The following is a 57,671-nucleotide window of genomic DNA, read 5'->3' on the forward strand; positions in this document are numbered from 1 at the left end:
CGGCATAACTTTTCCCCATAGAAACATCTAAAGCTAGTACATAAGTCATATTATTCCTCGCTTTCTTTTGTATTGAAAGACCATCACTGCTTCATTTCGTGTCTTATTTCCTGTACTCGGACTCATGGTCCCACATACTTAAACCTGATTTAGAAATGACAGTGAGGGAGCTCAGTTTTTGTTTCGGACTCATAGTCCCTGAGGCTTCAGTCGAGCTTCCTTTCACCCTTACTATACCTCTATAAAAGAAAAATAGTAGGTAAAAACCACCGTCGTGGTCTTTACCTACTAATCTTAGTATGTTTTTTTATTCCTTTATTCATTGGCTGCTTTTTTATCTTTCCATAACTGGATGCGTTCTTCATGGCTGACTTCTTTGTGGATCTGATGCAGCATCCACTGGTACCCGAAAGGATCTACAAAAATAGCATTGGCCACTCCGTGATCAGGTAGTTCTGTCACGGGCTGGATTTCCATGCACCCCTCTTTTAGTGCCTTTGCATAGACTTCTTTTATATCTGACACGCTGACATTGAACCAAATCGTATTCGGATGTTCTGAAGTCGGCGCGTTTAATCCAAATGCAGGGTTTTCATCCAGCATATGGAAACGAACCCCTTCTAATTCAAATACAACTTCATTTTCTCCTTTAGGTAAATCAGATACTTCGATCCGTTTGATTTCAAATATTTTTTCATACAAGTCTAAAGCTTTTAGACTATCCCCGCTGACAAAATCTATTTCAACACCGCTCATATTTATCCTCCTTTGCTTTCTGTTTTATTCAAACTCATTTTAAGTAAGAAAACGAATGAGCGCAAGAGAGATCACTCCTGTTATGACGATAACAAGTAAGTTTTTTGAGAGGACCGCACTCACTACTGTAGGCGTCGACGCCAGTACATTTTCCCAATTCACAGTAGGCAAACTTCCGACTTCCTGGGTAAATAAGCTACTGAACCAAAAAGCGGCCATGATGACTAAAGGAACAAAGCTCAAAAATTCTGCTACTGACTGTGGTAAAGTAAGCTTTTTCAAAAAAATAAACGGCAAGACTCTCAGTAGCCAGGTGACGATACTCGCACCCACGATGGTATATATCAGATATTCAGAAGAAGGCATGTTTTATCACCACCCCAAACGTACATCCCAGAAGTGTCACGACAAGAATCAGCAGATTGCTCGGAATAAAAATGAGTCCGACATATACAAGTAAAAAAGTAAAACTGATCACCAGTAATTGCAGTGATCGGGGTGTTTTATTATCCGAAATGAACCGTAAATACAGCAATCCGATGAACATGCCCACCATCGCAAAATCCAGTCCGAATGCATTCGGATCCCCGATATATTCGCCTACTACAGCTCCCAAAACGGAGAATGTTATCCAGGAAAGATACGAGAGGATGTTCGCCGTATTGTACCAGCCAAAAGTCAGCTGATCGTTTGAATAATTCACTTTATTCATACCCAATGAGAATGTTTCGTCCGTCAGCAAAGTTCCGATCAGAATATTTTTTACCATACTGTCTTGTTTAAAATACGGTGCCACAGTCATGCTCAATAAAAGCAATCGTGAATTCACCAACAGTGTCGCTAACACGATCGATAAAGTCGGGCTTAAACTACTCAATAAGCCTACAATAATAAACTGTGCCGACCCCGCATAGACAAACGTAGACAACAGAAAAACTGTAAATGGATCTAGTCCGGCTGCTTTGCTTACAATACCAAAAGCTAACCCGATCCCTATGTATCCCAGCATTGTGGGGATGGCATCTTTTATTCCTGTTTGCATATCCAAGTGTTCATCCATTTCGTTCCTCCATTCAACAAAGAAATGCACATATAACGTATATACTAGCAAAGAATGATAGAAATAGTAAGGCAAAAAAAGAACCTTCTCATCGTTTGGACCACCTCGACATCCTCTCGTGCTTGCTGGGACAGTTCAGCTTCTTCGCAGTCACTGTCATTTTTCTATGCTTTCCTTCGTTTTTTTTCATAAAGACAGTCATCCTTTTGTCCATTTTTCTTTACTGTATCGAGTCGTGCCTTCTCTTCTTTTTATTAGAAAGAAAGTTTGTAGTGCTACTAAACCTCATTTTTTGTTAAACTAGACATAGTTACAAGACAACTGAGTTAGCAGAAAAATCTTGCTGATGATCGACTATCTCTGTTTCGCATCAGACTAAGTATTTTAACCCTGATTTTTTGTCAGTTAACTATATTAGTGCTCCATTTTGAATATACTACTCAGGAAACCTACTAGGAGGATACTTATGTCCGAAAATCATAAAAAAGTTTATGCTGCACCCTCAAAGATTCAAGATTTGGCTATTATCAACGTCTTTGATTTAGAAAAAGAAGCAGCTGGTCTGATACCAAAAGGTGGATTTGATTATATATCCGGAGCCTCCGGAGAAGAATATACTAAAAAAATGAATATAACATCATTCAAACATAAAAGCATTATTCCCAGAGTCTTAGCGAATGTGGAGAAGCCAGATACAGCCACCACCATATTGGGCCATGACATTCCCGCTCCTATCATCATGGCACCCATCGCTGCCCACGGATTGGCGCACGAAACAAAAGAAGTCGGAACCGCAAAAGGAGTTTCTGCATTCGGTACGATCATGTCCATCAGTGCCTATTCTGGAGCTTCCTTTGCAGAAATCGAAGCCGGTTTGAACGGCTCTCCGCGTTGGTTCCAAATTTATATGAGCAAAGACGACCAGTTGAACAAAGACATTCTCGATGAAGCCAAAGCTGACGGCGCAACAGCTATTATTCTAACAGCCGATGCCACACTCAGCGGCAATCGTGAAAGAGATATGCGCAATCAATTTGTCTATCCCTTTGGTATGCCGATCGTATCCCGTTATTTAACTGGCTCAGGAAAAGATATGTCCCTCAACAATATCTATGCACAATCCAAGCAAAAAATCAGTCCGAAAGATGTGGAGTTCTTAGTGGACTATTCTGGTCTGCCAGTGATCGTCAAAGGGATCCAGGCTCCCGAAGATGCCTTGATCGCGATCGGTGCTGGTGCTTCTGCAATCTGGGTCTCTAATCATGGTGGCAGACAATTAGACGAAGCGCCTGGTTCGTTTGAAATGTTACCTGAAATCGCTGCAGTGGTACAAAAACGCGTACCGATCATTTTCGACAGCGGTATCCGCCGAGGCGAACATATATTCAAAGCCTTAGCCAGTGGCGCAGACATCGTCGCTATTGGCCGTCCTGCACTCTTTGGACTTGCATTAGGTGGTTGGAAAGGTGTCCGGTCTGTATTTGACTACTTCCAAACTGATTTGACCCGTGTCATGCAACTAGCCGGAACACAAGACATTGAACACATCAAACGAACAAGCCTGCACGAACAAAAGTAATTCCCAGTATGATAACTTTAAAAAGTCCTTCACACATTCAACAAAAGACTACACACAAAGTATACACTCGCAAAGAATGATAGAAATAGTCAGCTTAAAAAAAACTCCTTTTCAATTTGATTTTGAAAAGGAGTTTTTTTATTTGGGAATCTAATTTAGTTGTGCTTGATCATTTATGTCCCACTATCTCATGTGGGGTATACGGTTCTTCTAAATAAGCGATATCTTCTACGCTTAATGAGACATCAAATGCTCCTACAAAATCATCCAGATATTTTTCTTTCGTGATTCCGACGATCGGAGCAGTTACTCCTTTGGCCCATAGCCAGGCTACTGAAACTTGACTACGTGTCACCCCCTGTTTATCGGCAATGACTTTGACTCTTTCTACAATGTTTTTATCTGTATCTTTGGTCGACTCATATTTTCTTTTGGCGATCTCATCTTCCTGGAATCGCTTAGAATCTGAATCTCCCCAGTCACGAGTCAGTCTTCCAGATGCAAGGGGACTATACGGAGCAAGAGCGACACCTGTTTCAAAACAATACGGATTCATTTCTCTTTCTTCTTCCCGATACAGTAAATTATAGTGCCCTTGCATCACTGAAAACTTCGTCCAGCCATTTCTTTCTGCACAATTCTGCGCCTGTTGAAATTGCCAGGCAAACATGCTTGATGCCCCTAAATAGTGTACTTTGCCGGCTTTAACCAAATCATGCAATGCAGCCATCGTTTCTTCAATAGGTGTGTGGTGATCCCACCGATGGATATACAGTAAATCGATATAATCTGTTTCTAGTCTTTTCAGACTTTCTTCGACTTCATGTAAAATATACTTGCGTGATAAGCCTTCTCCATTAGGGCCTTCATGCATCTTTCCGCTTACTTTCGTCGCAATGACTATTTCTTCCCGCTTTGCGTAGTCTTTCAACGCTTTTCCCATGATTTCTTCACTGCTGCCAAGTCCATATACATTGGCTGTATCAAAAAAGTTGATTCCCATATCTAAAGATTTTTTTATGATTTTTCTTGACTGCTCCTCATCTAGTACCCAGGAATGGATCCATTTATTTGGATCGCCAAAACTCATCCCACCTAAACAAATTTTAGATACTTCTAATCCCGTATTTCCAAGTCTTGTATATTCCATGTAAATTCCTCCTAAATTGGTTGGCGAATAACTTCATTCAGCGTGAAGGTCTCGTCAATATAATCGTAAACGAATAGAGTCCCATTACCAAATCCCTTTTTTAGTTCCTTCATTGGATCCTGAATTTCTCTTAGAAAATTGAAACAAGCCCCACTATGAGAAACCGCAAGAACATGTTCGTGGTCTTCATTTTCCATGAGACTCGTTAGCGTCCGAGTCATTCTATCTTTTACTTCATTCGAAGATTCCCCACCAAACTGCAAATAAAATGTTTCCGCATCTTTAGGTGTCAAATGTCGGTTTAACCGTTCACTTTCTCCCTCTAATTCTCCATAGTTCATCTCTTTCAAGCCTTTTAATCGTTTATAGGGTAGTTCTGTAATAAGTTCAAGTGTATCGCTGGCTCGTTCACTTGTGGAACAATAGGCTGCATCTAAATCGATCTGCTTTTCTTTAAAATAGGCTCTTGCGGCTCGTGCTTGTTCCTTTCCTTTTTTCGTTAAAGGAGAGTCACACCATCCTTGTATTTTATTGTGCAGATTAAATACCGTTTCACCGTGTCGCATTAAATACAATTTTCTTACCATAAAATTCCCCCTTTTAGAAATTACGGTTCTCTTTACACCTTAAGTTTACTGCTTATTTGAATAGGAATCCATTTACAAAAAGAGTATATTGTAAACCTACCTACTGAATTTATAAGGATCGCCTTTTGTTTCGGCTTTTTCAAACATTTTTTCCATACCCATTCCTCTCATTTCAGTGATCCTAGTAGCTAATTCCGCAGGAGGAATAGGCATATCAGATATGATCCAAGAAAGAGTCATACTACTCGATGCATTTGCATGATATTTTGTTGCAAAAACTAATTCTTTTGGCATCGTTTTTTTTCCATACAGTTTTTGGTGCCATTGAAGATCAAATGTTTCGCAATGGTTGAAAATATAGTCTTTGAGACAGTTTTGGTCTTCTTTCATGCAGGCTTCTTTCATAAAACGATGGTATTTCTTCATGTTTTTAAAAGAGAGTAGCAGTGAATCACGAAAATTTATATTCAAATTGTTTTCATCAAAATCAGGAATAATATATTTCTCATAAATAAATTGTATTAAGTCATTTTTATCTAAAAAATAATTATAAAAAGATTGACGACTGAGACCACTCTTAGTGGTCAATTGTTTAATGTTAATCGATTCGAGCGAGTTTTTTTCAAGTAAAAGTAAAAATTCATATGCAAACAGCTCTTTATTATTCTGACTCATGATTTCCCCAACTTTCTTTTAGAGATAGATGCTATTTTTGAATTGTATTAAGCATTTTCAAAAATAATTTTTGGATAGTTCATAGCATAGTTACTTTCATTGTATAACATCCATTCGAAAAGTAAATATCATGAAGGATTTAAGTTTTAGATGTCTTGTTTACTTATCTTCAATAAATCAACTTATCTTTTCTGTATAAAAAATTCTAATTGAAAAATAGATTTTACTATATCACCCTTTTTTTAATACAGCAATCTGGTATTACTAGTTTTTATATATTCCAAAGCAAGTTTACTTGTCTAAATGCAAAGTATACTTGACAAAATTTGTGTGAAGTACTAATCTTATAGTAACTTACTAGTGGGGGGAGATCATATGGATAAAAAGGATATTTTAAACAAAGCTCGCAAAGAGATGAGCGATGAACGAGAAGAACAGGTGAGATTGACAAGCTTTCGAATTGGCTGGTTAAGTGTATCTGCAATTATGATTGTATTGATCGGTCTAAGAGCCTATTTCAATGAATCTGCTTCAGATATTCTGATGATTTTAATGGCTCAGACCGCTGCCTCTTCTTTTTATCAGTATCGGTTACTTGAAAAAAATAAAGGGTATCTTGTAGCTGGTATTCTTAGCACATTGGCCGTTTTACTCTCATTTGCGACTTTACTCAGTAACTATGGACTGTATTAAGATGAAAGAAGAAAATGAAGAGTTGATTTTACATAATCGCTTGAAAGTTGTTCGGGCAGAAAAAAATCTTACCCAAGGAAACTTGGCGGCTTTAGTTGGCGTCTCCAGACAAACGATTGGTTCGATCGAAACCGGACAGTTCAATCCTACAGCTAAACTGGCTCTGCTTTTATGTATTGCACTGGACAAAACATTTGAAGAATTATTTTACTTTTAGTCCATATATGATATTTTTTACGTTAGAAAAAGTATAGGGGGGCAGAATTCTCATTCGAGATTCTGCCCCCCTATACTCACATAATTATTAATCTATGATTTACAAACTCTTTCGATACAAGTATATACCATATAGTGTTGTGAGGAGTGTTCCAATGATCAAGGTCAGATGGTATAAAGGATCCCAACCATCACCTGTGACAAAGAGTAAGATAATACCCAGAGCGATAAATAAGAAACCGATGATACTGGATGCATACAATCCGAATTTCCCAAAAGGAATTTCATACGGTCTGACGATATCTTTGTCTACTTTTCTCAATTTAACGACGGTCGGAAATAGCCAGAGATAAGGTAGAAAGAAGATCAAGAAACTAAAGGACAGTATCGTCCAGAATGCATCGTTGGCATTTCCACTCAGTGTAAAATTCAAAATGATCAAGAATGTGGATATCAATCCCATTAATATATAAGAGTAATCGGGTGTATCAAATTTTTCATTCCGATGACCGAGTATTTTAGTATGTTTTGTGAATTCGACTTCGTCCAATACTTCTACGCCACCCAATGTCCAAGAAATCATGTTGGAAACCAAGGTGAATAAGGCAACGACCATCGTGACATTAAAGACGATTCCTGAAGCAGGTCCAAAGACAGTTGTTAGTTCTTGTAAAGCATAGAAGAAGCCGTCAAGTGGATCGACTGAGGCTGCGGGAATAGCCGCTAAAACGCCAAAGGTCCCGATAATGTACATAGCCGCAATCAATATCCCAGCCATGATAGTCATTTTCGGAATGTTTTTTTCAGGCTCATCTATTTTAGATGCAATGGAACTGATCAATTCAAATCCCAATAAATTGTAAACGATTGCGGAACTGTACGAAATCGTGTCAAAGTTTAAGTTGAGCGCAAAACTGGAAAGGGAAAAGTCGTTTGCCAAACCATTTTGCATTGCGTACATCACACCCATTATCCCAAAGATGATCAGTACACTCACTTTTAAGATTGCAGCGATATTTGTCACAGTCAGACTCAAATCTACTCCGCGTATACCAATAAATACAATCAACCAACACATCGCGATAGCTAAAGTAGCTCCGGCAACGTTCCCCATTGAGGGGACATAAGCCATAGAGAACCAAGCACTAAACGCAATAAATACCGCCGGCATCCAGAAAGCTACATTGACCCAGTAATACCAGGCCACCAGACTTGCTTGAAAAGGACCGAATGCTCGTTTGACCCAGGCATAGATCCCACCATCTTCAGGATAAGTTGCACCTAATTCAGCATTAATGAGTCCATAAGGAATAAAGAACAAAATTGCAGTAAGTAACCACATAGTGATAGATGAAGCACCCATAGCTGCGGGGGCTACGAACGTATCCAATACCACTATTCCTGTTACGGTGAAACTGACCATTTTAAAAAGACTGACTTTTGCGACATCTTTCTCGGCGACAATATTTTCGCCTATTTTTTCTTCCATCCTTCTCACCTCTTATTGGAGTTTTTTAGTTCTTCTTCTACTTAGCTGAAGGTTGTTGCTGGGTAATACAGTGGATGTTCCCTCCGCCTAAGAGGATTTCGCGGGCATATACACCCCGTATTTCTCTATCAGGGAAGATTTCACTTAAAACATCTTTAGCATTTTGATCATATTTTTCATCATTGAATAACGGCAGAATAATGGCATCGTTTGCTATATAGAAATTTGCATAGGAAGCAGCTTGACGGTCGCCTTCTTGTCTAGGCAACGTTCCATCGACTTTATCGACACCTTCACTTTCTTCTTTTGTAATCAAGACTTCATTTGGAATGTGCAATTTATGGATCTCTAACTTTCTTCCCTTGGCATCCGTTTCATTTGTTAAATAATCGTAAGCCTTTTTGGAGCGAGGATATTGGGGATCATTTTCATCATCCGTCCATGCCAGTACAATAACACCTGGGGCGCAATAATGCATGATGTTGTCCACATGCCCATTTGTTTCATCCAGATAGATCCCTTCTGGAATCCACAACACTTTTTCGGCTCCCAAATATTTTGTTAAGTGCTCTTCGATTTCCGTTTTGCTCAATGTCGGATTTCTACTTTCATGTAACAGACACTCTTCGGTCACGATTACGGTCCCTTCCCCATCTGTGTGAATAGACCCGCCTTCTAGAATAAATTCTTCCAATGAATAGTAATCAGTTCGTTCAATCTCACAGACTTTCCGGGCAACTTGATCATCTTTGTCCCACGGGAAATACAATCCATCAACTAGACCACCCCACGCATTGAAGCGCCAATCTACACCTCTGACTTTTCCATCATCATTTTTGACAAATGTTGGACCGCTGTCGCGCATCCAGGAATCATCCACAGACATTTCCACGACCCGGACTGAATCTTTTAACATGTCGCGTGCATTTTTAAATTGTCCCGGCGACACACACATCGTCACTTTTTCATATTCTACTATTGTATTCGCAACTTCCACAAAAGCTTTTTGTGCGGGTTTTCCCCCTAGCCTCCAATTGTCTGTGCGCTCGGGCCAAATCATCCAGCAACCTTCATGGTGCTCAAATTCTCCCGGCATTCTGTATCCATCTTTTTTAGGAGTGCCGCTCATTTTTTTTGCCATCTACAATTCTCCTTTCTATTGTTTTATAATTTTTCCAAAAATGCATTGATTTTATTTTGATGCTGTTCACGTACTTCTTTGGAAGGATCTTTTACGTAGTGACGAGTAAAGTAAACAATGATCGCCATTTGTGCTGTCAAGCGGTTTTCGGATTGATCGAAGGCGACACTGTAGTCTCCTTCTAGCGCTTCTCTGGTGATTTCTTCCTTGTCATTTGCAGGGAGACAATGGAGTAACATCGCTCCTGGAGCTGCTTTTTCCATTAACTCTTTGGTAATGACATAGTCTGGCATAAAAGCAGCTAACCGTTCTTCTTTTTCATCCACTTGTGTTGTCCAGTAGAAACTGTCTCCATAAACGACTGTGCATTCCGAAACTTTTTTGGTATCTTCTGTAATTTCATAGTGCGCTCCAGATTCCTGACAGTTTTTATCGGCTAGTTGCAACCATTTTTCTTCCATATGATATTTTTTAGGTCCAATTTGTTTGAAATTGATCCCGTATTTCGTACAGGTCAACAATAATGACCGGCATACATCCGTCTCATCTCCCATAAAGGCAACAGTCAAATCTGTCAGTTCTTTTCCTTCGGGTAAATGTTCTTGCATCGTAAAGATATCCGCTAGCATTTGGGTAGGATGGTAAACCGTGTCCAGTCCATTAATAACTGGTACAGTTGCAGATTCTGTCAGTTTTTGAGTCGTTTCGCCATCATTTGTCCGGGCTACAATGACATCACACATCCTGGAAAGGACCCTTGCTGTATCTTCAATGGTTTCCTTGGCTCCTAAATGAATATCCCGTTTGGATAGAAAAATTGCATGTCCACCAAGTAGAGTAGCGGCGGCTTCAAAAGAGACACGCGTGCGTGTAGAACCGGCTTCAAAAATCATTCCGACAGTTTTATTTTTAAATAATTCAGGAATAGCATTGTCTTTCCGTGCATTTTTTAGTAAAGTCATCAATTCAAGCATGTCGTCGATTTCATCTTTGGTAAATTCGTTCATCGTCAACATGTGTCTTAAATCCTTCTTGTTCAAATCCGTTGCACTGGATGATGGTATCTTCATATAAATCTCCCCTTTATCTTTTTTAAATATATATATCTTCTAATGGTTTGGATCGATCACTTTTCTTCGTAAAGAGTGAAACGATCACGATCAACACGATATTGACCAACGGGGGTACCAGCGTGAAAAATTCCCACGGTTCCGGTATGATCGTCTGCTGGATGATCCCTCCGAATACATTCACCGATAATCCTCCAAGCATTCCGGCGATAATTCCATATGACGTTGCCCATTTAGCTTTCAAGGCAATAATGAATGGGAAAAACAGAACGCCGAACTGCAAAGTAAATGCAAAAACAGTCATGTCATAAATATTTGAACTCAACAAGCCAACTAAAGCGGCTAAGATCCCCGTCAACACAACGCAGTAGCGTGTCACTTTTAATAAATAGTTCTGATCCACTACATCCGTTTTTTTCTTTTTTAAAAATAATGGATAAATAATATCATTCGAAAAAATGACGGCTGTGGCAAATAAAGAAGTACTGGCACTCGACAAGATGGCTCCAATCAATGAAGCAACGAAGATGCCCAGTAAAACAGGATTCAACAATTCTTTGGCCAAATAAGGAATAAGTAATTCACTGTCTTGGGCAATCAGACTGCCATCCAGTATGCCCGTGCTGATCAGTGTATGACCGATCAACGCTAAAAATACAGGAATAAATCCAAATGTCCAATACAAACTTCCAGAAATGATCATCCCTCTTTGCGCAGTCTTGGCATCTTTTGCCATCAACGCACGCTGAGCGATATCGGGGCTGGGAATATTCCCTAAAGCCATTCCGGCCCACATAGAAACATATGTGATCCACGGCATCAATCCTTTTTCAGAAGGGATGAACTGCCAAAAATCGTCTGGTGTATGCGTGACGATTTCTCCCAATCCACCAGCTGCGTTATAACCAATCACGAGCAACAAAATCAATCCGATAAAAATGACGATCATTTGAATAAAATCTGTCCAGATAACAGCCAATAAGCCACCCATATAAGTGAAAGCCACAACAACTATCAGTGCAATGATATAACTCATAAAAAAGTTCAGATTGAATAATACCGAAAGAATTTTCCCGACTGCTAGAAGCTGAACAGCTGTCCAAATAACGAAAGTAGGGATCATCACGGCAGACGCTATATATCCGGTAGCGCTTCCAAATCTATGTGTATAAATTTCGCCGACCGAATTGATTTTTAAGCCTCTCAGGATCTTGACGAAAAAGAGCCCGATAATGATGAGCGATAAACCAGCAGCAAAAGGGTCTTCAATTACTCCGTATACCCCATCTTGAAATGCCGCACCCGTCCCACCAATGACTGTTCCCCCACCCCAAAAGGTAGCAAACACAGTTCCCACCACTAAGAATAAGGGCGCTCCTCGACTGGCAACTAAATAATCTTCTGCATTATTGATTCGCCTACTCGCTAGATTACTAACTAGGACTAGACTCCCTATAAAGAGAATAATGATCGCTAGTGGTACAACATTGTTGAAAGACACAATTTAACTCCCTCCTCTATAGTATTGTTCACGTTTTCACTACTCTACAATTTGATTTTATATATAAAAAGTCACAAAGTCAATAGACAATATGTAAAATTAACGTATTTTATGTCATTATTTATATGTGTTATGTCATAATCGGACATTTTTTTACCTTATTGCGGTTTTCTTCCTTGTTTTAGTCTATTAGTTCGTGCTACTATAAGGTTGAGCTTACTTTATGTAAAGGAGGGAATTTCTCAGTTATTCAGTGAGAAAAATGACTATGGCAAAAAAAGAAAAAAATTATGATCAAATCGACTTTAAAATTATCCAAGAATTATCTAAAGACGCAAGAAAATCCGTCGCAAAGATCGCCAAAAAGATCGATGTGAACGAACGAACCGTGCGTAGAAGGATCGAAAAATTGATTGCAGACAATACTGTGCGTATCACGACCATTGTTGATCCCAGTAGTTTTGGATACAATGCCATTGCAGACATCAACTTGAAAGTTGATGAACGCGTCTACAACAAATTCATAGAAGACTGCAAAGCCAATCCCAATGTTTGTTATATAGCAACCGGGTGGGGAAAAGCCAATTTATCCATTGAAACACGCTTTTTAGATAATGATGATATGTATAATTTTATCAACCGGACCTTACCCGAAACAGAAGGCGTAGAAGTCATCAACTATTTCATCATCCCTAAAATCATTTACAATATCGATGAATGGCTTCCCGTTCAAGATGATTTCAAAGAGGATTAAAATTCTTCTTTTTAAATAAAAAACTCTCAAGAGCACGATAGTTCATCTCTTGAGAGTTTTTTTGTTCAATTGCTCTTCTATCCATTCTTTTAAGACGACTACATGATTCACTTCTCTGTCTTTTGCAGCATACACTAAAGTGACCGGTTGCTTCTCTAACTGTTCTTGAATTTCCTTTAGAAATTTTTCTTTCTTTTCGTTCCTGTTTAACTCTTCCCTATAAACTTCTTTGAACCAACCAAATTTGTCTTTATCATGGTCAAATATTTTTCGCGTCTCAGTAGTAGGGGCTATTTCTTTTGGCCACCAGTCCTGTGTTAAGTTTTCTTTCTTTATTCCTCTCGGCCATAAGCGATCGACTAGTATCCGAAATCCGTCATCTTCCTCTACTTCATCATACGTTCGTTTCAATTGAATAGCATTCATCCAATTCTCCTTTCTAGAATAATACAATCTGTTCCTCAACTGTCAACGGAACAGAGATCACATAGGATCGGAAGCTTGCTGAATAAATAGTTCGATTATAACTATGATATAATGCAGTAAATGTATTCACTAAATAATAGTACCTTTGTAACCAACACACTCGTATTTTTCTTAATACGAACACTTAAAAGAACAATAAGAAAGGTGGTCATGTCTATGAAATCTGTACAAGTAACAGGATACGGAGATGTAGATAAGTTAGAATTAGTTGATCAAGCTATTCCAGAGCCCACAGAAACTGAGGTGCTGATCAAAGTCAAAGCCTGTGCAATAAACAACACAGAGATCTGGATGAGAGAAGGAGCTTACGGTGTAGGTTCAAAATCAGGATGGCGACCAGAAGGCGTTCAGTTTCCTCGCACCCCTGGATCTGATATAGCAGGAACTGTAGTGGAAATCGGGAAAGCTGTAGATAAATCCATGTTAGAAAAAGATGTTGTTCTTTTCCCATTTACCTCAAGTGGAAAACCGGGTTTGGAACATATAGCAGAGGACATGTCTTTCATCGGTTCTGAATACGACGGTGGTTATGCAGAATACGTAGCCTGGCCTGCAGATTTATGCTTTGATATGCCCCTTGCTGACTATACAGAAAGTTCGGTGTTTACAGTTAGCGGTTTGACGGCTTGGCATATGAACGAACAAATCCATGTGCAACCTGGAGAAACAATACTGGTAACGGGAGCAAATGGTGGCGTTGGATCTTTGAATGTACAAATCGCCGCAAAAGTATTTGGAGCCAAAGTCATTGCAATCGTTGGCGACCTAGCTTTGGAAGATGAAATGAAAAAACTGGGGGCAAGCCATGTTTTATCCTATAAATCCGGTGATCTTGCCGAAGAAATCATTCAGGTCAATGGAGGACCGGTCGACTCAGTACTCGATGTTGTCGGAGATGCCTTGTTCGCTACCTCTTTAAACGTCCTAAAAAAAGGCGGAAAATTCTGTATCTCTGGATCTGCCGGTGGTCAGAAAACAGAGCTCGATTTTAGAACAGTCTATTTAAAACACATCACTCTTTACGGCTCTGTTTTGGGTACACGAGCAGAATTCAAGCGTCTGCTTCAAGCTGTATCTGAAGGGAAAATAAATCCAGTGATCGATCGTACCTTTCCTTTAGAAGAAGCACGTAAAGCGCAACTTTATTTTAAAAAAGCAGGAAAATTAGGAAAAGTGGTCTTACTTCCTTAACAATCAACTAGCGTTTGATTTAAGCCATCTCTGTGGAGGTGGCTTAAATTTTTGGAAGTTCCCACATTTGACCTGATCCTGTACCGTGATATTTTTACCGAGTTAGAATAAGGTATAAATTTACTATTCCTTAACTGAAAATTACTGTGGAACTGTTTTTCTAGTGGTACAATAAAGGAAACCATACGAAAGGATGCTCCGCATGTCACGTAAGAAAAAATTTAGTGTAGAGGACCTTTACGATCAAACCCATCATTTATTGATGGAGACTGGTTATGATCATTTTTCCTTTGGTTTACTAGCCGATCATTTAAACGTTTCTCGAGCAGCTATATACAAATATTATTCCAATAAAGATGATTTGATCAATGATTATCTTACCTTTGAAATGAAAAAATTCTTGACCGAGTTTGAGGAGCTGGATTGGTCTGAAGATGTAGAAGAACATTTCAATCAATTGTTTCAACTCATTTTTAATTACAGTGATGTTCACCAACTGTCGACTATGTTTCTTCAAAAACTCCACATTCAAGGAAAACAGCTAAAGGATAAAGAGAATATTTCCGAGATATTACACGAAATAATGTTAGGCCACATTCAATCATTTATTGTATCGGGACAAGAAAAAGGATATTTCAAATCCTCGATACCTGCTCCTTTGTTGATTTCAATGATTTTTCATAGTGTGATGATCGAAGATCGATCTGGTTTAACTTCATCAGAGCGGGCCATTTTTATCCGAGAAATCCTTGCACATGGTATTTTTCAAAGTGAAGAACGAAAACAGGACGAGCCAGAAAAATAAAAGCCATTCAAACAGGTACTGTTTGAATGGCTTTTATTGTATAGTCTGCTAAGCTAGCTGCGTATGGACTTCTTCTGTCAGTACGCCATCTTCGATTCGATAGACTCGATCACAGTAATCTAACATTCTTTCGTCATGCGTTACCATTATAGCTGATTTTCCACGTAATTTGACTTGTTCAGCCATTAGTTGAACCACTTCATGTCCTCGCTTAGTATCTAAGCTAGATGTCGGTTCATCCGCCAGAATGATATCCGGATCATTCATGAAGGCTCGCGCAATAGCGACCCGCTGACGCTCTCCGCCTGAACATTCATTTGGAAATTTGTTTTCTTTATTTTCGAGTCCAAGATCCTTTAACAATTGCAGAGCAAAGGCTCTATCTTCTTTTGAGACAGACCCCTTCATTTTTTTCACGATCAATAATTGATCCACGGCAGTTAAGTACGGTATCAAGTTGGCTGTTTGAAGAATGAATCCAATTTGATTTAAACGCACAGAAGATAATTGTTTCTCATGTAAACTCGTTATATCCTGATTATTGATCAGTACCTGACCTTCAGTCGGTTTCAATAAGGCACCGGCGATACTCAAAAAAGTGCTTTTACCGGAGCCAGAAGGACCGACAATGGCCACAAATTCCCCTGCTTCGACTCGTACAGAAACGTTTTCTAACGCTGTAATTTCAAACTTGTTTTCTATATACTTTTTCGTTACATTTGTTAATTGAATACCTGTCATTATTCTATCCTCCCTAAAGCTGTCAGTGGATCGATTTTAGAGATCCTAGCAACTGAAAACAGTGAACTCAAGACACTGATCACCAGTAAAACCGCACTATAAATGACGACCATATTGGTCTCCAATTGGAACGGCATGGTCTCTGGTAAAGCTAAAACAGTCAGATAAGTCAATCCGATCCCGAGAAGAATACTGATCAATGACAATACAAAGACCTGTGAAACCACAGAGCGCATAATGAACCCGTTGCTTCCTCCAATAGCCTTCAGCACACCAAATTGATGGGTTTTCTGGTTGGTCAATACATAGAAAAACACTCCCAGAATGAAGGCAGAAATGATCATCAAGAACCAGAGCATCATCATTATCGTAGCATTTTCAGCCACATAGCCAGGAATCGCTTTGATCGTTTCTTCTTTTGTTCCGTATTCTATTCCTGAACCAGGTTCACTCAAGGCAGCCATATTCACTTCATCACCTTGTATCGCTATCCCACTCACACTATCTTCTGCTCCATTCGCTAATTCTGGTTCAGAAAAGCGAATGTCACGAAAATCATCTGTTTGCGCGTAGAGAGCTGATTGATGATACAATGTTTTATTTTCTGTAAAGCCAACGATCGTCACTGCTTTATCGGTTCCGCTAAACTCGATTGAATCTCCAATACTATATCCTTCACTTTGTAAAGAAGCATCCGCAATAACTTGAGTTTGTTCACTGGTGTTCCATGTGCTCCCTTCCACTATATCCGGTTGCATAAAGGAATTGGGTTCGATCCCGATCAACACGACATCAGTGATTTTTTCATTTTCGTTTGCTGTTCCTTCTTTGCGTACGGAAGTATTGAACGTGCTGATTTCCGCAGTATCCGTCACGCCCTCTTGTTTTGAAACCTCTTCAGAAAGTGAGCTTGAAATGTTTGATTTTGACAAACTATACTCCGAACCTTCTTCAAATACAATTCCCGTAATATCTGCTTGGCTCACTACACCCGTAGACAATGCGGATAGTCCTGTTCCAAGGCCAGATAAAATAAAGACTAACCACGATATCAATACAATAATAAATCCGATCATGATAAATCGACCTTTTGAATACAGGAGCTCTTTTAAAGCTAATACCATTAATATCCCTCTTTCTTTTTAAAAAATTACTTGCAAAATTAATTGTACACCAAAGTTACACTTGTGTCACTTATTTTTTAGATTGTTTATTTAAAAAGAAAAAAAGAGTTTTTCAAACGATAGCATCCTTTCTTTTTCATCAACAAGTATTGTCGGTTTTCCACTAAAAAAGCCAAAAACATGGAAACTTCCATGTTTTTGGCTTCGTTCAATCTATTAATTCATTGAATATTTTTAAATCATTCCAAAAGATAGATCACTTACCGATTTTATCTAAAAAATAGTTCAAGACTGCATAGTCTTCCGTTAATTCAGGATGGTGAGCAGTCACTAGCACGTTATCTTGTTCTGCAGCGACGATTTTCCCATCAAAGGTAGCTAGGACCTTAACGTCTGGGCCAACAGACTGAATGTAAGGGGCGCGAATAAATACTGCTTCAACTTCCTGATCGATCCCCTCGAAATTTAATGACGTTTCAAAGCTAGCCACTTGTCTTCCGAAACCATTCCGTTCGACTTCCATATCAATAAAACCTAGTCGTAAGTCATCCGTTTTGTGACTTTTGTCCGTGCTGCACAGGATAAGGCCTGCACACGTTCCAAAAATGGCTTTACCTTCTTTATGAAAAGAATGCAGACGATCTTCCAGGCCTTGTTCCCGGATAAGTCGACCGATCGCCGTCGATTCTCCGCCGGGAATGATCAAGCCATCTAAACCTTCTAAATCTTCTGCTTTCTTGACCGATACTGCTTTTACTCCTAATACTTTCAAAGCCAGAAGGTGTTCTCTAACCGCACCCTGTACAGCAAGGACTCCTATAGTTATTGCCATACTTACCAACCTCGTTCCTGCATTCGCTCATCCTGCTGGAGATGACTGATTTCGATCCCTTTCATGGGTTCACCCAAGTCTTTAGAAATTTCAGCCAACAATGCATAGTCTTCATAATTCGTGGTTGCCCGAACGATAGCACGCGCAAATTTTTCCGGTGATTCCGATTTGAAGATGCCCGAACCAACAAACACGCCATCTGCTCCAAGGCTCATCATCAATGCAGCATCAGCCGGTGTAGCTACACCGCCGGCAGCAAAGTTGACAACTGGTAATTTGCCAAGTTCTTTCACTTCTTTCACTAATTCGTATGGCGCACCTATGTCTCTAGCGAATGTCATCAATTCATCGTTTGATTTAGTAGAAAGGACAGAAATTTGGCTATTCACTTTTCTGATGTGACGAACAGCTTCAACGATATTTCCGGTTCCGGGTTCACCTTTCGTGCGAAGCATAGATGCCCCTTCACCGATACGACGTAGAGCTTCCCCTAAATCACGACAGCCACAGACAAATGGAACAACATAATCGGATTTCAATAAATGAAATTCTTCATCGGCCGGAGTCAATACTTCACTCTCATCAATATAATCCACGCCCATCGATTCCAAAATACGTGCTTCAGAAATATGACCGATACGTGCTTTTGCCATGACCGGTATACTGACGGCATTCATGACTTCTTCAATGATTTTAGGATTAGCCATTCGAGCAACTCCGCCAGCTTTCCGTATATCAGATGGCACGCGTTCCAAGGCCATGACCGCAACGGCTCCAGCAGCTTCAGCAATTTTGGCTTGTTCGGCATTGACTACGTCCATGATGACGCCGCCTTTTTGCATTTTAGCCATCCCACGTTTAACTCTTTCGCTTCCAATCGTTCTTTTACTCATAATTATTTCCTCCTGAATGTTCATACTTAACTCACGTTAAGTATACGCATAAGTTAAGTCGTAACCTACATCCAATTGGACCCTAATTAACCCATCCAATTTTGTGTTACACTAAAATAAAATACAGAAGAAAGAGGAAATCTTATGGAAAATTGGATCATCGATCAAGATGGATCTCTGCCCCTTTATCAGAAAATCATGTTTTTAATAGAAGAAAAAATCAAATCTGGAGAATTGATCCCTGGTACCCGTTTGCCTTCTGAAAGAAAATTGGCTGAAGCATTGAACGTGAACCGGTCCACTGTGATCCGGGCCATGGAGGAATTGACGGCTCAAGGTGTGCTCAATAGAAAGAAGGGCAGCGGAACATATGTAAACCCAGATAAATGGGGACTGCAGACAAAGCCCTTGATCAATTGGGGAACTTCACTTACCAATGAAAACTTAAAAAGAAAAAGCGAATACGAACAGGCAGCTGAAAAATTGCGGGCACAAAAATCAGAAAACACCCTGGACCTATCTACTGGTGTCCTCCCTTCTGAATTATTGCCGGCACTTCAGTCACCCAGTTTATCTTGGAAAGAACTCGTCCAGCAGGAAAAAGAACAGACTCCCCGTAATACGGGTATTCACTCTTTAAGAGAAAGTGTCCAGTCGTATCTTAAAATAACGTATCAGATGACTGTTCCGCTAGAGGAAATCATGATCACCTCTGGCACACAAAATGCGTTGTTTCTTATCTCACAAGGACTATTGAAACCAGGAGATGCCGTTGGTATCGAAGCACCCTCCTACTTTTATTCGCTTCGCTTGTTTCAAGCAGCCGGTCTACGTATCATTCCCATATCAATGGATGCGGAAGGGATGACTGTCAATGGATTACAGGAAGCATCTATCAACTATCCACTTAAGATGATCTTTCTCAATCCCATCTTTCAAAACCCGACCGGCTTGGTAATAAGTCCTCAGCGAAAAGCAGAGATCCTAGAATATTGTCTGATGAAACGAATCCCCATCGTTGAGGATGACGCATACGGCGGCTTAACTTTCGACCAGTCAGTCGCCAATTCCCCTTTAAAAAAGATGGATAAGCAGCAACAAGTCATTTATTTAGGTACCTTATCTAAATTCGCCGGGCATCATTTACGCATCGGCTGGATGATCGGTCCAGAGACTATCCTGAAAGAATTGGCAGATATTCGCGTTCAAATCGATTCAGAACTGAGCTTTCTGCCCCAATTTATGGCCGACCATTTTTTACGGACCGAGATGGCCGAGCATCAGGAAAAAATTAAAAACGAATTACGACAAAGAGCCCGCAACCTGGAGCAATGGTTGCGAGCAGAGTTTGGAGATGATATAGAATTTGAGTCTGCTAAGGGAGGCTTTCATCTGTATTGCCATTTTCCCAACAAATCAGAAACAGAAGTTGATGGGATTCTAATGGACTTGCTGCAAAAGAAAATTATCGTTTCAAAAGGACAGAAGTTTGGCGATCAGACGAATGGATTTCGATTGAGTTTTGTGAACTTTAGATAGAAACTTTACATGTACTTATTTATATTCAAACGGGGTTGTCGTGGATCGTTTTTTACTTGGAACAAGTATTCATTTCATTGATGTAGCCAAGAATAATTAGGTCATCTAAGTTATTCTTTAGCGCATAACAGATCCGCCTGAAATTTTGACCGTTTCTCCCACAATGTTTTCCGCAGCATCCGTCAATAAAAAAGCAATCGTATTGGCGACTTCAGTTGAAGTGGTGATGCGTCCAGATGGTATTTTTTCACTTTCGATTTTAAATTGTTCTTTAAAACTATTATTTTCCCGTGTTGCTTTTGAGCGAATAGCGTCCCTTCCCATTTTTGTATCTACGTATCCTGGACAGACAGCATTGACGCGGATATTGTGTCTAATGGCTTCCAAAGCAAACGACTGAGTAAACCCATTTAGTGCAAACTTGGAACCCACATAAGCAGTTCCTCCGTAAGTACCTCTTAGGCCAGACAGAGACGAAATATTGACGATCGCACCTTTTTTATTTTTCTTCATAGACTCATAAATTTGTTGACTCAAAAGAATAGGTACAGTGTAGTTTAACTGCATGATTTTCTCTAACACTTCTTGTGTTAACTCTTCTATTATTCCACCACCACTTATTCCTGCTGAATTGACCAACAGAGAGATAGGTCCCAATTGTTCTTCTGCGAGATGAACTAAACGCTCTCTTTCAGAAGCGATGGTCAAATCCGCCACTACCGCACTAACTTTCGCATTCGGTAGTTGATTTTCAATGTCTTCTTTCAGTTGGTCCAATACAGACCTTTTTCTCCCGGTAACCGTCACAGCTGCTCCCATTGCAGCGAGAACCTTTGCTGTTTCATAACCGATTCCACCAGTAGCTCCTGTAATTAAAGCATGTTTACCCGTAAAAACGTCAGATGAAAAAATAGACATAGTATTCCTCCTAAGTTGTTTACATTATTTATGAACTGGTTGTTCTGGTAAATAAGAACTGCACCTTATGTAGGTAGCAGTTTTGGCAACTTCTACGCCTCCTTTTCACAGCATTACACGATAATCGGTTTACCATGGAAACAAAAGGTCAGCTAAATGTACTTGATAGGTACACAGTAGGTAAAGAGTTATCTAGGATGTTGTATGTCAATGCCGCAGAGTTTCTAAAAGCTGATGAATACACAAACCTAAAATAATGAGCTGACCGAATAAGTGAGCGACCTGCAGTGAAACGGGCACTTGATTAAACATTTCGATTATGCACATCGTCCAATCAAATAAATGTTAGTACGCTCACTTGACCTCCTAAGTGATTAGCATGTTTGAAGTTTACTTTTATATGTTGATCAAAATAAGTGCGATAATAGTCATGACAATGGCTAGCTGATTCTTAGGTGCAATTTTTTCTCTATAAATGAGTAAACCACCTATATTTATTAATACGATACTCCCGGCACTATATATAGGAAAAGCCACTGAGGTCTTCAATGTATCAAGTGACAGAATTAAAAAGTAAGAAGAAAATAAATTCGGAATGCCTACTGCAAAACCAGTAAGTACATCCTTCATTTTTGCTTTCCCCTTTGTATTCACAGTGTATGTAACACTAATTATAAAGGCAACGAAAAATATTGCAAAAAGAAAAACATCTTTATAATCATTTAAGGCATACTTCTGATAAATTTTATTTGAAAATTCTGCCATTCCACCAAAGATAAAAAGAAACAAGAGTGTTGGTTTAAAATCAAATGTTTTGATAGACTTTTTAGACAAATTAATAATAACGATCGATACTAATGATAATAGAATGCCTACCCACTGAATAGAAGTTGGAAATTCTCTCCAAATGATAATCGAAAAAATCATTGGAATAAGTATTCCTAACTTTGCCACTGTCCCAGATATACCTACACCATTATCTTTTACACTTTTTTGATAATAAGTAAACGACAAGAAAAAGAAAACACCTGATATTCCGCCAATAATGATTCCCCAGACAATACTTGAATAGGGTGATAAAATGTGTTGATTGTCTACAAATAATAAGGATACATCCTCTATAAAAGAAGTTTCTCGGATTACTCCATTTAAAAGTCTTCCGTAAATAATCATAATAAAACTCGTGACAAATGCAATAAAATAATTAGCACTTGTAATGACGTATCTATTTGAATCTGTGTTTTCCGTATATTTAAAAATAAGTGCAATTGACGCACTACATAAAATGGCTAAAAATAAATAAACCATAACTCCTCCTTTTAAACTAGCTGAAGCTTCTCGATCTAATTAAATTTGATTGAGAAGTTATTCTGATTTCAAGTATACCATTTGAATTAGTTTGTCGAACAATATAAGTGTCACATTAGATCAGCAACGGAGAAGGTGCTCGGTTCGATAGTAACTTCTTTTTATTTGTACTTTCAAAAGGGAGTTTATTCTGTTTGACGACTTGTTCCAAGATTTTTTTTAGGTAAATCATCCTAACTATTCCCCCTACCATAAAATCATTGTCTTATTGTTTTGATATGTTTAAATATAGATTTCTCTAAACCCCTGAGCTTCATTTGGATTTGCTCTCATCTATAGGATTCATTCTTACTCATCGTCAAAAGAGACCGCAACGTTATATCCAACGTTACGATCTCTTTTACTTATTATTAACCCACTGACCCTTCCATCTCAAAACTGATGAGACGGTTGAGTTCAACGGCGTATTCCATCGGGAGTTCTTTGGTGAAGGGTTCAACGAATCCCATGACGATCATTTCGGTCGCAGTTTCTTCGCTCAATCCACGACTCATCAAGTAATACAATTGCTCTTCAGAAATTTTAGAAACTTTCGCTTCGTGTTCTAAAGAGACGTTTGAGTTGTGGATCTCGTTAAATGGAATGGTATCGGATTTCGATTTGTCGTCCATAATGATGGTGTCGCACTCGATATGAGAAATAGAGCCACCAGAGTTCTTCCCAAAGGTCACTTGTCCACGGTAGTTTACTTCTCCACCATCTTTTGCGATCGACTTGGAGACAATGGAGCTACTTGTGTTGGGCGCATTGTGGATCATTTTTGCACCGGTATCTTGGTTCTGGCCTTCGCCAGCCATGGCGATAGACAACATGGTCCCGCGTGCTCCCGGTCCATTTAAGTGAACACTGGGGTATTTCATAGTTATTTTGGATCCAAGGTTTCCATCGATCCATTCCATGGTTGCGCCAGCTTCTGCGTGTGCACGTTTGGTCACGAGGTTATAGACATTGTCTGACCAGTTTTGAATCGTGGTATAGCGACAATAGGCATCTTTCTTCACAACGATTTCTACTATAGCAGCGTGTAAACTACTAGCAGAAAATGTTGGGGCCGTACAGCCTTCTACGTAATGGACGCTGGCCCCTTCATCGACAACGATCAGTGTACGTTCAAATTGACCCATGCCTTCATCATTGATACGGAAATACATTTGTAACGGCACTTCACATTTCACGCCTTTGGGAACATAGATGAACGTTCCACCAGACCAGACAGAAGAGTTTAAGGCAGCCAATTTGTTATCGGTTGGCGGAACAACTGTCCCGAAATGCTCCTTAAATATTTCTGGGTATTCTTTTAAGGCAGTGTCTGTATCGGTGAAGACGATCCCCAATTTTTCATATTCTTCTTTCATGTTGTGGTACACAACTTCCGATTCGTATTGCGCACCTGAACCGGCTAGATACTGACGTTCGGCTTGTGGGACACCTAACCGTTCAAAGGTTTCTTTGATTTTTTCTGGAACATCTTCCCAGCTGCGTTCTGCACGTTCACTCGATTTCCGGTAATAGGTGATCGCATCGAAATCAATGTCATTTAAATTTGCGCCCCATTGTGGCATCGGGCGTTTCAAATAATGATCATACGCTTTTAACCGGTAATCCAACATCCATTGCGGTTCTTCTTTTCGACCAGAAATGTCCCGAATGATATCTTCGTTTAATCCCTTACCGGTTGTATAAACTGATTCGACTTCATCATGAAATCCATACTGGTATTCTTGCTTTTCTGGTACGTCTGCCATAGTATTTTCTCCCTTCCTTACTCGTCGTGTTTGAGTTGCCCGGCTGTTCCTTGATTATCTTTATCCTGCAAAGCTATTTCTAAAGCTTTCCACGACAAAGTGGCACATTTGATGCGTGCGGGAAATTTGGATACACCGGATAGCATCATCGCATCCCCAAGCGCTTCTTCGTTTTCAACGGCTTTCCCCTGGACGACTTGAGAAAAATCTGCGGCCAGTTTTAAGGCTTCTGCCTCGGTTTTTCCAATGATTGCTTCTGTCATCATACTGGCGCTGGACATGGCGATCGTACAGCCGCTTCCTTCAAAACGCGCATCCTTCACGATTCCGTCTTCTACCAATAATTGAATTTGGATCACGTCTCCACAAGTCGGGTTGTTCAACTCGATCTGTGTCGTTGCCTGATCTAGAACCCCTCGATGACGCGGATTTTTTGAGTGATCTAAAATCACGGCACGGTACAATTGATCTAATTTAGTTAAGGCCATAACTGAAAAACTCCTTCGTTTTTTGAATGGCATCGATGAATTTGTCTGCATCCGCTTGTGTATTGTACACATAGAAACTAGCACGTGCAGTTGCGGCCAAATCCATATAGCGCATCAGTGGTTGGGCACAATGGTGACCCGCGCGAACGGCTACGCCCTCCATATCAAAAGCGGTAGCCACATCATGCGGATGCAGTTCATCTATGTTGAACGAAATGACCCCGGTCCGTAAGCTTGCATCTTTGGGTCCATAGACGGTCACGCCGTCTATGGCTGCAAGTTTGGGTAATAGATAAGCAGCAACGGCTTGTTCCTGGGCAAAGATGTTTTCCATCCCGATCGCTTCCAGGTAATCTATCGCTGCAGCGAGTCCAATGGCTCCTGACATGTTCGGTGTCCCGGCTTCGAATTTCCAGGGCAACTCTTTCCAGGTACTGTCTTGTTCGTAGACAAAATCGATCATTTCGCCGCCGAATTCAACGGGAGCGAGTCGTTCTAGCCACACACGCTTCCCGTACAATACGCCGATTCCTGTAGGAGCCAGCATTTTATGGCCACTAAAGGCATAAAAGTCTGCATCCAATGCTTGGACATCGACTGGCATATGTGGAACAGCCTGAGCACCGTCGACTACCATTACGGCCCCTTTTGCATGTGCCCATTTTGTAAGTTCCTTGATCGGATTGATGACACCCAGTACATTGGACACGTGCGTCAAGGCGACGATTTTAGTCTTTTCAGTGATCTTAGCTTTGGCATCAGCTAGATCCAGTTGTCCATCTTTGGTTAGTTCGATATACACTAATTTTGCTTGTTTGCGCTTGGCTAATTGTTGCCATGGGATGATGTTGGAGTGATGTTCCATATAAGAGATCAGGATTTCATCGCCCGCTTCCACCACGGCATCCCCCAAGGATTGAGCCAACCAGTTCAAACTGGTCGTCGTTCCCCGTGTGAACAACACTTCAGCCGTTTCTTCTGCATGAATGAAGCGGCGTACGGTTTCGCGCGCACCTTCATATTGCTCAGTCGCACGGGCGGCTAGCGTATGCACACCTCGGTGGACATTGGCGTTAGCCGTTTCATAATACTGGACAACCGCATCCAGAACTTGTCTCGGTTTTTGCGTTGTTGCCGCATTGTCTAAATAAACAAGGGGCTCATCATTCACGATTTGACTCAGAATCGGAAAATCTTGCTTCAGTTTTTCCTCATTCACTGTCATGACTTAGCTTCCTTTCGATCGTATCGATCAACTCTTGCCGGCTGGCTTTGATTGGGATCGCTGAGATCACTGCTCCCAGGAATCCTCGAATGACTAACCGTTCGGCCTCTTCTTTAGAAATCCCGCGACTCATCAAGTAATACATTTGTTCTGGATCAACCCGGCCCACACTAGCTGCGTGACCAGCTGTGACATCATTTTCATCGATCAATAAAATCGGATTGGCATCCCCGCGTGCTTTGTCGGAAAGCATCAGTATTCGACTTTCCTGCTGCGCATCGGCACCTACCCCGCCTTTCAAGATATGGCCGATTCCGTTAAACGTCAATGTTGCCCGGTCCAAGATCACACCGTGCTGTAAAATGTGTCCGACACTGTGACGGCCATAATTGGTCACCCGGGTATCTATTCCTTGAATTTGACTCCCAGTACTGATGCTGACAGCCTTGAATTCACTATGCGAACCATCTCCAACTAAGTCAGAATCAAAGTCCGCGATTACATTTCCTTCATTCATCACACCAATTGCCCAATCGATCGTGGCATCTTTCTCCAGATGACCGCGGCGGTTGAAATACGTTGTTGTCTGTACGCCTAATTGATCCACTGCAGAAAACTTCACTTTTGAACCCGGTTTAGCAATGACTTCGACAATGATATTGGCAGCATTTTTTTCGTTGCCGGCCGTTACATATTTTTCTACATAAGAAAATTGACTGTGGGTCTCTGCTAAAACTAACACATGTTTCATGAAACTATCCGTCACTTCGCTGTTTTGAATGAAAATAGCTTCAAAAGGTTCGGAAACGACGACATTTTTAGGTACATATAAGAACAAACCACTGGTCATGAATGCCGTATGAAAGGCAGTCATTTTGTTTTCATCTACTTTAACTGCTTGTTGCATGTATGCTTCCTGCACCAGTTCCGGTACAGTTTGCAAAGCAGTGAATATATCTGTAAAAATTACGCCTTTTTCTTTTAAGTGTTCTGGGAGCTGTTCCACAACGGTTTGATTACCTGTCTGAACGACACGCACCGCTTCCGGATCGTCCTTTACCCATTTGGCAATGGGGGCAGCGAGTGCCGGTTGCTCTGCTTTCAATTGTGGAGCTACCACTAATGGCCACCGGTTGTATTTCACCCGTTCGATCACGGGAAGTTCCAGTGCCTCTATTTTTTCTAAGGCGTCTAAGCGTAGCTGCAACATCCATTCTGGTTCCTGTTTACGCGAAGAAAAGTTTTGCAGCGCTTGGGTGTACACGCCAAATTGATTTGTTTTGACTTCCATGTGTCTGCCTCCTTATTCTTCGATCGTTATCTGTAAGCCTAATTCTTCACTTAAGCCTTTGTAGCCCTCTTCTTCTAGTCGTTTGGCCAGTTCGGCCCCACCTGTTTTGACGACGCGGCCATCCATCATGATATGGACAACGTCGGGGGTGATGTAATTGAGCAAGCGTTGGTAATGAGTGATGATCAATGCACCAAAACCTTCTCCGCGCATGGCATTGACGCCTTTGGAGACGACTTGTAACGCATCGATGTCTAGACCTGAGTCGATCTCATCCAAAATTGCAAAAGTCGGTTCGATCATTAACAACTGCAGGATCTCGTTCCGTTTTTTCTCTCCGCCAGAGAAGCCTTCATTTAAGTACCGCTCTGCCATTTCTTCTGGCATATCTAAGATGCTCATCTTTTCATCCAGTTTTTTTATAAACTTCAAAACGGAAATCTTGTCGTCATCTTCCCTTCGTGCATTGATGGCTGCACGCATGAATTCTGCGTTGGTCACGCCGGCAATTTCACTTGGGTATTGTACAGCTAAAAACAAGCCAGCGCGTGCTCTTTCGTCTACTGCTAATTCAAGTACATTTACTCCATCTAGTAACACTTCTCCTTGTGTGACTTCAAAACTTGGATGGCCCATGATAGCTGCAGCTAAAGTAGATTTACCCGTTCCATTCGGTCCCATGATAGCGTGGATTTCATTGGTCTTCATGGTCAGATCGACGCCTTTTAAAATTTCTTTTCCTTCTATTGAAACATGTAGGTCTTTGACTTCTAATACAGACATGATCATTTTCCTTTCTCATTGAGTAGATTGATAATTTGGTCGTTGTTTACAGTGCCTAAATCCTTAGTCTTTCCTCTTTAATTGTAGTGTAATTGAGAATGTTTCGCAACTAAATCTCCAACCTCTCAGGTAGAACGTTCCTCTTCTCACACGCTTTCTCAAAAGGTATCCTTCCCTTTGCGCCCCCTTGCAAATTAGAGGAGAAACATGTGGAATAATTTCGCTTTTTTCACAAAAAAGGTATACTGAAACCAAAGAAAAAGGAGGAATGAGACTATGAGTTTAACCGAAACAACAACCCTGGCTAATGGAGTAGAAATGCCCCGTTTTGGATTAGGCGTCTGGCAGGCAGAAGACGGAGAAGAAGTGATCCATGCGGTCAAATGGGCTTTGGAAGCTGGTTATCGTGCCATCGATACAGCTGCAGCTTATCAAAATGAAGAGGGCGTCGGCGAAGGGATTCGCCAATCTGGAATCAGTCGCGAAGATCTGTTCATCACGACCAAAGTCGCCAACCGCGATCAAGGATACGATGAAACAATAGCTGCCTTCGATAAAAGTTTAGAGCGTTTGGGAACAGATTATGTAGATCTATACCTGATCCACTGGCCGATCGCCAGTTCTTTCGTAGATACATGGAAAGCCCTTGAAAAGATTTATACAGATGGGCGCGCCAAAGCCATCGGTGTCTGCAATTTCCATCCGCATCATTTGGATACCCTATTAAAATCCGCAGAGATCGTTCCGATGGTCAACCAGATCGAATTGCATCCGTTACTTTCACAAAAAGAAGTACGTGACTACTGTGCTAAAAAGAATATCGCAGTCGAAGCTTATTCTCCACTTGGCAGTGGCGGACTGCTACAAAACAAACAATTGGAAGCCATTGGTGAAAAATACGGGAAATCTGTTGCGCAAGTCTTGTTGCGTTGGGACTGGCAACTCGGCATCATCACGATCCCAAAATCCGTTCACCAAAATCGCATCAAAGAAAATGCCGATATTTTTGATTTTGCCTTAGCCGCTGAAGACATGGCGCTGATCAACGCCATGAACAAAGACGAACGATTTGGCTGGAACCCCAATCGATTTGACGACAAATAAAGAGTGTGAAGGCGACTGTCCTGGCTCGACTGGAAAATAGGGCTGCACAGGACAGAGCATCCTGCACATGGCCAAGCAGCATCTTTTTCCCGAGAGCCAAGGAGCCGCAACTCATTTTCAATCAAAGAGTGAAGCTTTGCGTTAAGAAATGAGGGGGCTGGAGCAGGGCAGAACAAGATTCGCCAGAATCGGTGAAGACGACTGTCCTGGCTCGACTGGAAGGAGGAACTTCCGCGCCACTCAGCTTGTAGAAGCTAAAAAAGTGTCGCAAAAGGAGTCGATTCGCGACAGTGAAACCCGGCAATAGCTCCAAGTGTCCATTACCGGATCGAATCGCGACACTCAAAGAAGAAACACCATCTTAATGGCGCACAAACTATCCAATCAGGTCACTTTGATCGAGTATTGGAAGCTAAGTGTCCAGATAGCAGCACGATCTGGACATTTAGCTTGTTTTTTCTCTAGGAGTGTCCTCTATCAAGTCGAATCACGACACTCAAACAAGAAACACCATCTCAATGGCGCACAAACTATCCAATCGCGTCACTTATTCCACAATCGAAAGCTGAGTGTCCCGAAAGTGTCTCGATTGAGACACTCAGCAACCCAATCTTTCTGAAAAGACCGGAAGGAGGAACTTCCGCGCCACTCAGTTTGTAGAAGCTAAAAAAGTGTCGCAAAAGGAGTCGAATCGCGACAGTGAAACCCGCCAGTAGCTCCAAGTGTCCATTACCGGATCGAATCGCGACACTCAAACAAGAAACACCATCTCAGTGGCCTGCAATCTATCCAATCCGGATGTCGGGTCTGCTTTTTTGAGCACGTTTCAGAAAATTAAGTCCGCAAAAACAAAAAGAGGTTGAGCTAAGTAGCTCAACCTCTTTTTGTTTACCTTTATTCACTAACGGGTACGACTGCGCCATCCCATTGTTCCAAAATAAAGTCTTGTGTTTCCTCAGAACGTAATACTTCTACCAATTTTACAATGCGTTCATCTTCTGCATCCTCAGAACGAACTGCCACGATATTTGCGTAGGGAGATGAACTGCTTTCCAAAGCGATCGCATCATCCAGTGGGCTTAAATCTTGGTCCACGGCGAAGTTTGAGTTGATGAAAATGACATCCCCTTCGTCTTGTTGGTATAAAGTCGTCAATAGAGCTGCATCGTACTCGTATTCAAATTGTAGATCGCGTTCGTTCTCAACGATATCATCAAAACTGGCATCTACTAGATCGACTGATTCATCCACTTTGATCAAGCCGGCTTCTTGTAGGATCCCCAGCACGCGGCCATGATCAGCTACACTGCTACTAGCTAAAATAGTAGCTCCATCAGGCAAATCGCTCAAATTGGTGTGACGCTGAGAATAAGCACCCAGTGGTTCGATATGGATTGCACCAGCGTTGACAAAATCAAAATCATTTTCTTCTACCTGCGCCTCAAAGAATGGAATGTGCTGGAAATAGTTGGCATCGATATCGCCATCGCTTAAAGCCATGTTGGGAATAATATAATCGTTGTACGTCTCGATTTCTAGCTCAATGCCTTCTTCAGCTAAAACAGGCGCCACGAATTCTAGAATTTCCGCATGCGGTACATTTGTTGCTCCGACAGTCAACACTTGATTCTCTTCTGTTTCTGTGGCTGCCTCATCCCCAGAATCGCTATTTCCACAAGCACCCAATACCAATACTGTACTCAAAAACGTTACCCCTACCAATTTTTTCATCATTTTTCCCCCTATATATCTAATTGATTATCTTTTATCTATTTTATTTACGACAATATCTCCAACAAATTGTATAGCAAATACTATGAGTAAAATGACCACCGTTGCTACTAATGTGACGGTCGCCTGGTTGCGTTGGAACCCTTCTAGATAAGCAAGATTTCCCAAACCACCTGCCCCGATCACTCCTGCCATAGCTGTGTAGCCAACTAATGAAATGGCCGTGACCGTTATTCCCGAAACAATCGATGGTAAACTTTCCGGAATATATACTTTCCAAATCATTTCCCATTTGGATGCCCCCATCGCTTCAGCCGCCTCGATGACCCCTTTATCGATCTCGCGTAGGCCCGTTTCAACCAGTCGACCATAAAACGGAGCTGCCGAAAGGATCAATGCCGGCAAACCTGCAGTGGGCCCGGTCATGCTATCTAATATAGCTTTCGTAAACGGGATCAACAACACGATCAATATCAAAAACGGTATGGATCGGAATACATTTACAAAAAAGGAAACAACTTTATACGATCCTCGCGCCCATAACGACTCTTTCCCACGTGATTCGAATAATAGCAATCCGATCAATATACCTAAAATAAATACCGCACTAACGGAAAACGCCGTCATATAAATGGTTTCTTGGGTTGCTTCCCAAACTTTCGGCCAGCGCACTTCTGTGAAGTCTGTATAATCTGCCAGCACGCTTAGGATCATTCCATTATTGAAGGGCATCATTCAACACCTCCACTTCTACTCGGTAAACCCTAAACTCTTTGATAGCTTCTTCTACTGCAGCTTCTTCTCCCAATAACTGGATCGTCAAGGTTCCGATCGGTGTTTCTTGGGTCGATTGCATACTTCCTTGAATAATATTGACGTCTACATTAAATGATCGGCTCACATGAGAAATCACAGGTGCTTGCGCGCTACCTCCATGGAACAATAACCGGATCAATTTTCCTTCAGGATAGGTTTTAAGTAATTCGCGTAAAACTTCATCCGTATCTTCACTATCCGGATCGGAGTCTTGCCGGATGAACCGTTTTGTTGTGGGATGGGCCGGGTGTTTGAACAAGGACAGTACCTCTCCTTCTTCCACGACTTTGCCTCCATCCATCACAGCCATCCGGTGACAAATTTTTCTGACCACATGCATCTCATGCGTGATCATGACGATCGTTAGATTCATCTTTTTATTGATCGAAACCAACAAATCCAATACATCATCGGTCGTCTGGGGGTCTAAGGCACTTGTAGCTTCATCACACAACAATACTTGTGGTTCATTCGCCAAGGCTCTCGCGATCCCCACACGCTGCTTTTGCCCACCGGAGAGTTGTGCTGGGTATGCGTCTTCTCTTCCCTGCAATCCCACTAATTCAATCAGTTCTTTTGCTCTTTTGATCCGTTCTGTTTTTTCCACTTTCGCGATTTCTAGTGGAAAACAAATATTTTCTAGAACAGTTCGACTCCAGAGTAAATTGAAATGCTGGAAAATCATGCCGATGGCTCGTCTCTCTTTCCGTAATGCTTGTCCGCTCATTGTGGAGATGATTTTATCATTCAACGTGACTGTCCCGCTTGTCGGTTTTTCCAACCCATTTAGCATTCGGACCAAGGTACTTTTACCTGCACCGGAGTATCCGACGATGCCGAAAATTTCACCTGACTGGATCGTTAAATTGACAGCATCGACCGCTTTGACCGCTTTGTTTTTACCAGTAAATTCCTTTGACACATCTTTTAAAGTGATCATCCTGTCCATCCTCTCTGAAAATTTGGGTATAAAAAAAGTCCTTTTCAAGTCTATCAACTTAAAAAGGACGAAAGAGGTCTTCCGTGGTTCCACCTTTGTTCGTTGTCTTATCGCTAAAACAACCTCACCCAGTACTTGAACACAAAGTGTATTCGCATACTGCGGCACGTTATCGGGTGCAACCGGGAGGAGTTTGTGTTTCCATTCACTCATCCTGCTCAAAGACCATCTTCCATTTTGATTGTAATACTTCATTTCACCACACTGAAGCTCTCTTTGATTACCCTCTAAAATGTACTCTTCTTTTCAACGCTCATTGTATTTTAATGTTTGTTTAATGTGAATGTAGTTTAGCAAATCTTTGAATCACTTGTCAACTACTTTTTTTAGAATAATCATTTCTTTTTGGACCGCTTCGTTTTCCCTACACTTCAATGGCTGGCATCTCATCTTGTAATGCTTCAAAATCAGCATCCACCACTTCAGTTAATTCCATGATCCAATTATTTTCTGGTTCTGGATCATTCAGTAATTCCGGATTATCCAGGACCTCTTTATGCACACGAATGACCTTCCCAGAAACTGGGGCAGTCAGTTCTGTAACAGCTTTGGCTCCTTCAACACCCATGATCGTTTCATTGGCAGTAATGGTTTCTCGTTCATGAGGCAACTCCGCAAACATGACCTCTCCGATATCATCTTGTGCCTTAGGGGAAAGACCGATAACGACAGTTCCGCCTCTTTTCTCAACCCATAACCCACTTCTTGTAAATTTTTTATTCTCTGACACAGCACGCCACTCCTTTATTTCTTCCAGTTTTTTTCGTATTCCGTTTCTTTAAATCCAATTGTGATTTTATCCTCTTCAACAGCTAACGGTCGTTTGATCAACATTCCATCGCTGCTTAGCCATTCAGCTGCTTCTTCTTTTGACATTGTCGGAAGTTTTTCTTTTAAATTCAATTTCCGATAAGCTTGTCCACTTGTATTGAAGAAAGCTTTCACTGGTTTATCTGTTTTGTCGAAATAAGTAAGTAGCTCCTCTTTAGTTGGAGCCGTTTCTTTTAACGACACGAATGTATAGGCCTGATTTTCTTGTTCCAGCCATTGTTTGGCTTTTTTGCATGTCGTACAGGTAGGATGACAATAGAAAGTAATCATACATTTCCTCCTTTTTATCAATGGAAGTCTTCACCGTCTCCAGAAAACATGTAACTCTTATAATGATACCGCATGGACATAACCAATCCTATCCCCATCATATTTCCAAGTAAAGAAGAACCGCCTTGGGAAATGAACGGTAAAGGGATCCCGGTCAAAGGAAGCAAACCAATATTCATGCCAATATTTTCTAGCACGTGAAAAGCGATCATCATAATGACTCCTGTTGCAATATAGCTATAAAACTCATTTTTGGTTTGAAACACAACATTGATCATCTGATAGATCAATAAAAAGTACAAGAAAATCAGGAATGCTCCACCTAAGAATCCAAAGTTTTCTGCAATTGTTGTGAATATCATATCTGACTCTCTGACCGGCACATAAACTTCAGAAACACCGAACCCTTTTCCAAAAACTTGCCCTGAACCAATCGATTTGATTGCTTGCATCAATTGGTACGAAGCATTGGATGCATCGTGATACGGATCTATCCAAGAATCTATCCGCGCAAACTGGTACGGTTTGAATCCAAACTGCAGCAACAATTCACGATTGTAGACTACCAGAACGAGCAGTCCCACTGCGAAGGTAGCTCCGGTAAGGAAGATGGGCAATAATATTTTCCATTGGATCCCAGAAATCAAAATGATGCCCACCATAATCGCTAAATAAACCAAAGTGGTCCCTAAGTCATTTTGCATAAGAACAAGGCCAATCATGGGTGCTGATAGCAATACGATTTTCCCAAGCAGCAACCAGTCACTCTGGGTTTCGTGTTTTGTATAATGGCTATTGTGCATCGTTACGATGCGGGCAAGTTCCAGAATATAGGCAATTTTGACGACTTCTGAGGGCTGAAACGTCAGTGGACCAATTTTAAACCAACTGCGTGCTCCCGTTCGTAAAGCCGTGGGGCGATCATAAAATAACAAGACGAGGATCAGCAACAGTACTCCTCCTGCATACGCATAGGGAGCTAATTTCCATAATTGTTCCGAATCGAACTGCATGATCACAAATACCGCAACAGCTCCTACAATATACCAGGCGACTTGCATGATCGTTGCCCGAAGACTCCCCGTATCCATTAAATAAGTCGTTGAATAAATAGTCGCGACACTCATCAAACCAAGCAGTAAAACCGATAAAATGATGCCATAGTCTATTTTTGATTGTTTTTCATTGTTCATCCTTTTACTCCTTCAAATATAAAGCTATCCGTTCCCTATTCTAGCATAAAGTACACTCTGAGTAATTATATAAGAAACGCCCGGAAATCGAAAGCCTGTTTCGCAATCTTCCAGAAAAAGTCCCCTTTTTTGTTGTCAGTCAAAACGATCCCGCCCATTTCTTAGATTTTTTTGAAGCTCTGCAATGAAATCTTTCTTCCAGACTTAAGACAATAAGTTTAGCTATTTCAGCAGCTTTTACATTGCCTCCTACGTGCTTTTTTCAACCTATTTAAGTTAGTGAATTGAACGAAAAAACCGTGAATCAAGAGCGCTTCTCTTGGTCCACAGTTTCAATACACTTTTCACGTCTCACCTTATTTATTTCGTCTTATTCGACTGATCGTTTTTTCGATTTCTACAAGTATGAACAGCACTGACCCTATTCCAAATGGGATGCTCCATAATTGCCACTCTACTGCTTCTGTTTTAAATATCGTCTGCATGAAAGGCACATACGTCAAGAAGAGTTGCAATAGAATCAACGTGAACGAAACAGCGAATGCAATTTTGTTATCAAAGAATCCTTTTTTAAATGCAAACCCGTTTTGCGCACGGATATTGAACATATAAAACATGTCTGCGATCGCAATACTATTCACCGTTACCGTGCTTGCAACAAGGACACTGTAGCCATTGTTTATGAGCCAATAATTAGCAAAAACACTGGCTCCTGCTAAAAATATAGCGACATAAACTAAGCGAAATACTTCGTAGCTATCGACTAAGCCCGTTTCTTTCGGACGCGGGGGTCGGTTCATTATATCTGGATCTGCAGGTTCATAAACAAATGCAAAGGAAAGCGTGATAGCCGTCACCATATTGATCCATAAAATTTGAACCGGTCGCATCGGCATCGTTAACCCTAAAAGGATACTGATAAATACGATCAGTCCTAATCCATAACTTGTTGGAAGCAAGAAATCGATCGATTTTTTAATATTCGCATACACCCGCCTGCCTTCGCGGACGGCATTTATGATCGTTTCAAAATCATCATCCGTCAACACCATATCTGCGGCATCTTAGGCAGTTTCGGTTCCTTTTATTCCCATTGAGACCCCAATATCTGCTTTTTTCAATGCGGGGGCATCATTCACACCATCACCCGTCATCGAAATCGTCATGCCTATTTCTTGAAGTGCCGTGACGATTTGAAGCTTATTATCCGGACTCATACGGGCAAATACATTGTGTGTTTTTACAGCTTCTCTCACTTCTTCTTCACTCATCTGGTCCAGCTGTTGCCCACTTAAAGCTCCTTCTCCGTTGGTCAATCCAATTTGTTTCCCAATAGACACTGCAGTGTCTGGATGATCACCTGTAATCATTTTGATTGTGATCCCTGCCTGTTTAGCTTGTTGGACTGCATCGATGACCGCTTCTCTTGGAGGATCGATGATCCCAGCCAATCCGATGAATTCAACTCCCGATTCAACATCTTCAATTTCTAAAGATTCCTCATCAGGATCAACTTCCTTACATGCCACACCAATGACACGCTCTCCTTTAGCTGTCATTTTAGCCATTCTTTCTTGCCAGATGTCACGATCAAAATCGCTCTCTTGTTTTTCTGCTAGAGAGAAAAGTTTATCGGGTGCCCCTTTCAAGAAGATTTGTCGTTTTCCATCGTCCCATTCGATCAAACGTGCAACAAAATTGTAGTCTGTGTCAAAAGGAATCGTATCGATCGTTTGAAAATCCTGCTTATCTTTGTCAACTTTTTTAGCCAACGTCAGAAAGCAAGCATCCGTGGGCTCTCCGTTGATTATCCATTTCCCGTCCTCTTGTGAGAGACTAGAGTCGTTGGCTATCTGTCCACCCCGAATCAATTTATCCAAATCAGGGTGTTCGTCTAATGATACCTCTTTCCCATCCAATTCGATCGTTCCTTCTGGCGCATAGCCTCTACCTGTGACTTTGTAAGTATGCTCAGTCGTCATAATATCTTGGACGGTCATTTCGTTTTTTGTGAGGGTCCCCGTTTTATCAGTATTGATGACATTGACAGCACCCAATGTTTCGACAGAAGGCAAACTTTTTACGATCGCATGTTCTTTAGCCATTTTTTGGACTCCAATAGCCATCGTCATCGACAGGATCGCTGGTAACCCTTCAGGAATAGTCCCTACGACCATCGTAATGACAGCAAGGAACAATTCACCTTGTTCGTAATCGCGAAAGAAATAAGCAAATGCAAATAGAAAAACGCCTAGAATGATCACGGCAATGGAATTCATTTTGGCCACTTTATCGGTTTGTTTCATCAAAGGTGTCTTCGTTTCCCTTACTTCCGCCATCGATTCGCTGATCTGGCCGATCTGTATTTGGTCGCCTATTTCGACAACGATCCCTAACCCGTTTCCTTTGGTCACATTCGTGGATGAAAAAGCCATATTCGTACGATCCCCTAAAACGGTATCCTTTGCTACTGCCTCCGTTTGTTTTTCGACAGATTCCGATTCCCCCGTCAGAGAAGATTCTTGAATTCTCAAATTCCCCGACTGAACGATACGCAAATCTGCCGGGACACTGTCCCCGGCTTCTAGGTAAATAAGATCACCTGGCACGATGGTTTCAGCTTCTACATCCATTCGCTTCCCTTCGCGGATGACAGTTGCATCAATGGACAGCATATTTTGAATGCTTTTGAGCGCTTCTTCTGCTTTACTTTCCTGAAAGAAACCAATCAATGCATTGGCAAAAATCACAACGATAATAACCGCTGCATCAATGTATTGCCCCAATAATAAAGTGATGACTGCCGAAGCGATCAGAATATAAATAACACCACTTCGAAATTGTTTGAGGAATTTCATCCATTTCGATTCGGTATCTTTTTCAGTTAGTTTATTTTTTCCGTAATGTTCCAATCTCTGTTTAGCTTCACTAGATGACAACCCCTCTTTTTGATCGGTTCCCAACTTTTCTATTACCTCTCCGGTTTCTTCATTGAACCATTTTGTTTTTTTCTGACTCATCTCTTTTCCCCCATTTTTCGATCCGCTATTTCCTTCGACCTGTTCCGATTTCCTGTTTGTTGTGTCCAGTATACTGGCTGTAATTTTCTAGTGCAAACTATACACTTAGAGTAAATAAAAAGACTGAAACAATTGTTTCAGTCTTTTTGCTTACTCCTCATTTGTTGCTTCTCGTTCTCTTTCTTTCAAACTATTTACTTTAGTCAGTTTGCGTTGCAGTAAATATGTCTGGTCTTTTGGATACATTTCTTGTCCAGATTCTTCTACTTCCTGTTTTCTCTGCTGACGCTGATTGAATGTGACTGTCGAGTCTCCTGTTTTCCATTCAAAGTGAATCGTGTTGACTACAGCACCTAGCAATACTATTATGCTCGATAAATATAAAAAGAGCATGAGCGCAATGAAGGTTCCAAATGTCGCATTTGTTACAGCGTCTCCTCCAACGAAGTGAAGATAAACAGAAAATAGTTCGGATAACAATATCCACCCTACAGTTGCAAATACTGCACCTGGCAAGGCATATTTTATTTTCAAGTGATGAGAAGGCACAAAGTTATATACAAGTGTAAAAAGTACAATCAATATAACAAGTAGGACAAACCATTTTAAGGATAAAATTTGTTCGATCAACGGAAAATTTATTCCGATCAAATTTTCTACAAACCCTAAAATAGCTTCACCAAAAATAAAGACACCGATGACAATAGCAACGGCTAAGAAAATTAGCCCCATAATAAGAAAGGACATTGCCCGAGCCAACAAGAAATTGTTGGTTTCTTTTGCTCCATATACTTGGTTGAGGACGCGTTTAGTAATGCTGATAATTTTACTAGCAGACCAAAACGAAGTTACTAAACCAATGGAAATAGCCCCCCCACTCCCACTCTCTAAGTAATTGAGAAGGATGGGTTCCAATACATTGTAAATGTCTCCTGGCAAGGCTGCCTGTAAGTAAGGAAGAACTTCCCCTGGGTCGATTGGAAAAAATGGAATAATATTGGCTACGACCAGTAAGATCGGAAATAATGAGAGCAAAATGAAATAGGCCATTTCTGCTGCATTCTGTGTTACTGCAGCACGAGTGAAACTTGCCTGCGAAATTTTAATAAACCGAACTGCCTTATCTTTTTTTGACTGTGTCATTTGCTGTTCAACCATTGCTTCACATCCCATCACCCTTTTCATTTACTATACCATAGAGCTTAAAAAGGATGAAAACGAACGGATTCAAAAATAGACCGTAGTAAGTAGCAAGTGGGCATCTCTTTTGTCTGTGCCGGATTCTTTACTTGAACCAAATAGGAACAAGGTTCATTTTTAAAGATTAAGCATTGCACACCTCAATCTTCTAGAGGACACTTTAACTATCTAAAAAAAGAGACTGAAAGTTTCCTTTCAATCCCTTTAAATAATCATACGATTATTGATGCAAGTTATAATTCATTACAATTTGATGCACAGCTTCTTCGACAGTTGAATAACTCGCCTTTTTCCCAGATGGAAAAATAGCCTCTGCCATCTTATCTGTTTCTTGGTGTACAAGACCGATCGATTGACCTTTGATTTCAATAGATAATTCTGTTACTTCTTCTGAATTCATTTTTGTTTCAACAATTTCGATTTCATTTTCGGATTTTTTATTTCTACGTCCCATTCTTTTCTCCTCTATTCTTTTAATCATTTTTTCCTGTTTTCTTGTTATTCAATTGCACCTTCCGCAGTTACATTCGGAGCTAGCTCACTCGTAGCAACATTCTTTTTCTGATAAGGATAACGAATCCCTAGAGTATGTTTTGCAATTTTAACAGAATGATCACTGATTCGTTCTAAATTCGAAACGATATCAACAAATAGAATGCCTTCAGAGGGAACACCTTTTCCTTTGTTTAAACGTTTGATGTATTTTTTACGAATATCCTTTTCTAACTGATTGATTTCTTTTTCACGCTGGATCACTTCACCTGCTAAAGAATAATTGTTTTCTGAAAAAGACCGTATAGATTCAGCAATGTTTTTTTCAACTAAGTTAAACAGAAGTACTAGATCTTCATCAAAAAATACTTTTTCGATTTCTATATCAGTAGCACCTTTTTTTATTGATTTTTTCGCAGCCTTGCGCGCCTCTTGAATATTCTTCAAGATATTTTCACAATGGTCCCCGATCCGTTCCAAGTATTTCGTTACATCCATAATCACACCATGTTCACTCACACTATGGATCGGTAACTCTACATTGGAAATGAGCATCAAATACTCTGTTAAATTCACATCGATATCATTTACTACTTCTTCCAAATGCATCATGTCTTGTCGACTTTTCGGATCTTGTTTGTTGTAGTAACTAAACATAGATTTAAATTCTTCCATTACAAATTCACCCATTTGACCGACTTCTAATTTTGCCTGGTTCAAAGCCATCGTAGGAGCAGTTTGAATGATAGACTGATCTAAATGTGAACTATCGTATTCCAATATAGATTCTTGTCCGGGAATTAATTTCGTTACAAAATTAGCAAGATGATTGATAAACCACATTTGAATCAAAACATTGCTGATATTGAAAATCCCATGTGCAAAAGCAATCGTCATTTCAGGATTCAAACTTAGTCTTGTAGCTAAAGAAGACATAAAAACGGTAAATGGACTGATAATAATTACAATCATTATCGTTCCAATTAAGTTAAAGATCACATGAGAAGCAGATGTCCGCTTAGCGGCAACACTTGCACCCATAGACGCTAAAATCGCAGTAATAGTTGTTCCAATGTTATTCCCAAATAATACAGGCAATGCAGCTTCTAAAGTAATACTTCCATGTCCATATAATTCTTGTAAAATTCCAATAGTTGCACTCGAACTTTGTAATAAAACTGTTAATCCCGTTCCAGCAAACACCCCTAAAATTGGGCTTTCCGATAAACTCAACATGATTTCTTTAAACACTGGTAAGGTTTCTAATGGTTCCATACCAGCTCCCATCAATTCTAATCCATAAAACAATCCGCCAAAACCAAAAATGATTTGACCCATGCTGTTTACAAAAGGATTTTTAAAGAAAAAGAGTAAAAAGGCACCGAGAGCTAAAATAGGTAAGGCATAGGCCCCGATATCTACTCCAATAATGAAGGCCGTAATCGTGGTCCCAATATTTGCACCCATTATGACACCAATAGCTTGCTTTAATGTCATGAATCCAGCGCTTACCAACCCAACTGCCAATACAGTTGCTCCTGAGCTACTCTGAATCATAACGGTTATGAAAACACCAGCAAGTATTGCACGCAAAGGTGTCTTGGTAAATCGATTTAAAATTTCCCGTAAGTTGTCTCCGGCAGACCGTTGCAGTCCATCTCCCATGTATTTCAGACCAAACAAGAAAATTCCTAGCCCGCCTAAAAATTGGAACAACATTGCTTGTATATCCACAAAAATACCTCCAGAATTTTAATTGCATTGCGTATAAGCATGTATGTAGTTTTATGCCCTATTTTTTATAGTAAATCTTCTCTGTTCAAATAGAAATAACATTTTTAATAAAATTAGAAAAAATTTATTTGTTTCGACACAATTTTGTCCTATGTTTGTCATAAAGCAACCAATATACTCAACTTGATAGTACCATAACAAAAACAATTGAACCAAAAAAAAAAAGAACAAGGATAATGTTGCTCCTCGTTCTTCTTTATATTTCATTATTTAATTAATTCAACTAAGGCCGCTTTTTGAATGTGTAGCCGATTTTCGGTTCCATCGTATACAACAGAATGTTCACTATCTAAAATTTCTGCCGAGACTTCTTCTCCACGATGAGCTGGTAAACAATGCATAAAGATATAGTCATCTTTGGCTTCTGCTACAAGTTCTTCATTCACTTGATAGTCTTTAAAGATTCTCATATTCGCTGAAACATCTGCTGTCGCACCTAATTTTGTCCATCCATCAGTCATAACGACATCAGCATTTTTCACTGCCTTTTTAGGATCATGGGTCAATTCAATGGTGGTCTTGGTTTGGGAAGCAATTTTTTCTGCTCGTTCTATAACGACTGGAAGAGGTTCATACCCTTTCGGTGTAGCTACAGAAACATCCATTCCCATCAATGCACACCCTTCTAGTAGCGAATGGGTGATATTATTATTCCCATCTCCTAAATAAGCTAATTTTATGCCTTCTAGGTGTCCTTTTTTCTCATAAATCGTCATTAAATCAGATAGGACTTGCATTGGAAAATGCTCATCAGTCAAGCCATTAATAATCGGGATAGACGCATTTTCAGCTAATTCCTCAATTATGTCATGTGAAAAAGTACGGACCATCAACGCATCTACAAATCGTGATAAAACCTGTGCAGTATCTGCAACTGTTTCACGTGCTCCCAATTTTAAATCGGTGGGACTGAAAAAGACTGCATGACCACCTAGTTGTGTCATACCTACTTCAAATGAGAGACGTGTACGTGTAGAATCTTTTTCGAAAACCATTCCAAGAGATTTGCCTTCCAACACACGGTGACTTTTTCCTTCGCGTAATTCTTTCTTCATGCGAATGGCCTCTAAAATCATTACCTCTATTTCTTTAGCTGTTAAATCTGTCATGGTCAAAATATGTTTCAATACTTTTCCATTTCTTTTTGTTTCTTTCATACACAACATCCTCCTTATAATTTTTTAGCCAAAAAAAATACCCTTAAAAAGGGCATTAATTTAACTCATTTGTTTTTAACTCTGTAATTAATTTAAACATAAATAGAAGCGAATTGCAAAGCGATCACGATAAGGCTAACTTTTAAGTACAGTGAGTCTAGTTGTAATAGGTGATTTCACCAAGTGGAACAGTCCTTGACGCCCCCAGTTGCACTGGGAACATTATTGGGCAAATGATGCAACGCTTGATTTCCTAAAAATAGCCATCGCAACTGCTTCCTTGCTAATTAATTGATTCAAATTTGAATTTCTGCCACGGCTTAATATAATCCAGTAGTAGTCTTTCTTCAGCAACAATCGATCCAACTACATTTGTTTTACCCGAATTTTCCATTGGTAGCTTTGTCAATTGCAGTTCGCCAGCATAGTGAGCATATAAGGAGGTTTCAATTAAAATATCGCCAATTTCCATATTTTTTGTATGGAATGGTTCAAATTCATGACCTTTGTACTTCACTCGACTTTGTGTAGAGCGAATAACATAATCTGACACGTCACCACGATTGAAGTGAAATTCTTCTAAAACGATTTTCTTTTCGATTTCTGGAATATTTTCTACTAGCTCACATTTCATCGTTATTCTGTATGGATCGATTTGGCTCAACTCTTTTAATTCTTCTTCAGAAGCAAAAGAATTAGCAATGATCACGTCGTCTATAACTTCAGTTGCCCAAAGATGTTTCGCTTGGACTGCAATAGGTAAGTCACGGTGCATTTCTAAAGTGCACAAGCCTTCATCTAATGGCCACGGGCCAATTGATGCATTTTTTGAATTAACAAAAGCAGCCGTCCGAATTCCTTGATCTTTGTATTGTTTGCTTGTTTGAATAAAATGCTCATAGTTTAATCCCGTATAGCGATGTGGATAAAAATTATGGCAACCAAGTAATTTACTTTTATCAGCTTGATAAGCGAGAATGTTTTCTAAATATTTTGTTCCGCTACTAATATTTAATTCAATAGCTAAGTCTTGTGGATTGAACGTCATAATTGCTTCTTCATTTCCTGTAAAGCCCATGTCTAATCGGATGCCATCTGCTCCAATATCTTTGAAAAAGGTCAAATCTGTATAATCAATTTCCAATTCTCCAAAAACTTTCGGACTTACATCAGCTATTACTTCCATATCAAATTGTTTCGCATATGCAATAACTTCTTTAAAATCAGCAACAATTTGTTCCTTATCTCCTTCTACAGATAGCAAACAAGTAAAGATCCTTGAAAAGTTATAGTTTGCAGCCAGTTCGATGTAGTCTTTAATATCCTGAATGGAACTATGGTTGGGGTAAACGGATATGCCCAATTTTCTCATGTTAGTCACCATTTCCTTTCTCTGATCGGTGGGAATAATAAGATGCTTCGGTATCTTTTTCACTTGATGAACGGGGAGCTTGTTTCTCAATCACAATAAACCCTATCCGATTTTAAAAAAACACGTTTAGTGTGTATATTTACAGTTGAACAATAAACAAGCCCAGCATTATTCGTTAAAATGAATTTGCCGTAGTGAAGTGAGCATTCGTTTTACTCTTTTTAGTGGTTTCTTCACATTTGTTTCTTTTCAACTATAAGAATGTTCTATTTGAGATAACATTTTTAGAAATCTTCTTTTTTTCAAAAACGACCATATGACCCCGACAACTGCATCATTTATTTGCTGCATTCTACCCTGAGATTCTATTTCTTCAGTGTAATCTAAAGTACACTGATTGTTATTTTCAGAAGTAATATCATATTTTACGTGAAAAGTATTTTTATTTGTCACGGTGGAGTAATGGTAGGCTTTTCCTTTTTCAAATTTCAAAATGTTGATTGTCGCCTTACTTTTATCATTAAACTCTTTAACGTATTCAAACCCGTCTAAATCTTCATCTTCAACGTTTCTGTTTATTTGCTGATGAATATCTTCTTGAACAGATTTCTTTAATACATCCGATAAATATTCAGCTGGAATGTTCATCTTTTTAGAAATGTGCACTTTTACTCCTCCTTGTCGATATCTACCTTACTGTTTTTTATTATTAAAATTCCAATAACTATGAAAGAAATTCCAGAAATCATACTTAAGACATCATATTCTCCACTGTTCAAATTTGAACTTCCCAAAATGATTAACCCTCCTAAACTACAGAGAAATAATCCCCACTTGCTCATTTTTAATCGCCCTCCAATCAATATGTAAGATATAGTCCCAGTAAAGTATTTTTACTGGGACTATATCCTTTAAAAATAGTTATTTATTATGAACTTCTTCTATATTAATTTTATTAGCTGATTTAACAAACGGTATCCAAATAAGGAATGAAACTGTCATGGCCAAGAGTGTTACAAGTGGTGCCCGCCAGTCTGCCCCGGTTGCTAAGAAAGATAAAAGTAACGGTGGAGTAACCCAGGCTACCTGTTGCGACACTGGGTTTACTAGTCCCCAAATAGTTGCAAAATAACCAATACTCACAGATATAACTGGAGTCAATAAGAATGGAATAAACATAATTGGATTTAAAACGATCGGCAATCCAAACATGATTGGTTCATTAATATTAAATATTCCAGGTCCTATAGATAGTTTTGATACGGTCAAATAATCTTTCCGTTTTGAAAAGATCAACATAGCAATGATCAAGACAATTGTACCACCTGATCCGCCATACCAAGCATACGCATCAAATGATCCACGAACCCACATGTAACCTTCGGAAGCTACTAGTTCAGCTCCTCCTTCTTGGAATAGATTCACATTATGTAACTGTGCTACTCCAAAAACTCCTTCTAATATTGGAGCCAAAACATTTGGGCCATGAATTCCAAAGAACCAAAATATTTGAACGAATAAAGTTGTTAGTATTATAGCTCCAAACCCTTGGGATAACCCCAATAATGGCAACGCAATAGTTTCTTGTAACCATCCGAGGAATGTTAATCCAGGGACCATTAAAGAAAATAACCAGTAAAAGATACTTACTGCATAAATAGCTACAGTAGCTGGAATTATAGAAGCAAATGCTTTAGAAACTGCAGGTGGAACTGATTCAGGTAATTTAATAGTAATATTTAGTATCATTAATTTGTTAAAAATCATTGTAGAAACAAAACCTATGATCATTGCTGTAAAAAAGAAGTTGCTGTCTAAATTATTCAATGGAAGCCATCCCCAGCCAACTGCGTTGATATCTGTTGCTGTTGCTGACCATCCAGCTTCATTAATTGCACTAATGGTTTCCGGGTTCAAATTCAATCCTGTGATCCCACCAGAAAACGAGAAAGTTATTCCGGCTAATGATGCAGCAGTGGCAACTATACCACCAGACAACTCATTTACACCATATGCTTTTGCCAGATTATATCCCCAAGAAAAAACAAATATTAAACCTGCCACAGCTAACGTTCCGTTCCATACATACCCATTTATTGAGATGATTTGACTAATCACGGGTATGGAATTTCCATCATATCCTTCAATGAATTGAGGCGGTAAATCACGTAATATGGCATTTAACATAACCGCAACAGAACCTGCCATTGTTGCTGGCAAAGTTCCAATGAAGGCATCTCTTAAAGCAACTAAATGTTTCTCAGCACCAATCGCACCTGCGATAGGTAAAATATATTTTTCTAACCATTGAGTAAGCTTGTTCATTTTAAACCTCCTTGTTTTCTTTTCTTATTTTTATATAGAGATATCACTTCTTTTTCCATCTCTCCCTTCTTTTCTAGATATCTCTTTTGAAACCATTTTTTGGATGGTACTGAGTACTAGTGAAATAATTTTTTCAAAAACAGGACTGAAGCTCCCAATAATGTCATGTTTTCTCCTAAATCACTCACATACAAGTTGATGCCCTTTTTCAATTTATCTGTTAGGGCTTTTTCCGTAATTGTTTTTTTTATAATCGGCATTAAGAATTCTTGACTTTTCAATACTCCTCCGCCTAATACAATAACCTCTGGATCAACAGTATGAATGTAGTTTACGATCCCCACACCTATATATTCTCCGACTTTTTCCAAGACTTGAATATATTCTGTCTCTCCTTGTTTTGCCAACTGATATATTTTTTCGGGAGAAATATCTGAGGGGATATTTTCAATCTCTTCTCTTGCTGTCTTTACAATTCCTTCTCCGGTGATATATGTTTCGAGACAACCTTTATTCCCACAGCCACATTGCCTTCCATGCATAGAAATTGTTGTATGCCCTATTTCTCCAGCAGTATCATGAGCCCCTCGGGACAAAGTCCCATCCGTGATGATTCCAGAACCTACCCCTCTGCCAATATTGATTACTGAAAAACTATCGCCTTTTTTATTTTTCCCAAACCAAAATTCGCCTAATGCCATTGCTCGCGAATTGTTTTCTACCATAACCGGTAAATTCAATTCTTTTTCTAGACTTTCTTTGATTGGGATATTTTTCAGTCCTGAGTCAGAGGAAAATAAACAGGTGCCCTGTTCAATATCTACAACTCCATGCATTGCTACACCGATGCCTAGTATTTTTTCCGAATCTACTGCAGATGTTTTTATTATTTCTCTTATTTTTTTTACTAATTCCTTGAGAAATTTTTCTTTAGACAGTGAGGAGGACTGTGAAATTTCTTTTTTAATTAAAATTTCTCCCACTAAATTTGAAATCATGACTCTCAAATGCGTTGAGCTCGCGTCCACACTTACCACAAAGTACCCATCTTCTTTCAATAACAAGAGTGTAGGTTTTCTTCCACCTTCGGATTCTCCTAAATGACTTTCTTTTACTAACTCTTCTTCAATCAATTCTTTTACAATCTTACTTACCGTAGGAGGTGTGATTTTTGTTTGTTTGGCGATTTTCGCTCTAGAAATCGGACCATTTAACCGAATACTATTTAATATTAAGCGCTTATTAGCCAGTTTCATCATTTCAAATGTTCCTCTATCCATATTTCTATCCTCTTCTCTAAGTTACTTGCTTACTTAATTAACTTAATTTATTAAGTTATAAATGTAGTGTACACAAAACGGAATCATATGTAAACCCTTTCTTCTATTTCGAATGAAAAAGAGGAAAGAAACAGATCCTATTAGCTGTTTCTTTCCTCTTTAAAATCTTTAAGTGAGATGAATAAATAAAAATTAGTAGCTGACTTTTTTGTGCAGCGATTCATTTCATAATTATTACTTTAGTCTTTACAGACCTAGAGATCTTTTTGTGTATGTTATTTGAAGCAGCGTTAAACGAAGAATAAACTGAGGCCCAACAAGACTATTTCAACTACACTGAATAAAACAGTGTTTTTAATTGCTACAACAAATGTTTCTTCTTTTACTTGACGTTTATTAAACTGATCCAAATTTCTCTTGATCAATGGAAGAGTTAAAAACGTTCCCAAGAGTATTGGATGTAATAATCTCAGCAGAACAGCTAATAAAATCACACCATAACTTGAATACATCAATATATTAAATAAAATCACGGCCTGTTTTTTGCCAATATAAAAAGGGAGTGTAAAACGGTGATTCGTGATATCTTGTTCTAAATCGCATGTGTTATTTGCCAACATGATGTTCGCAATCAAAAAGACTGTTGGTAAAGAGACCAAAAATGTGCTCAAAATTTCAATATAGTTTCCTGATAATAAAAATTCCGGGTGATCGAATTGAAGTTGAATCAGAATGTTATTGACATCATTAACAAATAGGGTAATGAAAAATATTCCAAATCCCATTGTCAATCCTGATAAAATTTCTCCCAGAGGTGTTCGAGAAATCGGGATTGGGCCAAAAGTATAGAATATTCCAATAAAGAATGCCACTCCTCCCATTAATAGTAAAAGGAAGTTTGTTCTAAGTACAAGTACCAAACCAATTAAAGTCGAGACAACAAGCATGCCCAGTATAAGCTGAATAACTGTTTTTTCTGCTAAACCCGATTGACCAATGACATTAACTTCCTGTTTGTATTTTTTATCTTTAGCTTTTTGATAGTCCATCAGATTATTGATTGCTGTTGTGGTCATATCAAATACTAACATTGCAATAAAAAATAGTACTGTATTTGTCCAATCGATTTGATTGAAATAATATAAAGAGAATAATATTCCTAATAAAAACGGAATGAGACTGGCTATTTTTGTTTGAATCTCTACTAATCTTAAAAAAATTTTCAGCGTCATATGCTAACCTTCATTTCTTGTTATTTAATAGTTATTCTAATCTGTTTTTTCACAAAACAAATTATTTACTCTGTCTATTATTAACAAAATCACTGACACACGCAAGTCTTTTTTATTTCTAAAATCAATTCTTAATTACGGAAACCTCCTGAGTAACATGAAAATCAGCAACTTTATGAAGAAAATATGTACACTGCTAAAATATCTAGACAATATAATTTCACTTTGTTATAATAAGCTTTGCGCCATGTGAATTTGCGCACAGTCTTTGCAATTATTTTAATCAGTAGACTATTCTTTTTAATAGAGGGGAAAGAATAGTCTATTATTTTGTAACGAGTACCTATATATATTCTGAGGAGTGGAAAAATGACACAAAGGAACATTATTGTTGTCGGTGCAGGCTTTGCCGGCGTTGCAGCAACCAAACAATTAGCCAAACGCTTCAAAAAGAATGAAGATGTCACAATTACTTTAATTGATCGTCATTCTTATCAAACATACATGACCGAATTACATGAAGTAGCCGGGGGACGCGTTGAGCCTGAAGCAATTCAATTCGATTTACAACGTTTGTTTAGTCGCAAAAAAAATGTGAACCTCGTAACTGACAATGTAGTCGATATTGATCATGATGAAAAAGTTGTTAAAACTGAGCATGGTTCGTATAGCTTTGACTACCTTGTATTAGGAATGGGTGGAGAACCAAATGATTTCGGTACGCCAGGTGTAAAAGAAAATGCATTTACACTTTGGTCCATGGAAGATGCAATTGAAATCCGCCAACATATCGAGGAAACCGTCGCTAGAGCTGCACTGGAACGGGATGCAGCAAAACGTAAAGCAATGCTGACTTTCACAGTCTGTGGTTCAGGATTTACAGGAATTGAAATGATTGGAGAACTTGCTGATTGGAAAGAAAGATTAGCTAAAGATAATAAAATCGATCCTAAAGAAATCTCTTTGATCGTAGTTGAAGCAGTACCAACCATTTTAAATATGATTTCTCGCAAAAATGCTGAAAAAGCTGAACGTTATATGGAAAAACGCGGAATTCAATTATTAAAAAGTTCGCCAATTGTTAAAGTAGAATCAGATTTCATTGAATTGAAGTCTGGAGAAAAAATCCCTACTCATACATTAATCTGGACTGCTGGTGTAAAAGCAAACTCGGATACTGATGAGTTTGATATGGAGCAAGCTCGAGCAGGTCGTTTGGTAGCCAATCAATACATGGAAGCAAAAGGATTTGAACATGTCTATGTAATTGGTGACTTAGTCTATTACGAAGAAGATGGGGTCCCTACTCCGCAAATCGTTCAAGCAGCTGAACAAACAGGTCATACCGCTGCAAAAAACATTATCGCAGACATAGAAGGAACAGAAAAACATATACATGAAAGCAATTATCAAGGATTTATGGTCTCTATCGGTTCTACGTATGGAGTTGCCGAGTTGATGGGCAAATATAATTTATCTGGTTTCTTTGCTATTTTAGTTAAACATTTGGTCAACTTATTGTATTTCTTCGAAATCCGTTCCGGTTATTATGCAGTACAGTATATATTCCATGAGTTCTTCCACATCAGAGATCATAGAAATATATTCCGCGGTCATCTTTCCCGCTACGGTAATGTTTTATGGAGCGTTCCTTTACGTGTTTTCTATGGTAGCATGTGGCTTATTGAAGGTCTTAAGAAAGCATTTGGGCTATTCGGTGCTACAAGCTGGTTTGGGGATACAGTCACTCTTCCATTCTCTTGGTTACAAGATGTTACTTCTGGAGCTACAGAGGCAGCTGAAACAACCACACCTGCTGAGCCTGTATTTGGTCTAAACTATGTCTATGGCGAAGAACCTATGATGATTTTCTCTGACGCACCAGATTGGTTCGAATCTATTATGGAAGTAATGGTACCTAACGCTGATATCGCACTCCTTTTCCAAAAATTCATGACACTCGTAGAAATTGGAATTGGATTAGCATTGATTGCAGGTCTCTTCACTTGGCTGGTTAATGCAGTGACCATTGCTCTCGTTGTCAGCTTCACTCTCTCTGGAATGTTTTATTGGGTGAACATCTGGTTCATATTTGTAGCCGTCGCGTTAATGAATGGTTCAGGTCGTGCATTTGGTTTAGATTACTATGTCATTCCTTGGATCCAAAAAATGGTTGGCAAGTGGTGGTATGGTAAGCCCAAATCCATGTATAGCCAAAAATAAATTTTTTTCTCAGTAAAACAAAAAGAATGAAGGGAGATTTACTCTCTCCTTCATTCTTTTTTTATCGTATACTAGGAATTAGTTAGAAGAAAGGAGGAGAGTTTATGGAAGTACATCCTATTTGGAATAATTATCCGGAATTAAAAAAACAGCTAGAAAATACTATCAGTGTTATTGATACAGAGATTTTTATTCGGAATAAAGACATCGAAGATGCTATATTAGACATGCTCCATTCAGGAGGAAAACTCCTCCGTCCTGCTTTTGTTCATCTGTTTTCAACTTTCGGAGATGATCATTCTCCAAAAAGAGCTCAACATATTGCAGCAGCAGTAGAATTACTCCATACTGCAACTTTGATTCATGATGATATCATCGATGATGCTGAGGAACGCAGACAACAAATCTCCATTCAGGCAAAATATGGGAAAAATATAGCCGTATATGCGGGAGATTACTTGTTTACAGTAGTATTCAAACTTCTTTCAGAATACGCTCGTTCCTTTGATCACTTAGTGTTTAACTCAAGAGGCATGGAGCGTATACTAATGGGCGAGTTAAATCAACTACATTTACGCTATAAAGAAGACATGACTATTCGAAACTATCTTACTCAAATTTCTGGTAAAACTGCTCAGTTGTTTGCTTTGGCATGTTATGCAGGTTCCATCGAAGGACAGAGCTCTCATAAGTTTTCTTTGAATAGTTATTATTTGGGTAATCATATTGGTATGGCTTTTCAAATCATAGATGACATTTTAGATTATACTCAAACACCCGAACAGTTGGGAAAACCGGTATTAGAAGATGTGCGTCAAGGAGTATATTCAGCACCTTTAATTTATGCCTTACAAAAAGACAAAGATACCATTCTTCCCTATTTAAGAAAAAAAGAAAGTATGACCGAGGCTGATGTCTTAAAAGTCAGAGATTTAGTAATAACAGCAGGCGGTGTAAAAGAAGCCCAACTATTAGCAGAAAAGTACACGGAAAAAGCTTTGCAGCGAATCGCTAGTTTACCTGAAACAAATGAAAAAAAAATCATTGAAGAAATCACACACATGATGTTGTACCGTAAAATTTGATGTTTCTGAACACTAAAATACCCCATTTTGCAGAAAAAAGATTCGCTCTCTTTTTTCACAAGATGGGGTATTTTTAAAACTTGTTTGACGATTTTTGGATATTTTCTTTTACCACTTTTAATCGTGTAAACTCTTCTCGTTCTTTTTCTTCTAATTCTGATTCAATTTCATTTTTAGCTGTTTCTAATTTCGGTATCGATATATTTTTTAAAGCATTTGCTCTTTTTTGCGTTTTCCGAATATTATTAGCCAAACGATAAGCCGAATTTTCTATAACGGACAATTGAATAGTCAGCTTTTTTACTTCTTCAAAGGCTACTCGTGCTTCGTCTAGAGAAGCACTTGTACTATAAAAAGCATAACTAGGGCGTGTCGGAGATTCTTCAAAATCAATAAGTGGAATTTCCGTTCCCATTACACTTCGAACTTTCATTTGAATAGAGTCTTCAATCGGGACAGTCGCTGCTATTTCTTGAACGTTATGAATTCCAGATTGAATATTTGCCTGCTCTAGGGCTTTATAGGCTCTACGAAATGTCTGATCGATTTCTTTTTGAATAGTCTCGGCTTTTGCGACTAATGCCATGATCTCATTAATCAAAATTGTTCGTTTTCTATCCATCAAGCTATAACCTTGTTCAGACAGTGCTAATGTCTTCGATACTTGCATCAAATTACCTTTAGTTGGTGTGAAATCTTCAACCACAAAGATCACCTTCCTACTTTATAATATTGATTTAATAGTTCCGTATCTATTCTATCCAATTCGTGACGAGGTAAGATACGCAACAATTCCCATGCTTTTTCCAAGGTTTCTTCTATTGAGCGACTCTCATCTTTTTCTTGACCAATAAATTCTCTTTCAAATTTATTCCCAAATTCGATATATTTCTTGTCTATATCCGACAGCTCATCCTCACCTATTACAGAGGCCAAAGAACGAGCATCCGTTACCCTAGAATATGAGGCAAATAACTGATTGGCAACATCTTGATGATCTTCTCGTGTAAAGCCTTTCCCGATTCCATCTTTCATTAGGCGAGAAAGGGAAGGGAGAACATTGATTGGCGGATAGATAGATTTTCCTTCTAGTGATCGATCCAAAACGATTTGACCTTCCGTTATATACCCTGTTAAATCAGGAATAGGATGCGTAATATCATCATTCGGCATTGTCAGAATGGGAATTTGCGTAACAGAACCTGGTTTGTCTGCTAAAATCCCCGCGCGTTCATATAAACTTGCTAAATCACTATATAAATACCCTGGATAACCTTTCCGTGAAGGTATTTCTTGTTTTGAAGCAGACACTTCTCTTAATGCTTCGCAGTAAGAAGTCATATCTGTCATAACGACTAGGATATGCATACCTAAATCAAAAGCTAAATACTCAGCAGCCGTAAGAGCCACCTTAGGGGTGATCAACCTCTCAACAACAGGATCGTCAGCCAAATTCAAGAACATCGTTACGTGGTCTAAAACACCGCTCTCTTCAAACGTTCTTTTAAAATAATCAGCGACGTCATGCTTCACTCCCATTGCTGCGAAAACTATTCCGAATTCTTCTTCTTCCTCAGTTTTGAGGCTTGCTTGTCTCACTATCTGGGCAGCTAACTGGTCGTGTGGAAGTCCATCACCCGAGAAAATAGGTAATTTTTGTCCACGAATCAGAGTGGTCAATGCATCAATTGCTGAGACTCCAGTTTGAATAAAGTTTCTTGGGTATTCTCGAGATACTGGATTCATCGGAAGTCCATTCACATCTCTTTTTACCACATAATTTATCTCTCCAAGTCCATCAATAGGCCTTCCGATCCCGTCAAATGTTCTTCCCAATATTTCTGGAGCTAAAGGGAGTTCCATTGCGTGACCAGTAAGTTTTGTATGGGTATTATCTAAAGACATGTTAGCAGTAGACTCAAAAACTTGTATGACTGCTTTATTTTCATACATTTCTATGATCCTACCTAATTTATGTTCTTCTCTTTCCACTACAAACTCTACAATATCATCATATGCCGCATCTTGAATTCCTTCCAAAACTACAAGAGGGCCATTTATCGAGTCAAGACCTAAATATTCAATTGCCACTTGATTCCCTCCTTAAGCATTTTTTTCCATAATTTTATTGTAGAATAGATCGATTTGTTCATAATAATTGTCTAACAGTTCTAATTTATCATTTGGAACATCATATTTTATAGAAATAATCTTTGGGAAAATGTCTTCGTTTAATAAAAGAGACATTGGCATTCCTATGGCAATTAGAGACCGACATTTTTCCCGAAGATAGAGGATGATCGCCATCATCTTAGCTTGTTTATCCAACGGAACGGCTGTGTCATCTGCGTGAAACGCATTTTGTTGAAGAAATCCAAGTCGGATCACTCGTGCAATTTCAATGGTCAATTTTTGATCATCCGGTAATACATCGTTACCAATTAATTTGACTACTTCCATTAAGGCACTTTCTTGATGCAATATTTCCATCAATTGGCTTCGATTGCTAACAAAATCAGGGGATACATTATCACGATACCATGCAGCCAAATCACCCACATATTCGCTGTAACTTTTGAGCCAGTGAATAGCTGGATAATGTCTTTCGTAGGCAAGAGCTTTGTCTAGTCCCCAGAAACAACGAACAAATCGTTTGGTCTGTTGGGTCACGGGTTCAGAAAAATCTCCTCCTTGTGGAGAAACTGCACCGATGATCGACACTGATCCTTCTGTTTCATTCAAATTCTGCATCAATCCTGCTCTTTCATAAAAAGATGCAATTCGACTTGCCAAATATGCTGGAAAGCCTTCTTCTGCAGGCATTTCTTCCAATCTGCCCGATAGTTCCCTTAATGCCTCGGCCCATCTAGAAGTAGAATCGGCCATGATGGCTACATCATATCCCATGTCACGGTAATATTCTGCTAGTGTAACTCCGGTATATATCGAAGCCTCTCTAGCTGCTACTGGCATGTTGGAAGTATTCGCAATTAATGCCGTCCGTTCCATAAGAGAATTTCCCGATTTAGGATCTTCTAATTTTGAAAAATCTTCTAAAACTTCTGTCATTTCATTTCCACGTTCTCCACAACCAATGTAGATAATAATATCTGCATCGGAATATTTTGCAATTTGATGCTGCATCATTGTTTTACCGGTCCCGAACCCTCCAGGTATAGCTGCAGTTCCACCTTTAGCAATTGGGAATAATGTATCCACTACCCTTTGCCCTGTAACTAATGGAATTGTACTCTCGTATCGTTTACTTACTGGTCGCGGTATACGTATTGGCCATTCTTGAGCCAATTTTACATCTATGATCGATAAATCTAATTGTTGAATTTTCACTATAGTTTCTTCGATTGTATATTCTCCATCATTAGCTATTTCTATAACAGTGCCTTCAACATTTGGTGGAACCATCGCTTTGTGCATAATAGTTTTGGTTTCAGGTACTTCGGCGATAATTGTTCCACCCAACACTTCCTGGCCAACTGCAACTAATAAGTGTACTTGCCATTTTTTTTCGGTATTTAAAGGAGTCACTTCAACTCCTTTTTTAATAAAATCTCCACTGATTTTTTCAATATCTTTTAGTGGCCTTTCTATGCCGTCAAATATATTATTCAAGATTCCTGGTCCAAGGATGACACTCATTGGGTAACCAGTCGAATAAACAGGTTCACCCGGTTTCATTCCTGAAGTTTCTTCGTACACCTGGATCGTTGTCATTTTACTATTTAAAGAAATGACTTCTCCAATTAATTTCTGACGTCCCACAAAAACTTTTTCGGCCATTTGAAACAACGTTCTTCCTTTAACATAAACTACCGGTCCATTTATACCATAAACTTTACCTAATTCTTTCACGATTTAATCTTCCTCCTTTGTGTAATCAAAAGAGAAGTTGGCCTGCGCATCCTCTAATTTCCTTAAAAAGGATTGATCTATTAACAGCCGTCTCGACTGAACAACACCCCGTGTTCCACCAATAAAAGGACGAGTGGAGACAGTTATCGAATGATTTGCATATTCCTCTAATAGTGGGATAAGCTCTTCATCATTCTCATCTATATATATCATTACTTCTTCATCTTTAGCAATCGTTAAAATTTTATCTATCTGTCTTTTGAGCAGAGAAATATACTCTTCCGTTTTCATAAATTGTTCAATGCGTTCTCGTAATTGTTTGAATACATTTTCTTTCAGTTGCTGTTGTTTTTTATAAATAGATCTTTGCTGTTGTAATTGCTTTTGGACAATGCGTTTATTACTTTCTTTTTTGAGTATCTCTTTTTCTGTTTCAACTTCAATTGATGCCTTTTTTCTTTTCGTTTCTTTTTGTTCTTCATACATTTGTTTTAAAGATCTTTTGTACTGTTCAACTTGTTCTTGTACTTCTTTTTCTATATGATTAAACGCCATCTCTTGAAAGAGAATAATTTTTTCATCATTATTCATAGCAATCACCCACTAATTAGAGTTTTATGCCAATAGCTTCATTAACATAATTAGTAATAAAATCTTCTTTTCTCCCTGTACCATAACGGTCTGGGATTTCTACAAGTAGAGGTTGTTTATAATTTAATCGGACATCGGAAACTATTTCTGGAAATTCTTCTGCAATTTTTTCTGTAATCAATATGATTGCATACTCTTTATTTTGGACTGCTTTCAGCAGCTCCTTTTTTACATCTGTTTTTCCATGGACAACTACACCTTCGACGCCAGCTAAACGCATACCTGTATAGGTATTGATATTTTCACTAATTAAATACATTTTCATTTCTTATAACTGTCCTAATATCATGAAGGAGATAATTAAGCCATATAAAGCGATCCCTTCGGCCAACCCTACAAATATTAGGGAACGACCAAATATAGAATCATCTTCACTAATAGCCCCTAAAGCCGCTGACGCAGCGCTGGCAACTGCGACGCCACCTCCAATACAAGATAAGCCCGTAACTAAAGCAGCCGCAATGTATCCCATTCCAGTAGCAAACCCAGGAGTAGATGTGAGTGTCGCTTCTGCAGTAGAAGATACCTCAGTTGCTGCAACATGTAAATCTGGGGAATAGGCTAAGATTGTCGCTAAAACAATTCCACCAAAAATAGAAAGGATATTTACGGTTAATGATTTCTTGTAACGATTACGTGATTTTTTCCCAGAAAAATAATAAGAAAATGGCACTACGAAACCTAAAAACAGGGTGATGACCAACGTGATTTTTATAAGCATACTCATTTAAAATTCCTCATTTCAATTTTTATTTATGTGATTGATAAACTGTCTTCCGTCACCTTTATAAAAGTGACTAAAAATTTCATAAAATTCTAAACGCAATACTTGGATCCCAACGACTAACCCCTCTAATAAGGTAACAAAAATATTTCCTAAAATAACGACCAACCAATTAATGCTCCCGCCATCTGTTGCTCCCGC

The 57,671-nt window shown here is 39.3% G+C and carries 57 protein-coding genes and 1 other annotated feature (1 of these 58 running past the window's edge); of the genes, 10 read left to right on the forward strand and 47 right to left on the reverse strand.

From position 1 onward, the window contains the following. Positions 1-315: 315 nt before the first annotated feature. Genes H626_RS0105800 through H626_RS0105810 form a run of 3 tightly spaced genes read right to left on the reverse strand, consistent with a single transcriptional unit; the run spans position 316 to position 1,816 of the window. Positions 316-756 carry a VOC family protein gene (locus tag H626_RS0105800; protein ID WP_027108513.1) on the reverse strand — a complete coding sequence of 147 codons (441 nt, stop codon included), beginning with the start codon at positions 754-756 and terminating at the stop codon, positions 316-318. 39 nt (positions 757-795) lie between these two features. Beyond that, positions 796-1,122, reverse strand: a complete 327-nt coding sequence (locus H626_RS0105805) for an AzlD domain-containing protein (protein ID WP_027108514.1) — start codon at positions 1,120-1,122, stop codon at positions 796-798. After that, complete coding sequence (locus tag H626_RS0105810; protein ID WP_027108515.1) at positions 1,109-1,816, reverse strand: AzlC family ABC transporter permease; 708 nt, start codon at positions 1,814-1,816, stop codon at positions 1,109-1,111. The genes H626_RS0105805 and H626_RS0105810 overlap by 14 nt, the downstream gene beginning before the upstream one ends. A gap of 466 nt (positions 1,817-2,282) precedes the next feature. On the opposite strand from H626_RS0105810, the gene H626_RS0105815 reads away from it, so the two are divergent. Further along, the gene (locus H626_RS0105815; RefSeq protein ID WP_027108516.1) at positions 2,283-3,395 is read left to right on the forward strand and encodes an alpha-hydroxy-acid oxidizing protein; all 1,113 of its coding nucleotides are present in this window, start codon (positions 2,283-2,285) and stop codon (positions 3,393-3,395) included. Positions 3,396-3,564: 169 nt separating this feature from the next. On the opposite strand, the gene H626_RS0105820 is transcribed toward H626_RS0105815, so the two are convergent. From H626_RS0105820 to H626_RS10740, 3 genes are all read right to left on the reverse strand, one after another. Beyond that, a complete protein-coding gene (locus H626_RS0105820; RefSeq protein WP_027108517.1) occupies positions 3,565-4,545 on the reverse strand; it encodes an aldo/keto reductase in 981 nt (326 codons plus the stop codon). Between the two features lie 11 nt (positions 4,546-4,556). Further along, on the reverse strand, positions 4,557-5,132 hold the full coding sequence (locus H626_RS0105825; protein WP_027108518.1) for a histidine phosphatase family protein: 576 nt from the start codon (positions 5,130-5,132) through the stop codon (positions 4,557-4,559). A 96-nt stretch (positions 5,133-5,228) separates the two neighbouring features. After that, on the reverse strand, positions 5,229-5,807 hold the full coding sequence (locus tag H626_RS10740) for a TetR/AcrR family transcriptional regulator (protein ID WP_051237867.1): 579 nt from the start codon (positions 5,805-5,807) through the stop codon (positions 5,229-5,231). A 375-nt stretch (positions 5,808-6,182) separates the two neighbouring features. Between H626_RS10740 and H626_RS0105835 the strand changes: the two genes are divergently transcribed. Together H626_RS0105835 and H626_RS0105840 are read left to right on the forward strand one after the other, a co-directional pair. Further along, positions 6,183-6,500, forward strand: coding sequence for a DUF6442 family protein (locus tag H626_RS0105835; RefSeq protein WP_027108519.1), 318 nt, complete (start codon positions 6,183-6,185; stop codon positions 6,498-6,500). Between the two features lies 1 nt (position 6,501). Then, entirely contained in the window at positions 6,502-6,717 is a 216-nt protein-coding gene (locus H626_RS0105840; RefSeq protein ID WP_035618775.1) for a helix-turn-helix transcriptional regulator, read from the forward strand. Positions 6,718-6,816: 99 nt separating this feature from the next. On the opposite strand, the gene H626_RS0105845 is transcribed toward H626_RS0105840, so the two are convergent. The 4 genes from H626_RS0105845 to H626_RS0105860 are packed head-to-tail and all read right to left on the reverse strand — an operon-like array spanning position 6,817 to position 11,917. Next, positions 6,817-8,205 (reverse strand): APC family permease, encoded by a 1,389-nt coding sequence (locus H626_RS0105845; RefSeq protein WP_035618777.1) that lies wholly within the window; start codon positions 8,203-8,205, stop codon positions 6,817-6,819. Positions 8,206-8,242: 37 nt separating this feature from the next. Next, complete coding sequence (aguA, locus tag H626_RS0105850; RefSeq protein ID WP_027108522.1) at positions 8,243-9,346, reverse strand: agmatine deiminase; 1,104 nt, start codon at positions 9,344-9,346, stop codon at positions 8,243-8,245. Positions 9,347-9,369: 23 nt separating this feature from the next. After that, a complete protein-coding gene (argF, locus tag H626_RS0105855) occupies positions 9,370-10,416 on the reverse strand; it encodes an ornithine carbamoyltransferase (protein ID WP_027108523.1) in 1,047 nt (348 codons plus the stop codon). A 22-nt stretch (positions 10,417-10,438) separates the two neighbouring features. Continuing rightward, positions 10,439-11,917 (reverse strand): sodium:solute symporter family transporter, encoded by a 1,479-nt coding sequence (locus tag H626_RS0105860; RefSeq protein WP_027108524.1) that lies wholly within the window; start codon positions 11,915-11,917, stop codon positions 10,439-10,441. 268 nt (positions 11,918-12,185) lie between these two features. Between H626_RS0105860 and H626_RS11180 the strand changes: the two genes are divergently transcribed. After that, complete coding sequence (locus tag H626_RS11180; RefSeq protein ID WP_169449783.1) at positions 12,186-12,671, forward strand: Lrp/AsnC family transcriptional regulator; 486 nt, start codon at positions 12,186-12,188, stop codon at positions 12,669-12,671. 42 nt (positions 12,672-12,713) lie between these two features. Here H626_RS11180 and H626_RS0105870 read toward each other — a convergent pair whose 3' ends face one another. Further along, positions 12,714-13,097 (reverse strand): DUF488 domain-containing protein, encoded by a 384-nt coding sequence (locus H626_RS0105870; protein ID WP_027108525.1) that lies wholly within the window; start codon positions 13,095-13,097, stop codon positions 12,714-12,716. A 216-nt stretch (positions 13,098-13,313) separates the two neighbouring features. On the opposite strand from H626_RS0105870, the gene H626_RS0105875 reads away from it, so the two are divergent. Both H626_RS0105875 and H626_RS10750 read left to right on the forward strand, forming a co-directional pair. Continuing rightward, entirely contained in the window at positions 13,314-14,348 is a 1,035-nt protein-coding gene (locus H626_RS0105875; protein ID WP_027108526.1) for a zinc-binding dehydrogenase, read from the forward strand. Between the two features lie 202 nt (positions 14,349-14,550). Then, positions 14,551-15,153, forward strand: a complete 603-nt coding sequence (locus H626_RS10750) for a TetR/AcrR family transcriptional regulator (protein WP_051237871.1) — start codon at positions 14,551-14,553, stop codon at positions 15,151-15,153. A 48-nt stretch (positions 15,154-15,201) separates the two neighbouring features. Here H626_RS10750 and H626_RS0105885 read toward each other — a convergent pair whose 3' ends face one another. The 4 genes from H626_RS0105885 to pdxS form a co-directional block, all read right to left on the reverse strand. Then, positions 15,202-15,894, reverse strand: coding sequence for an ABC transporter ATP-binding protein (locus H626_RS0105885; RefSeq protein WP_027108527.1), 693 nt, complete (start codon positions 15,892-15,894; stop codon positions 15,202-15,204). Then, on the reverse strand, positions 15,894-17,018 hold the full coding sequence (locus H626_RS0105890) for an ABC transporter permease (protein WP_027108528.1): 1,125 nt from the start codon (positions 17,016-17,018) through the stop codon (positions 15,894-15,896). The genes H626_RS0105885 and H626_RS0105890 overlap by 1 nt, the downstream gene beginning before the upstream one ends. A 256-nt stretch (positions 17,019-17,274) precedes the next feature. Then, positions 17,275-17,850: a pyridoxal 5'-phosphate synthase glutaminase subunit PdxT gene (gene pdxT / locus H626_RS0105895; protein ID WP_035618779.1), complete on the reverse strand. Its 576-nt coding sequence runs from the start codon at positions 17,848-17,850 to the stop codon at positions 17,275-17,277. Between the two features lie 2 nt (positions 17,851-17,852). Then, entirely contained in the window at positions 17,853-18,743 is an 891-nt protein-coding gene (pdxS, locus tag H626_RS0105900; RefSeq protein ID WP_027108530.1) for a pyridoxal 5'-phosphate synthase lyase subunit PdxS, read from the reverse strand. Between the two features lie 144 nt (positions 18,744-18,887). On the opposite strand from pdxS, the gene H626_RS0105905 reads away from it, so the two are divergent. Next, positions 18,888-20,282: an aminotransferase-like domain-containing protein gene (locus H626_RS0105905; protein ID WP_027108531.1), complete on the forward strand. Its 1,395-nt coding sequence runs from the start codon at positions 18,888-18,890 to the stop codon at positions 20,280-20,282. Positions 20,283-20,399: 117 nt separating this feature from the next. On the opposite strand, the gene H626_RS0105910 is transcribed toward H626_RS0105905, so the two are convergent. From H626_RS0105910 to sufC, 7 genes are all read right to left on the reverse strand, one after another. Then, positions 20,400-21,200 (reverse strand): SDR family NAD(P)-dependent oxidoreductase, encoded by an 801-nt coding sequence (locus H626_RS0105910; protein ID WP_027108532.1) that lies wholly within the window; start codon positions 21,198-21,200, stop codon positions 20,400-20,402. Between the two features lie 396 nt (positions 21,201-21,596). Beyond that, positions 21,597-22,508: an EamA family transporter gene (locus H626_RS0105915; protein ID WP_027108533.1), complete on the reverse strand. Its 912-nt coding sequence runs from the start codon at positions 22,506-22,508 to the stop codon at positions 21,597-21,599. Positions 22,509-22,918: 410 nt separating this feature from the next. After that, entirely contained in the window at positions 22,919-24,313 is a 1,395-nt protein-coding gene (sufB, locus tag H626_RS0105925) for a Fe-S cluster assembly protein SufB (RefSeq protein ID WP_027108534.1), read from the reverse strand. A gap of 17 nt (positions 24,314-24,330) precedes the next feature. Then, positions 24,331-24,801 carry a Fe-S cluster assembly sulfur transfer protein SufU gene (gene sufU / locus H626_RS0105930; RefSeq protein WP_027108535.1) on the reverse strand — a complete coding sequence of 157 codons (471 nt, stop codon included), beginning with the start codon at positions 24,799-24,801 and terminating at the stop codon, positions 24,331-24,333. Beyond that, positions 24,788-26,026 carry a cysteine desulfurase gene (locus H626_RS0105935; protein WP_035618781.1) on the reverse strand — a complete coding sequence of 413 codons (1,239 nt, stop codon included), beginning with the start codon at positions 26,024-26,026 and terminating at the stop codon, positions 24,788-24,790. Before H626_RS0105935 ends, sufU begins: the two co-directional genes overlap by 14 nt. Continuing rightward, on the reverse strand, positions 26,013-27,317 hold the full coding sequence (sufD, locus tag H626_RS0105940) for a Fe-S cluster assembly protein SufD (protein ID WP_051237873.1): 1,305 nt from the start codon (positions 27,315-27,317) through the stop codon (positions 26,013-26,015). Before sufD ends, H626_RS0105935 begins: the two co-directional genes overlap by 14 nt. 12 nt (positions 27,318-27,329) lie before the next feature. Then, a complete protein-coding gene (gene sufC, locus H626_RS0105945; RefSeq protein WP_027108538.1) occupies positions 27,330-28,100 on the reverse strand; it encodes a Fe-S cluster assembly ATPase SufC in 771 nt (256 codons plus the stop codon). Positions 28,101-28,376: 276 nt separating this feature from the next. On the opposite strand from sufC, the gene H626_RS0105950 reads away from it, so the two are divergent. Then, positions 28,377-29,204, forward strand: coding sequence for an aldo/keto reductase (locus H626_RS0105950; protein WP_027108539.1), 828 nt, complete (start codon positions 28,377-28,379; stop codon positions 29,202-29,204). An 894-nt stretch (positions 29,205-30,098) separates the two neighbouring features. Here H626_RS0105950 and H626_RS0105955 read toward each other — a convergent pair. The 18 genes from H626_RS0105955 to menA form a co-directional block, all read right to left on the reverse strand. Then, positions 30,099-30,938 (reverse strand): MetQ/NlpA family ABC transporter substrate-binding protein, encoded by an 840-nt coding sequence (locus tag H626_RS0105955; protein WP_156883253.1) that lies wholly within the window; start codon positions 30,936-30,938, stop codon positions 30,099-30,101. Between the two features lie 24 nt (positions 30,939-30,962). Then, the gene (locus H626_RS0105960; protein ID WP_425411626.1) at positions 30,963-31,670 is read right to left on the reverse strand and encodes a methionine ABC transporter permease; all 708 of its coding nucleotides are present in this window, start codon (positions 31,668-31,670) and stop codon (positions 30,963-30,965) included. Next, positions 31,654-32,691 (reverse strand): methionine ABC transporter ATP-binding protein, encoded by a 1,038-nt coding sequence (locus H626_RS0105965; protein WP_027108542.1) that lies wholly within the window; start codon positions 32,689-32,691, stop codon positions 31,654-31,656. Before H626_RS0105965 ends, H626_RS0105960 begins: the two co-directional genes overlap by 17 nt. Before the next feature lie 60 nt (positions 32,692-32,751). Then, positions 32,752-33,010: a binding site (T-box leader), on the reverse strand. Positions 33,011-33,115: 105 nt separating this feature from the next. Then, the gene (locus H626_RS0105970; protein WP_027108543.1) at positions 33,116-33,481 is read right to left on the reverse strand and encodes a glycine cleavage system H family protein; all 366 of its coding nucleotides are present in this window, start codon (positions 33,479-33,481) and stop codon (positions 33,116-33,118) included. Positions 33,482-33,495: 14 nt separating this feature from the next. Continuing rightward, the gene (locus tag H626_RS0105975) at positions 33,496-33,852 is read right to left on the reverse strand and encodes an arsenate reductase family protein (RefSeq protein ID WP_027108544.1); all 357 of its coding nucleotides are present in this window, start codon (positions 33,850-33,852) and stop codon (positions 33,496-33,498) included. 17 nt (positions 33,853-33,869) lie between these two features. Further along, entirely contained in the window at positions 33,870-35,045 is a 1,176-nt protein-coding gene (locus H626_RS0105980) for an FtsW/RodA/SpoVE family cell cycle protein (protein ID WP_027108545.1), read from the reverse strand. A gap of 356 nt (positions 35,046-35,401) precedes the next feature. Beyond that, complete coding sequence (locus tag H626_RS11640) at positions 35,402-36,097, reverse strand: cation transporting ATPase C-terminal domain-containing protein (protein WP_245570082.1); 696 nt, start codon at positions 36,095-36,097, stop codon at positions 35,402-35,404. A gap of 12 nt (positions 36,098-36,109) precedes the next feature. Then, entirely contained in the window at positions 36,110-38,065 is a 1,956-nt protein-coding gene (locus H626_RS10755) for a cation-translocating P-type ATPase (protein ID WP_245570083.1), read from the reverse strand. A 150-nt stretch (positions 38,066-38,215) separates the two neighbouring features. Next, positions 38,216-39,223: a YihY/virulence factor BrkB family protein gene (locus H626_RS0105990; RefSeq protein WP_027108546.1), complete on the reverse strand. Its 1,008-nt coding sequence runs from the start codon at positions 39,221-39,223 to the stop codon at positions 38,216-38,218. A gap of 262 nt (positions 39,224-39,485) precedes the next feature. Then, a complete protein-coding gene (locus H626_RS0105995; RefSeq protein ID WP_027108547.1) occupies positions 39,486-39,719 on the reverse strand; it encodes a DUF2969 family protein in 234 nt (77 codons plus the stop codon). A 44-nt stretch (positions 39,720-39,763) separates the two neighbouring features. Next, positions 39,764-41,491 (reverse strand): Na/Pi cotransporter family protein, encoded by a 1,728-nt coding sequence (locus tag H626_RS0106000; RefSeq protein ID WP_245570084.1) that lies wholly within the window; start codon positions 41,489-41,491, stop codon positions 39,764-39,766. Between the two features lie 266 nt (positions 41,492-41,757). Next, positions 41,758-42,708 (reverse strand): ornithine carbamoyltransferase, encoded by a 951-nt coding sequence (gene argF, locus H626_RS0106005; protein ID WP_027108549.1) that lies wholly within the window; start codon positions 42,706-42,708, stop codon positions 41,758-41,760. Between the two features lie 283 nt (positions 42,709-42,991). Continuing rightward, the gene (locus tag H626_RS0106010) at positions 42,992-44,080 is read right to left on the reverse strand and encodes a DUF871 domain-containing protein (RefSeq protein WP_027108550.1); all 1,089 of its coding nucleotides are present in this window, start codon (positions 44,078-44,080) and stop codon (positions 42,992-42,994) included. A 249-nt stretch (positions 44,081-44,329) separates the two neighbouring features. Continuing rightward, on the reverse strand, positions 44,330-44,746 hold the full coding sequence (locus H626_RS0106015) for a DUF3284 domain-containing protein (protein WP_027108551.1): 417 nt from the start codon (positions 44,744-44,746) through the stop codon (positions 44,330-44,332). 2 nt (positions 44,747-44,748) lie between these two features. After that, positions 44,749-44,922 carry a DUF3188 domain-containing protein gene (locus H626_RS11460; RefSeq protein WP_156883254.1) on the reverse strand — a complete coding sequence of 58 codons (174 nt, stop codon included), beginning with the start codon at positions 44,920-44,922 and terminating at the stop codon, positions 44,749-44,751. 79 nt (positions 44,923-45,001) lie between these two features. Next, positions 45,002-46,405 carry a PTS sugar transporter subunit IIC gene (locus H626_RS0106025; protein WP_027108552.1) on the reverse strand — a complete coding sequence of 468 codons (1,404 nt, stop codon included), beginning with the start codon at positions 46,403-46,405 and terminating at the stop codon, positions 45,002-45,004. 116 nt (positions 46,406-46,521) lie between these two features. Further along, complete coding sequence (locus tag H626_RS0106030) at positions 46,522-47,685, reverse strand: ROK family transcriptional regulator (protein ID WP_027108553.1); 1,164 nt, start codon at positions 47,683-47,685, stop codon at positions 46,522-46,524. 290 nt (positions 47,686-47,975) lie between these two features. Next, on the reverse strand, positions 47,976-48,917 hold the full coding sequence (menA, locus tag H626_RS0106035; RefSeq protein WP_027108554.1) for a 1,4-dihydroxy-2-naphthoate polyprenyltransferase: 942 nt from the start codon (positions 48,915-48,917) through the stop codon (positions 47,976-47,978). 369 nt (positions 48,918-49,286) lie between these two features. Between menA and H626_RS0106040 the strand changes: the two genes are divergently transcribed. Both H626_RS0106040 and H626_RS0106045 read left to right on the forward strand, forming a co-directional pair. Next, the gene (locus H626_RS0106040; RefSeq protein WP_027108555.1) at positions 49,287-51,140 is read left to right on the forward strand and encodes an FAD-dependent oxidoreductase; all 1,854 of its coding nucleotides are present in this window, start codon (positions 49,287-49,289) and stop codon (positions 51,138-51,140) included. A 104-nt stretch (positions 51,141-51,244) separates the two neighbouring features. After that, on the forward strand, positions 51,245-52,225 hold the full coding sequence (locus tag H626_RS0106045) for a polyprenyl synthetase family protein (protein ID WP_027108556.1): 981 nt from the start codon (positions 51,245-51,247) through the stop codon (positions 52,223-52,225). A 73-nt stretch (positions 52,226-52,298) separates the two neighbouring features. Here the strand turns inward: H626_RS0106045 and H626_RS0106050 are convergent, their stop codons facing one another. The 7 genes in view from H626_RS0106050 to H626_RS0106080 are tightly spaced (at most 16 nt apart) and all read right to left on the reverse strand, a layout consistent with a single transcriptional unit that may run on beyond the window. Then, on the reverse strand, positions 52,299-52,931 hold the full coding sequence (locus tag H626_RS0106050; protein ID WP_027108557.1) for a V-type ATP synthase subunit D: 633 nt from the start codon (positions 52,929-52,931) through the stop codon (positions 52,299-52,301). 5 nt (positions 52,932-52,936) lie between these two features. After that, a complete protein-coding gene (locus H626_RS0106055; protein WP_027108558.1) occupies positions 52,937-54,316 on the reverse strand; it encodes a V-type ATP synthase subunit B in 1,380 nt (459 codons plus the stop codon). A 12-nt stretch (positions 54,317-54,328) separates the two neighbouring features. Then, entirely contained in the window at positions 54,329-56,095 is a 1,767-nt protein-coding gene (locus tag H626_RS0106060) for a V-type ATP synthase subunit A (RefSeq protein WP_027108559.1), read from the reverse strand. Positions 56,096-56,098: 3 nt separating this feature from the next. Then, positions 56,099-56,686 (reverse strand): V-type ATP synthase subunit E, encoded by a 588-nt coding sequence (locus H626_RS0106065; protein WP_027108560.1) that lies wholly within the window; start codon positions 56,684-56,686, stop codon positions 56,099-56,101. A gap of 16 nt (positions 56,687-56,702) precedes the next feature. After that, complete coding sequence (locus H626_RS0106070; RefSeq protein WP_027108561.1) at positions 56,703-57,011, reverse strand: V-type ATP synthase subunit F; 309 nt, start codon at positions 57,009-57,011, stop codon at positions 56,703-56,705. Between the two features lie 3 nt (positions 57,012-57,014). Then, positions 57,015-57,473, reverse strand: coding sequence for an ATP synthase subunit C (locus H626_RS0106075; RefSeq protein ID WP_027108562.1), 459 nt, complete (start codon positions 57,471-57,473; stop codon positions 57,015-57,017). 15 nt (positions 57,474-57,488) lie between these two features. Further along, positions 57,489-57,671, reverse strand: the end of a protein-coding gene (locus tag H626_RS0106080) for a V-type ATP synthase subunit I (protein ID WP_027108563.1). Its footprint extends 1,767 nt past the window's final position; the window shows 183 of its 1,950 coding nt (coding positions 1,768-1,950); its start codon lies off the right edge, out of view; it ends in the stop codon at positions 57,489-57,491.

The sequence above is a fragment of the Lacticigenium naphthae DSM 19658 genome, from assembly GCF_000425865.1.
In the GTDB taxonomy this organism is placed as follows: Bacteria; Bacillota; Bacilli; order Lactobacillales; family Carnobacteriaceae_A; genus Lacticigenium; species Lacticigenium naphthae.

Bases quoted from the DNA above. Each gene is read 5' to 3' on its own strand.
- H626_RS0105965 (WP_027108542.1), bottom strand. From the start codon at position 32,691: ATGATCACTTTAAAAGATGTGTCAAAGGAATTTACTGGTAAAAACAAA.
- H626_RS0105955 (WP_156883253.1), bottom strand. From the start codon at position 30,938: ATGATGAAAAAATTGGTAGGGGTAACGTTTTTGAGTACAGTATTGGTA.
- menA (WP_027108554.1), bottom strand. From the start codon at position 48,917: ATGACGCTGAAAATTTTTTTAAGATTAGTAGAGATTCAAACAAAAATA.
- sufU (WP_027108535.1), bottom strand. From the start codon at position 24,801: ATGGCCTTAACTAAATTAGATCAATTGTACCGTGCCGTGATTTTAGAT.
- H626_RS0105810 (WP_027108515.1), bottom strand. From the start codon at position 1,816: ATGGATGAACACTTGGATATGCAAACAGGAATAAAAGATGCCATCCCC.
- sufD (WP_051237873.1), bottom strand. From the start codon at position 27,317: ATGGAAGTCAAAACAAATCAATTTGGCGTGTACACCCAAGCGCTGCAA.
- H626_RS0105950 (WP_027108539.1), top strand. From the start codon at position 28,377: ATGAGTTTAACCGAAACAACAACCCTGGCTAATGGAGTAGAAATGCCC.
- H626_RS11460 (WP_156883254.1), bottom strand. From the start codon at position 44,922: ATGAGCAAGTGGGGATTATTTCTCTGTAGTTTAGGAGGGTTAATCATT.
- H626_RS0106025 (WP_027108552.1), bottom strand. From the start codon at position 46,405: ATGAACAAGCTTACTCAATGGTTAGAAAAATATATTTTACCTATCGCA.
- H626_RS0105910 (WP_027108532.1), bottom strand. From the start codon at position 21,200: ATGTCTATTTTTTCATCTGACGTTTTTACGGGTAAACATGCTTTAATT.
- H626_RS0105890 (WP_027108528.1), bottom strand. From the start codon at position 17,018: ATGGTATTAGCTTTAAAAGAGCTCCTGTATTCAAAAGGTCGATTTATC.
- H626_RS0106075 (WP_027108562.1), bottom strand. From the start codon at position 57,473: ATGAGTATGCTTATAAAAATCACGTTGGTCATCACCCTGTTTTTAGGT.
- aguA (WP_027108522.1), bottom strand. From the start codon at position 9,346: ATGGCAAAAAAAATGAGCGGCACTCCTAAAAAAGATGGATACAGAATG.
- H626_RS0106045 (WP_027108556.1), top strand. From the start codon at position 51,245: ATGGAAGTACATCCTATTTGGAATAATTATCCGGAATTAAAAAAACAG.
- H626_RS10755 (WP_245570083.1), bottom strand. From the start codon at position 38,065: ATGAGTCAGAAAAAAACAAAATGGTTCAATGAAGAAACCGGAGAGGTA.
- pdxS (WP_027108530.1), bottom strand. From the start codon at position 18,743: ATGAGTAAAAGAACGATTGGAAGCGAAAGAGTTAAACGTGGGATGGCT.
- H626_RS0105885 (WP_027108527.1), bottom strand. From the start codon at position 15,894: ATGACAGGTATTCAATTAACAAATGTAACGAAAAAGTATATAGAAAAC.
- H626_RS11640 (WP_245570082.1), bottom strand. From the start codon at position 36,097: ATGGTGTTGACGGATGATGATTTTGAAACGATCATAAATGCCGTCCGC.
- H626_RS0105935 (WP_035618781.1), bottom strand. From the start codon at position 26,026: ATGACAGTGAATGAGGAAAAACTGAAGCAAGATTTTCCGATTCTGAGT.
- sufB (WP_027108534.1), bottom strand. From the start codon at position 24,313: ATGGCAGACGTACCAGAAAAGCAAGAATACCAGTATGGATTTCATGAT.
- H626_RS0105960 (WP_425411626.1), bottom strand. From the start codon at position 31,670: ATGATGCCCTTCAATAATGGAATGATCCTAAGCGTGCTGGCAGATTAT.
- argF (WP_027108549.1), bottom strand. From the start codon at position 42,708: ATGAAAGAAACAAAAAGAAATGGAAAAGTATTGAAACATATTTTGACC.
- H626_RS0106065 (WP_027108560.1), bottom strand. From the start codon at position 56,686: ATGAATAATGATGAAAAAATTATTCTCTTTCAAGAGATGGCGTTTAAT.
- H626_RS0105815 (WP_027108516.1), top strand. From the start codon at position 2,283: ATGTCCGAAAATCATAAAAAAGTTTATGCTGCACCCTCAAAGATTCAA.
- H626_RS0105840 (WP_035618775.1), top strand. From the start codon at position 6,502: ATGAAAGAAGAAAATGAAGAGTTGATTTTACATAATCGCTTGAAAGTT.
- H626_RS0106010 (WP_027108550.1), bottom strand. From the start codon at position 44,080: ATGAGAAAATTGGGCATATCCGTTTACCCCAACCATAGTTCCATTCAG.
- H626_RS0105845 (WP_035618777.1), bottom strand. From the start codon at position 8,205: ATGGAAGAAAAAATAGGCGAAAATATTGTCGCCGAGAAAGATGTCGCA.
- H626_RS0105820 (WP_027108517.1), bottom strand. From the start codon at position 4,545: ATGGAATATACAAGACTTGGAAATACGGGATTAGAAGTATCTAAAATT.
- H626_RS10750 (WP_051237871.1), top strand. From the start codon at position 14,551: ATGTCACGTAAGAAAAAATTTAGTGTAGAGGACCTTTACGATCAAACC.
- H626_RS0105805 (WP_027108514.1), bottom strand. From the start codon at position 1,122: ATGCCTTCTTCTGAATATCTGATATATACCATCGTGGGTGCGAGTATC.
- H626_RS0105835 (WP_027108519.1), top strand. From the start codon at position 6,183: ATGGATAAAAAGGATATTTTAAACAAAGCTCGCAAAGAGATGAGCGAT.
- H626_RS11180 (WP_169449783.1), top strand. From the start codon at position 12,186: ATGGCAAAAAAAGAAAAAAATTATGATCAAATCGACTTTAAAATTATC.
- H626_RS0105825 (WP_027108518.1), bottom strand. From the start codon at position 5,132: ATGGTAAGAAAATTGTATTTAATGCGACACGGTGAAACGGTATTTAAT.
- argF (WP_027108523.1), bottom strand. From the start codon at position 10,416: ATGAAGATACCATCATCCAGTGCAACGGATTTGAACAAGAAGGATTTA.
- H626_RS0105905 (WP_027108531.1), top strand. From the start codon at position 18,888: ATGGAAAATTGGATCATCGATCAAGATGGATCTCTGCCCCTTTATCAG.
- H626_RS10740 (WP_051237867.1), bottom strand. From the start codon at position 5,807: ATGAGTCAGAATAATAAAGAGCTGTTTGCATATGAATTTTTACTTTTA.
- H626_RS0106040 (WP_027108555.1), top strand. From the start codon at position 49,287: ATGACACAAAGGAACATTATTGTTGTCGGTGCAGGCTTTGCCGGCGTT.
- H626_RS0105975 (WP_027108544.1), bottom strand. From the start codon at position 33,852: ATGATTACTTTCTATTGTCATCCTACCTGTACGACATGCAAAAAAGCC.
- H626_RS0106070 (WP_027108561.1), bottom strand. From the start codon at position 57,011: ATGAAAATGTATTTAATTAGTGAAAATATCAATACCTATACAGGTATG.
- H626_RS0106030 (WP_027108553.1), bottom strand. From the start codon at position 47,685: ATGGATAGAGGAACATTTGAAATGATGAAACTGGCTAATAAGCGCTTA.
- H626_RS0105915 (WP_027108533.1), bottom strand. From the start codon at position 22,508: ATGGTTTATTTATTTTTAGCCATTTTATGTAGTGCGTCAATTGCACTT.
- H626_RS0105990 (WP_027108546.1), bottom strand. From the start codon at position 39,223: ATGGTTGAACAGCAAATGACACAGTCAAAAAAAGATAAGGCAGTTCGG.
- H626_RS0105800 (WP_027108513.1), bottom strand. From the start codon at position 756: ATGAGCGGTGTTGAAATAGATTTTGTCAGCGGGGATAGTCTAAAAGCT.
- sufC (WP_027108538.1), bottom strand. From the start codon at position 28,100: ATGTCTGTATTAGAAGTCAAAGACCTACATGTTTCAATAGAAGGAAAA.
- H626_RS0105980 (WP_027108545.1), bottom strand. From the start codon at position 35,045: ATGAACAATGAAAAACAATCAAAAATAGACTATGGCATCATTTTATCG.
- H626_RS0105875 (WP_027108526.1), top strand. From the start codon at position 13,314: ATGAAATCTGTACAAGTAACAGGATACGGAGATGTAGATAAGTTAGAA.
- pdxT (WP_035618779.1), bottom strand. From the start codon at position 17,850: ATGGCAATAACTATAGGAGTCCTTGCTGTACAGGGTGCGGTTAGAGAA.
- H626_RS0105995 (WP_027108547.1), bottom strand. From the start codon at position 39,719: ATGGGACGTAGAAATAAAAAATCCGAAAATGAAATCGAAATTGTTGAA.
- H626_RS0105870 (WP_027108525.1), bottom strand. From the start codon at position 13,097: ATGAATGCTATTCAATTGAAACGAACGTATGATGAAGTAGAGGAAGAT.